This window comes from Sulfurovum lithotrophicum, from assembly GCF_000987835.1.
Lineage (GTDB): Bacteria > Campylobacterota > Campylobacteria > Campylobacterales > Sulfurovaceae > Sulfurovum > Sulfurovum lithotrophicum.
Genome location: NZ_CP011308.1, coordinates 2,075,193 through 2,132,863, shown reverse-complemented (window position 1 = coordinate 2,132,863; position 57,671 = coordinate 2,075,193). Strand labels below are relative to the sequence as shown.

Here is a 57,671-nt window from a genome sequence, read left to right as displayed (position 1 = left end):
GATTCCACAGTCTCGGGACGGCAAGAGCCATTATGAAGATATCTCTGCATTGATGTATCGAAAAGATGGTATATGGAAGGTCGCAGAGCTAGCATACACTGAAGAAGAAAATCCGGAATGTATCGGCGACCCTTCCTATTTTACAAAGCTCAAGGAACGGTTCCCAAAAGTTCCCGCAGAGATATTGCCGGGAAAATGACCGAACATCCGAAAAAAAATGAAAATGCTATACTGACGTAATAAAAGAGCGAAAAAGAGGGAGGGGAATGATGGGTAAAGTTATCTCAATTTTAATGGTGTGGTCAGTCATAGCTTTTTCCGGCACTCTGGATGAAGCCTTTAAAGCCCACAACAGCGGAGACTACACAAGAGCCACTGAGCTCTTCGAAAAAGCATGCGGACAGGATATTGCGCCAGGGTGCTTTAACCTCGGGATCATGTATTACAAAGGCAGGGGTATTCAAAAGGATTATGCCAAGTCCGCCGAATTCCTTGAAAAGACATGTGCGCTGGGAGGTAAAGTTGGATGTTATATCCTCGGGACAATGTACACAAACGGGGAGGGGATCAAAAAAGACTTCACTCAGGCCAAAGTATTTTTTAAAAAGGCCTGCGAACTAGGTCTTCGGGATGGATGTAAAAATTACAAGACCCTTAAGCAGAGATAAATACGGATTTCGGTTTTAAGCAAGAATAGAGTATTGCTCATTTTGATTATACGGCTTTACCATAAATATAGATAGTCCCCGTTAGTCAAATCTCTTTCTTTTTACTTATGATCAATTCTCGGTGCGATTCTCAACATTGCTTTTGATCCTATCCCATTTATATATGATATAATTTTTATATTATTTGTATAGGAGGATATGAAATGGATAACAATCACTCAGAGGGACACGACGGTGATCTCTATGCCTGGAACCAAAGGAAAGCTGCTTCAGAGCTAGCTTCATCAGAGGGCAGCATGGATGAAGACCGAAAAGAGATGATCCGACGTGCACTTGATTTTGACATTATGGATGTTCGGACTTACAGAGGATACAAGGGAGATTTGTTGCTTGAAATTATTACAATGCATCCCGAGGAGATAGAGTCACTGAAAAAAATAGCAGAGAAACTCGGGTTTGAGACAGTGACAAAAAAGGACATTATAGATGAATATAAGCTTTTTTGTATCTCGCCGGCTACTGATATTTATGAATTAAAAACTGATGCTTGAGTTCCTCTAAGTAGTTGGGGTAATGGTCCGGCAGCATATCATAACAGTCCCTCATCCGAAAAACTGTAATATCCCTGTCTGGAAAGTATGACATGGTCGAGTAACTCTATGCCGACCAATCTGGAGACCTCCTTGAGCCTTTGCGTGATCTGTATGTCAGCCCTGCTGGCTTCGAGTGTACCGGAGGGATGGTTATGGGCAATAATGATACCCGCGGCCCTGTCAGAAATAGCATCGGCAAACACTTCTCTGGGATGGACGATACTTTGGTTCAGTGTACCGATGAAGACAGTTCTCGTGTTGATAATATGTGAAGCGCCGTCAAGAGTGATAGTAAGAAAATACTCTTGGGTTTTGGTGCTGAACTGTTTAAGCTCATCATAGACATCCCGTGCAGAACAGATACGTTTGTGGGAATGGATGAGATAGCGTTTGCTCAATTCGATGGCAGCAAGTATCTGAGAAGCTTTGGCTATACCCAGGCCATGAATATCACATAGTTTATCAAGGGAAAGCTTGTCAAAATTGTCATCCATTATGGAGACGATCTCTTTAGCCAACTTTCTAACATCTTTCCCCTGCACACCGGAACCGAGCAGTACGGCTAAAAGCTCATCGTTCTTCAGCACCTGTACACCTCGGGAAGCCAGTTTTTCTCTGGGTTTGTCATTTTTATGTAATTGTCTGAGTGTTTTCATTCTATGAGTATAGAATGGTTTTGAAAAGAGATGTTAAAAAATGTCAAATTGACATTTTATTCAGGGGTTCAATTCCTTCCCACCGCAAGATCCGTGATCCTGTATCCCTTTTTCCAGTATGCTCGTACCGTACTTCTGAAAGTACGGTAATCATGTTTCCTGATATAGAGTTCTTCCGGGGATGTTTTACGCTTGACATAGAGCGCGAACCACCTGTTTGAGCCATGCTCAAGGTTTCCGATCCGGTAGCCTCTCTTCCATTCCCCGTCAATCTGGTTAGTCAATGCTTCCCATGTTTCGCTAAAAGTATAATGTGATGCTAGGTATCCGGAGTGTTGTGCAAAAATGGCGACCCACAATCCTTCTGCCGCTTCCATATCTATGAGGTCAAAGCCCTTCTTCTTCTGCCTCTTGATGATCTTTTCCATCTCCTCAAGTTCACGGGTAACACGTATCTTGCTGTTTTTCAAAGTGCCTCCGTTGTCAAGAACGGCGACCCATTCACCTACGCCGTTCTCCACATTGACGACTTCATATCCTTTTCGGAAAAAACGCAGCACCTCCCTTTTAAATACATCTATCTGTCTGTGATGAATATATATCTGCTTGCCTACACGTGTATCTTTGCTCAAAACAACAGTCCATCGTCGCGGAGAATGGAAAAAGTTGGTAATTCTGTACCCATCTCTCCATGCATTGCGCACAGATTTTTCCAAGTGTCCAAGCTTTGCTTTTGACAGTAGTATCTGCTCACTATACCTTGTTTCTTTATCCAGCACGCCTACATAAAAGAGTTCCGCAGAAGCTAGTAGAGGCAAAAAAAGAGATAGAAGTATAATATGTCGTATAGATTTCATTGCGGTCTCCAACAGTTGGTTAGCTGTATCATACCATACAAACAGGGAAAATATTGATAACACTAAGAAGAAAAAGAAGCGTCTGACTATTTTACCAGTGCCTTCATGGCATCTTCCTGCTCTTTGTTCCGCCTGTTGCTTTCTGCCACGGCAGCTTTTGCATCATCCATCGCGTTTACACGGCTGTCCATATAGGTATCGACAGGATTTTTGAATGTCTCTATTTTTCTCTCTGGGCTCTCATTACCGCAGGCGGTCAAAAGAAAAAGGGCTGTCAGTGTTAGGCTTAGCTGCGTGATGCTTCTCATTTGCCGCCTTTAATTTGATCTGGAAACTTCTTTTACCCGTCCCATACGTTTTTTGGGCATGGTAAAAGTGGCTTTTTTGTGTCCTTCGCAGGACTCTTCTATGATCTTGTCATACAGATAGATATCGTTCTTGAAATAGGCCAGTCCGTCTTCTACGAAAACAGTGAAGTAGAGTATATGTACGGGAATGGCATTTTTCAGCCTGATGGTTTTTGGTTTGTCAGTCGCGATAATTGCTTCGATGTCTGCTTTGGTGTAGGTACCTTTGGCATGTATGAGCAGAATGTCCATCAGGTCAAATGGTTTGTCAACACGCATACATCCCGAACTGTAAATCTTGTAGCGTCTTGTCAAGAGGCTTTTGTTGTCAGTATCGTGAAGATAGACGGAATATTTGTTCGGGAACATGAATTTGACACGCCCCAGCGCATTGGTATCTCCAGGGTACTGAACGAAGCGATAGGGTACCTTTTTGTCACTGTGTTCGTAGGGGTCAAGCATCTCCTGGGTAATATTGATTTCCTTATTGCCTGAAAAGACGTGAATGTTGTTCTCTTCTAGATAGGCAGGGTTCTCACGGAATACATGAATGAGGTCCCGCTTGATAAGGTTGTCCGGGATCGTCCAGGTAGGGTTAATGACCATATACTCTATTTTGTCACTGAAAATTGGGGTAGGCCGGTCAATACGTCCTACAACAACCCCCGTTTTAAATATCATCTCATCATCCCTGTAGTAGCGTAGGTTGAAGTCAGGCACATTGACAGCGACATATTCATTTTCAAAATGTTTGGGGTAGAGCTTGGTCTTGTCCAGGTTTACAATGATCGCCCGGATATTGTTTTTGACAGGCTGATTAAGGTAATACATCGTTGTTTTGTCAACCTGCCCGGTTATTTTCAGCAGGTACCGTTTCTGGTAGGTTTTGACTGCCTCTTCCAGCTTTCGGTCAAATTTCCAGTCAACAGGGGCACTTTTGGGGTAATCTCCGGAGATCTGCAAACGTCTTTTAACCTCCTTGGCACGGGGACTCCAATCGCCGATCTTTAAGGGGGTGTTGCTGTATTTTATTTTTGGAAAAGTGTTCATAACACGGTAGTTTTCAAGCAATTTGACCAGCCGTCTGTACTCCTTTTCCATGGGGAGCAGAGAATCGAGGTAGGACCGTATATTTCCGATGAAAACTGCTTGAGCCAATGATTCTTCGTCCGGGAAAGACTTTGGGGATATCTCCCAGTCTGCACGGATATCGTCACTCTCCCGGAGCGCTTTGAACTTTTGCTGTACCAGAGCCCAGTCTACATCGCCCTGCACGATGAAGCGTACCAGATGTATGAAGGCAGAGCTCAGCACGATATCAAGACGGGCATAGACTGCTGCCTTTTTGGCAGCAGAATATTGGTTGTTGTCCAGCATATAGGTCAGTTTTTTGATCGCTTTCTGGTTAAAAGGTTTGTTCTTGTAATTGTAGAGCGGATCATTCAGGGACTGAATGAGCTGGCTCATCTTCTGCTTGTTAGTGGAGCCTATCCATAAAGGTTTGTTGCCTGTCCTGGCATAAAGGTTCTGTACGATGGCTTTGTTCTCTCCATGGAGCTTGGTCTGAAGGTCGTTCTGTATGTTGGAGGAGATGGTCTCGACAGAGAGTGTTTGGGGGAAAAGGGGTTTATGGAAAAAAAGGAAAAAGAGTAAAAAAAGCGTAAAGCGCAAAGCGTGCTCCTGTTATAAATCTGAATAGCAAGTATTATAGTCAAATAGATTAAATAAAAGATGGAAGATCTGCAGAAAAAAATGGAAGAAAAAAATACCAAGCCCGAAAGCTTGGTAAAAAAGGTGTTTCTTAGAAGTTGTAAGTTACACCAAAGTTGACAGTATCAATGGTAAGATCTTCACCATCATTTGTATCATCATACAGGCTTACATAATCAACAAATACCGCTACATTTTCTGTCACGTCATACGAAGCACCAAGTCCCCACTGGAAACCGTCTGTATCGTAATCTGGTCCTGAACCACCGATTTCCGGATCGGTATCGCCGTATCCGAGCAATGCATAGATGTCAAGCTCATTGGTAACAGGGTACATTGGTTTTACATAGATACCCCATGAGTCTGCGGAAAAGTCTTCACCCGAATTATCCCAGTCGTTCCCACTGGTCCACCAGTATCTACCCTCTACGGCGATATATGGATTAAACTTGTATCCTGCCTGCAACATAAAGGAGTCAAAGTTTTCATCATGACTGTATCCTGCATCTGAGACATCCATGTCACCATATCCATAGGCACCACCAATATAGAAGTTGCCGGTTGACTCAACTACCGGTGCTTCAACTACTGGCTCTACCGGAGCGATATCCCCACCCGCTACTGCGAATGTACCTATTGCAAAAATTGCTGCCAAAGAAAGATTTAACTTTTTCATTTTTATTCCTTTAGAATATTTTTTAGTTACAATAAAATTATATCTCTTTATATTAACGAATGTCAAGTCTTTTAACAAAATAATAACAATTTCATTATTTTTCTATTAATTTTATCATATTTGTTAAGGTATCCATAAGAATACGATACATTCTAAAAGAGAATTAGCGATCAACTATATTCCGATACTCTTTATCGATCAGCTTGAGGTATTTGATTGGTGTGACCTCCTTCATTGCCTGTGCAAGCCACTGTATCTGGAACCATGCTGCACCCGAATCTCTCAGGTCAAAGTAGTTCTTGAGACTGCGTATATTGAAAGTGACCACCATATCGACCTTCCAGTTGTCCGAGACAATGTGCTTGAACTTGTCTCCGACATTTCGTTTTTTCTTGCCCTTTTGCAGCAGCTCAAAAAGCTTCTTTGCATCTCCCTCATAATCCTTAATATAATGCAAGGAGGATTTAGCAACGGCAGAGTCTATGAATGCATCATCTCTTTCGTACTGGAACATCAGCTTGTCGAAGATGGTACGGATCTCTATGGTAAGGTACTCCTCATCGCTGATGACAAAGAGTTTGAGTGCAAGTAGTTTTTCCAAAAAGAAAGCAAAAGGGTCCTCGTTCTCGATCGAAGCGACGAATGCATTGATGATGGAAGACATCGTGTAGCGTGTACTGCGAACAGAGATGGCCTGCAGCCTGTGCCTTGCATGCTCCTGAAGTACCCCTCTTGATGTTCCCTGAATGAGGTAACTCAGTGTAGCATGCTCTATGATGGAGTGATGGTGATGCACCCAGGCAAGGTTCTTCAGCAGGTCGGAGTCGTCTATGCTGTTGACGGCATCTCTGTCAAGATGTTCCATGGCATGTTTGACAGACGCGTTCTCCGAGTTCTCAAAACTGTCATAACAGGTCCTTGCCGCTATTTCCGCAACCCCGAGACCGGACTCCTGCAATAAGGTCACCTTCGGTTTCTCATACGCCAACTGATACATCTTCTCTCCCGATCCATAATTTCTTGAAAAGATTATAGCGAAATATAGTTTGTATCTTTAAAAAAATATTGTGCTCTATTGTTATATATAATGTAAGCAAAGAAAAAAAACAAAAAAAAACACAAATATTTCGCAAAAACCCTTGACAAGGAAGGGATTCGGTGCTATAATACGCGTCCAACAACACATGGAGAGCTAGCGAGTTGCTAGAAAGAGTGTTATTGAGTGATCTTTGACAACCAAATATAAGTAAACAAATCAACGTCTATTTGAGATTTAATTTTTGCACTTTTTAACAAAAAAGTGATATGAATTAACTTAAGTAGAAATAACTTAAGTGATTCTGACAATGGTTCAAACCATTCTATTTTTAATGGAGAGTTTGATCCTGGCTCAGAGTGAACGCTGGCGGCGTGCTTAACACATGCAAGTCGAACGAGAACGGCTCTAGCTTGCTAGAGTGTCAGCTAAGTGGCGGACGGGTGAGTAATGTATAGTTAATTTGCCCCTTGGAGAGGGATAGCCACTGGAAACGGTGATTAATACCTCATACTCCTTCTATGTTAATCATAGTTGGGAAACGTTTTTTCGCCAAGGGATAAGATTATATGGTATCAGGTAGTTGGTGGGGTAAGAGCCTACCAAGCCAATGACGCCTAGCTGGTCTGAGAGGATGATCAGCCACACTGGAACTGAGACACGGTCCAGACTCCTACGGGAGGCAGCAGTGGGGAATATTGCACAATGGAGGAAACTCTGATGCAGCAACGCCGCGTGGAGGATGACGCATTTCGGTGTGTAAACTCCTTTTATATGGGAAGATAATGACGGTACCATATGAATAAGCACCGGCTAACTCCGTGCCAGCAGCCGCGGTAATACGGAGGGTGCAAGCGTTACTCGGAATCACTGGGCGTAAAGCGCGCGCAGGCGGCCTTTTAAGTTGGATGTGAAAGCCTATGGCTCAACCATAGAACTGCATCCAAAACTATTAGGCTAGAGTCTGGGAGGGGAAGATGGAATTAGTTGTGTAGGGGTAAAATCCGTAGAGATAACTAGGAATACCAAAAGCGAAGGCGATCTTCTGGAACAGTACTGACGCTGAGGCGCGAAAGCGTGGGGAGCAAACAGGATTAGATACCCTGGTAGTCCACGCCCTAAACGATGAATGTTAGTCGTCGGAGGCCTAGTGTCTTCGGTGATGCAGCTAACGCATTAAACATTCCGCCTGGGGAGTACGGTCGCAAGATTAAAACTCAAAGGAATAGACGGGGACCCGCACAAGTGGTGGAGCATGTGGTTTAATTCGAAGATACGCGAAGAACCTTACCTAGCCTTGACATTGAGAGAATCCTGTAGAGATACGGGAGTGCCTTCGGGAGCTCGAAAACAGGTGCTGCACGGCTGTCGTCAGCTCGTGTCGTGAGATGTTGGGTTAAGTCCCGCAACGAGCGCAACCCTCGTCACTAGTTACTAACGGTTCGGCCGAGGACTCTAGTGAGACTGCCTTCGCAAGGAGGAGGAAGGTGAGGACGACGTCAAGTCATCATGGCCCTTACGGCTAGGGCAACACACGTGCTACAATGGGCAGGACAATGAGACGCGATACCGCGAGGTGGAGCAAATCTATAAACCTGTTCTCAGTTCGGATTGTAGTCTGCAACTCGACTACATGAAGCTGGAATCACTAGTAATCGTAGATCAGCTATGCTACGGTGAATACGTTCCCGGGTCTTGTACTCACCGCCCGTCACACCATGGGAGTTGATTTCACCCGAAGCGGGGAAGCTAAACTGGCTACCCTCCACGGTGGGATCAGCGACTGGGGTGAAGTCGTAACAAGGTAACCGTAGGAGAACCTGCGGTTGGATCACCTCCTTTCAAGAGTATAGATGATATTTCCTCACAGAGTATCATCACAATCGATAAGACGATGGTTTGTTTGCACTGTTTGTTCAGTAGCTTATGTTTGGTTGATAAAGATCATTTGGTTCTTTAAACAATGCATATGGGCGTATAGCTCAGCTGGTTAGAGTGCACCCCTGATAAGGGTGAGGTCCCAGGTTCAAGTCCTGGTACGCCCACCATATGTTTAATGCAAGTTTTCCTTGGAAAATTTGAATTAGACATTTGTCTAAAAGTTATTTAACTTATTATTGTTAAGAGTCTAACGTAATGTTGCAAAACGAGACGCGATTGATTATTTATTTAAGAGATCAAGTCAAATTTTACAGAACAATTACAATTTAACATAAACATATTGTTTGAAAAGAATTTATTCTTTGATAATGATATCTTTCATGTGCAAGAAACTCAATAAAAAAGAAGATGTAAGAATCTTCAAACTTATTAAACAACCAAAAACGAACCAAAGTGGTAAGACACAAACAGTTCATTTTGCATTTAATAAGGTAGTACCTTAGAATTAAGTCAAATTAATCTAAGGGCAGATGGTGGATGCCTAGACCAGGAGAGGCGATGAAGGACGTACTAGGCTGCGATAAGCCGGGGGGAGCTGCCAAGAAGCTTTGATCCCCGGGTTTCCGAATGGGGCAACCCGGCATGGCGTGAGTCATGTCACTCTTAGGAGAGCGAACGCAGGGAAGTGAAACATCTCAGTACCTGCAGGAAAAGAAATCAACCGAGATTCCCAAAGTAGCGGCGAGCGAAATGGGATTAGCCCTAAACTCTGTGGGGTGTTAGTAGAATAAGCTGGAATGCTTGACCGTAGAGGGTGAAAGTCCCGTAAACGAAAACTAACCATGGACTATTCGAGTAGGTCGGGACACGTGTAACCCTGACTGAAAATGGGAGGACCACCTTCCAAGGCTAAATACTACTCCAGGATCGATAGTGAACCAGTACCGTGAGGGAAAGGTGAAAAGAACCGCGGCAAGCGGAGTGAAATAGAACCTGAAACCATCTGCCTACAATCATTCAGAGCCCTATGTTTTATACAGGGTGATGGACTGCCTTTTGCATAATGAGCCTGCGAGTTATGGTGACTAGCAAGGTTAATCAAACGAGAAGCCGTAGCGAAAGCGAGTCTGAATAGGGCGCCAAGTTAGTTGCTGTAGACCCGAAACTAAGTGATCTATCCATGGGCAGGTTGAAGCTGGTGTAAGAGCTAGTGGAGGACCGAACGGGTGAAGGTTTAAAACTTCTCCGATGACCTGTGGATAGGGGTGAAAGGCCAATCAAACTTAGTGATAGCTGGTTCTCTCCGAAATATATTTAGGTATAGCGTCATGTTCGAAACATGAGGGGGTAGAGCACTGATTGGGCTAGGGCCTATACCAAGGTACCAAACCCAGTCAAACTCCGAATACCTCATGTGAATTCATGGCAGTCAGGCGATGGGTGATAAAATCCACCGTCGAAAGGGAAACAGCCCAGACTACCAGCTAAGGTCCCAAAGTTCTATTTAAGTGGAAAAGGATGTGGAGTTGCTTAGACAACCAGGAGGTTGGCTTAGAAGCAGCCATCCTTTAAAGAAAGCGTAACAGCTCACTGGTCTAGCGATTCTGCGCCGAAAATATAACGGGGCTAAAATAGACACCGAAGCTGTAGATTTGAACAATAGTTCAAGTGGTAGGAGAGCGTTCTAGTCAGCATTGAAGCCATACCGGTAAGGAGTGGTGGAGCGGCTAGAAGTGAGCATGCAGGCATGAGTAGCGATAAAACGGGTGAGAATCCCGTTCGCCGTAAACCCAAGGGTTCCTACACGATGCTCGTCAATGTAGGGTTAGTCGGGTCCTAAGCTGAGTCCGAAAGGGGTAGGCGATGGCAAATCGGTTAATATTCCGATACCAACTATTAGTTTAGTACGAAGGGGGGACGCATAGGGTTAAACGAGGTCACTGATGGAATAGTGGCTCGAAGGGTGTAGATAAGCCGGATAGGAAAATCCGCCGGCTGTTTTCGAGACCTGACAGGCTGGCTGCGCTCTTCGGAGTAAAGCCAGAATCGTTGATACCGTCGTGCCAAGAAAAGCCTCTAAGTGTATTAATAGTTGCCCGTACCGTAAACCGACACAGGTGGGTGAGATGAGTATTCTAAGGCGCGTGGAAGAACCCTGGTTAAGGAACTCTGCAAACTAGCACCGTAACTTCGGAATAAGGTGTGCCTCCTTTGGTATAGGACTTCGCGTCCGAAAGCCAAAGAGGTTGCAACAAAGAGTCCCTCCCGACTGTTTATCAAAAACACAGCACTTTGCTAACTCGCAAGAGGATGTATAAGGTGTGACGCCTGCCCGGTGCTTGAAGGTTAATTGATGGGGTTAGTTCTTCGGAACGAAGCTCTTGATCGAAGCCCAAGTAAACGGCGGCCGTAACTATAACGGTCCTAAGGTAGCGAAATTCCTTGTCGGTTAAATACCGACCTGCATGAATGGCGTAACGAGATGGGAGCTGTCTCAACCAGGGATCCAGTGAAATTGTAGTGGAGGTGAAAATTCCTCCTACCCGCGGCAAGACGGAAAGACCCCGTGCACCTTTACTATAGCTTGACACTGCAATTGGGATATATTTGTGCAGGATAGGTGGGAGGCTTTGATGCTGTGGCGCTAGCTGCAGCGGAGCCATCCTTGAGATACCACCCTTATATATTCTGATTGCTAACTTGCGCCGGTTATCCCGGCGGAGGACAATGTCTGGTGGGTAGTTTGACTGGGGCGGTCGCCTCCTAAAAAGTAACGGAGGCTTACAAAGGTTGGCTCATGTCGGTTGGAAATCGACAGCAGAGTATAATGGTACAAGCCAGCTTAACTGCGAGACGTACATGTCGAGCAGAGACGAAAGTCGGTCATAGTGATCCGGTGGTTCTGTGTGGAAGGGCCATCGCTCAAAGGATAAAAGGTACGCCGGGGATAACAGGCTGATCTCCCCCAAGAGCTCACATCGACGGGGAGGTTTGGCACCTCGATGTCGGCTCATCGCATCCTGGGGCTGAAGCAGGTCCCAAGGGTATGGCTGTTCGCCATTTAAAGCGGTACGCGAGCTGGGTTCAGAACGTCGTGAGACAGTTCGGTCCCTATCTGCCGTGGGCGTTGGATGATTGAGGAGAGTTGCCCCTAGTACGAGAGGACCGGGGTGAACGAACCACTGGTGTACCAGTTGTCCTGCCAAGGGCATCGCTGGGTAGCTATGTTCGGATGTGATAACCGCTGAAAGCATCTAAGCGGGAAGCCAACTCCAAGATGAATCATCCCTGAAGATCCGCAGAAGACTACTGCGTTGATAGGCTGGGTGTGTAAGTGATGAAAGTCATTTAGCTGACCAGTACTAATAGATCGTTTGTATTTACTTTATTCTTCAATAGGTACTACCTTGCTAAGTGCAAACTTACAAGATGTATTTCTTAAAGTTGTAATTACCAAAAACAACATTCGATAGGCTCTTAACAATACTAAGCTTCTCAAGCTTTCCATAAGCAAAGAGAATTAAGTACACAAATCAGTGTATTTACTTCTCTTAGTGGTGGGGCTAGAGGGAGGGTCATACCCAGCTCCATTCCGAACCTGGAAGTCAAGCCTCCCATCGCCGATAATACTGCAGGCTACGTCTGTGGGAATGTAGGTCGCTGCCACTTTGAGTTATCTATGACTTCTACTCTTTTTAATCATTTGTTTTATTATTGTTTGTTACTTCTTACTATAACCATATTTTTATCCCATTAACTACTTTATTCTTTTACCTCATAATGCAACTTCAATCCGTCCGACGTCATCACGAAACCTGAGATGATGATCTTTCCTTCATGGACGAGGTTGTGGTGTTTTTTGCAGAGTGGTATGAGGTTGTATTTATGGTTCTTGTGGAAGTGGTCTATCTGTCCGTCTTGATTTGCCTCTTTCTGTTCAGCTATATGATGGACATCTTCGACATTGGCATCGCACAATGCGCATTTACTGAGATAAAGCGCTTTGTTATATTTGCTGCTTTTTTGTTTTCGCAGTTTTTTGATATCGCTGTCTGAATGGTTCAGGTTTTCTCTGATGCTTTGGGCTGTTTGCAGGAAGCCCTTGTCCATATGCAGAGACTTGGCAAATTCCAGGCCGTAAAGACTGTCCCCCTGCCCAAGCTGCAGTACTCTGTTGTAAATGAGTGTATCCTTGTCTTCGTCATATCTGATGTCAAGATGCAGGAAGATGAGATGATTGAGCTTCTGCAGTTGCGGTATGTTGCCCAGCTGATGCAAATGTGTAGCAAAAATGAAAGTTGATCTCAGAGAGATCAGTTTGAGTATGGCACTTGAGACGATGGCAAGGGCAGATTCTGTCTCTGTCCCCTGGCTTATCTCATCTCCAAGGACCAATGAATGCTCATCTGCTCTATTGAAGATGTTCTTCAGTTCAAGCATTTCAATGGCAAAGGTAGAGAGTCCTTTGTAAAGATTGTCTTTGGAGACGATCCGTGTGAATAGCTTATTGTAAAGACCGAAACGAAGCTCTACTGCCGGAACAAAGAATCCGGCCTGTGCAAGTACGACCGATAGACCGATACTTTTCATCAGAGAGGATTTCCCTGAAGAGTTTATGCCGTAGAGAAGCATACCGTAGACATCTTCACCGTTGCTGGCATTGAGAGTAATATGATTGTGTGCCGTATTGTTGTTTTCTCCCAGGAAAATATCATTGGGTACATAGATGCCTCTCTCGTCATTGGCTTCTATGATGGGATGGCGCAGGCCGATCGCTTCATAGAAATTCCCTTCTTCTATGATCGGACGGGAGAGGTTCATGCTTCGGCTGCATTTGGCATTTGAGATAGCCACATCGATATTGGCAATGAAGGCAATGAGTTTGTCAAGAAGCAAAGAAAAACGATTTTCCAGCATATCGAGGCTTTCAATGTATCGCTGCTTGACGAGTGAGACCAGTTTGACCTGTGCTGTCTCATAGGAACGGGTGATCTCTTCAAAAAGCGGTGCCTGAACCTTTACGGTGTTCTTGAGATACTTGTAGTGAAAATCCTTGAAGAAGTGGTGCTGGTTGTCAATGGTGACAAATGAGTTCTTTAACTCTTTTTCTATCAGTGTAAAGCGGTTTTTTGTCAGATTGAGGTAGTACCCTTCGCTTTCCAGATAGCTCACTGTTGCATATTTTGTATTGCCGCTAAAGAGTTTGTCTTTGTTGAACAGGGCTTCAACATGCTCGGCAACTCTGTCCATCTTGTTGACTTCATTCTGCTGCTCTTTGACAATAGTGTCAATAGCCGGGTAGACACCGTTTTTAAAGATGTTGTCATTGATCTGTTCAATGCGGAAGCGTGCACAGATGTTCAGTTTAAAGGTTTCTTCAAGTACCGTAAGCATCTCCCTACTTTCATCTAGCAGTCTGTTGTCTATTTCGAGTGCATTCTCCTGCGCATCTTCAAGCAGGTTCAGTATGGACTCTAGGGACATGGCAATGTAGGTAAGTTCCACCGGATGGAGTTTGCGTAGTTTGATCCGTCGCGCTATGCGCTCAAGGTCATATATCTGTTTGAGATGGGTCTCAAAACGGTCAATGTTCGGGAGAAGTTTCTCTGTCAGGTCATAACGCTCTTCAAGCAGTTCCCTGTCGCATATGGGATTGAGCAATCTCTCTTTAAGCAGGCGTTTTCCGAAAGCTGTGGAAGTTTTGTCTATGAGGTCGAGCAGTGTGATGTCGGCAGGATCCCTTGAAATGACGGAGAGCTGTTCCATGGCATTGTTTCCGATGTACATGTATCGGCTGTTGCCAAGAAATTGCGGCCGGTTCATCTTCTCGATAATGCTTTCGTCATGCTCGATGATGAAGTCTATGAGAATAGCCAGAGACTCTGTCGTGTAGGGATGACGCTCAAGGTCCAGATATTCGATAGCGGAGAGAAAAGAGTTGATCTCGAAGATTCGGGTAAAGAGTTCATTCTGGAAAGCGATCCTGAATCGTTTTATGTTAATACTGTAGTGTAGGGATGAGAGTTCAAGATAGTGGATGATCCACTCTTTGTCTATCTCTTTGCTTTCCAGGGTGATGATGACTTCGGATGTACTGTAGGTCTGTAACAGATTAAAGGCTTCATCGAGTGCATAGGTCTTGTCATCACGTGTCGAGTGGGTTTCATTACAGATAGTCTTACCAGTACTCACGTCGATAGCGGCATACCCTACTGAGTAGATACCGGCGTTTTCATCGATTATGAGTGAGACGATATTGTTCTCGCTGGGTTCGGAAAGGTACTCGAAGTTAGTACCCGGAGAGATGATGTTTGCTACATAGCGCTTTACGTTGGGCATCTCCCCTTTCTGTTTTACGACGATAATGGTGTATTTCTTGCTAGCGATGAGCCGTGCTAAGTAGCGGTCGAGCGAAACGGTGGGTACTCCAGCAAGCAGGGGATTGGAAATGGAATTCTCCAGAATGGCTTTGCTTTTTCGTGTCAGCTGGATGTTCAGTAGTTCGGCGATCTCTTTTGCCTTGCCTATTTTCAGGTCGTCATTATTTACCTCGTAGGTTTCAAAGAAAGTACCGATTTCCATGAGGACGAGGGCGTCTTTGCCGTATTTTTCTTCAAAATAGCGCTGCAGATCGAAATAAACTTCTGTTAGAAGCTTGTTCTTCTGGGAAAGTATCTCTGCTGCTTTATCCACGGATCGCCCTCTGATTTAATAGTATAGATTTTATCATGAGGCGCGTTAAATAAAGGTGAACTGCTTCATCTTTATAGCGCCGGAACCGGAGTGGTCGGAACGAAGTGTAGCCACGAAGGCAAACGCGTTAAGCAAACATGAACTGCTTCATGTTTGTAGCTTCGGAACCGGAACGGTCGGAACAAAGTGGAGCCGTGAAGGCGAAAGTGTTAAATAAAGGTGAACTGCTTCACCGGGGAGTGTCCTAATAAACCTTTCAGATAATTTGGGTATAATATCGTCCCATTTTATGTCGATAAACGTTTAGTCTGTCGAACATGAAAAATTCTATAGGGAGTAAGCATATGCCAAAAATGAAAAGCGTAAAAGGCGCTGTTAAGCGTTTTAAAGTGAAAAAAAGCGGCAAGATCAAAAGAGGGACTGCATATAGAAGTCACATTCTTACAAAAGTCGATGGTAAACACCATAGACAAATGAGAAGTTCCAAACATGTCGATAAAGTAGATGCCAAAAACATCAAAGAGATGATCAACTAAGATATTCTTAGTTAGTCAGTATTATTTCCCCCGATCAGGGGCAAGTTCAAACAGAGAGAATGTTTGACACCGATTCTTAAGATTCTAAAAAGATAAGGTAAAGGAAAACCATGAGAGTAAAAACTGGTGTTGTAAGACACAGACGTCACAAAAGACTATTAAAACAGGCAAGAGGGTTCTACAGCGGTAGAAGAAAACATTTCAGAAAAGCGAAAGAACAACTCGAGCGTTCACTCGTATATGCTTACAGAGATAGAAGACAGAAGAAAAGAGATTTCAGAAAACTCTGGATCGTTCGTATCAATGCGGCAGCAAGACTCAATGACTTGAACTATTCTAGATTCATGCACGGTCTCAAGCTTGCAAATATCGAGCTTGACAGAAAGATTCTTGCCGATATGGCAATGAATGCACCTGAAAGTTTCGCAAAAATTGCAGATGCTTCCAAGGCGGCACTGGCCAAATAAGTCATCTTGACTATCTTTTGAGGGAGCTTTTGCTCCCCATCTCTTCCTTTTATATACCTAAATCCCTATTTTTATTTGTTTACCAAACTTCCAATTATTTTAATCGAGGCATTGTTTCTCTCATCATTTTTTTTAGATGAGAAACGTTAAGTAAATGATAACTGCTTGTCATTTATAGTTTCGGAACCGAAATGGTCGGAGCAAAGCGTAGCCATGTAGGCAGAAGTTAAAAAAACAATTTTGAGATGATTTTAGTTACAATAGCAAATAAAGAACCTACAAAAGGTATTTCATGCAGCCAACTCAGCGATTTCATACATTCCGGGAAGATTTCAGGGAACCTTTTGCAAGAGACAGGGACAGGGTATTGCACTGCAGCTCATTTCGCAGGCTTGAGTACAAGACACAGGTTTTTTTGAACCATGAAGGCGATTATTTTCGTACACGGTTGACACATTCTTTGGAGGTCAGCCAGATTGCAAGGACACTTTCACGGATGCTTGGGCTGAACGAGACACTTTCCGAAGTGATCGCACTTTCACATGACCTGGGACATACCCCTTTTGGGCATGTAGGCGGAGATGAACTGGACAGACTGTTGAAAGAGGATGGCAGGGTACTTGGTTTTGAGCATAATTTCCAGTCATTCCGGGTGTTGACAAAACTGGAGAAGCGTTACAAGGAATTTGATGGGCTCAATCTGACCTTTGCTACGCTCGAAGGGGTGCTGAAACATTCATACCCTTACAAAAAACCTTTCCTGGAAGGGCTGGATGCACGTTTTGCTCTTGACAAACATCCCTCTCTTGAAGCGATGGTCGTGGACCATGCCGATGAGATCGCCTATACTTCGCATGATATTGATGATGGTGTCAAATATGGACTTATCTCTTTTGAGGAGCTTTTGCAGGATGAACTGTGCCTGAGTGTGGATGCCATGGTACAGGAAGAGGGTGTTGCAAGAGGTGAACCGCTCTACCGTCACCGTTTTGTAGCGGGGCTCATCAAACTGTTGGTGGAAGATTTTATTGTCCATTCAAAAGTAGGTGCAGAAACATACCGGGAGGAGATGCCTATCTGCGCAACGCTCGAAGCGACACAGAAGCTGCCTATAGGCTTTTCCAAAGAAAAGGCAAGCCAGCTGAAGCGACTGAAAAAACTGTTGCTGACCAAACTCTACCGGCATGAGAAGATCGTACGAAAGATGCATGCGGGCAAACAGTGTATCAAAGGCCTCTACAAAGCATTCAGGGAAGACCAGGACCTTTTGCCTCCCCATCAGAAAGCTTTGCTGGATGTCCGTACCAAAGAACGGGTGATCGCAGACCATATCGCCGATATGACGGATAGGTACGCCATGAAAACCTATCATGAGTTGTATGGATTGACACTGCAGTGACGGTTTTTTAACACTAAAAGCATTCATTTTCTATTTACTTATCCAAATCCGTAGTTTGGCTTATATTAGCGCAAGAATACCCTTGTAATTCTTATGAGATTGATAACTACATATTAATTAATTTGAATTTCTATTAATTTTTTGTTAATTTAAGGTAAGACTTAAGGTTAATTGTTTAAACTGTATTTGCATGTTTTTTGGACAAACATAAAAAATCACAGGAGTAAACATGAAAAAAATGGTAACTATGTCGCTTGTAGCGGCTGCAACTACTTTTGCATTCGCCTCAACTGCAGACGATATCGCAAATCTTCAGAAACAGATCGATCAACTCAAAGCTAAAACAGGGAAGATCAACGCTCAGTCAGCAAACGACAACATTAAATGGGGTGTAGACTTCAGAACAGCGTATGACAATATCAACTATGATATGGCTAGTGGGAATTCATATGGTAATGACTCACTGCTCAGCATGAGACTTTGGCTGAACATGGCGTATGCACCGGATACACATAATGTATTTAAAGGTCAGCTTTCTATGAACAAGGCATTCGGTGCAAGTTTTGACAATCCTATGCTTCGTCCATTTGATTCTTTTGACTGGACAAGCAATGAAGCACTTCGTGACAACACGTTGCATGTAAGACAGGCATACTGGTTGTACCTTGGAGACAAAGCATTCGGAGCAGACATTCCTTGGACATTCTCTATCGGTAGAAGACCTTCTACTAATGGTTTTTTGGCAAACTTGAGTCAGGACGATGCGGCACAGTCACCGCTTGCTCACGTGATCAATGTTGAATTTGACGGATTGAGTTCAAAACTTGATCTTTCAAACGTTACGGGTGTGCCGGGTATGTCATTCAAGGTATGTCTTGGATATGGTTCTACGAATGCCGTTCCACTTATCGGTACATCAACACCAAATGCAGATGTTGAAATGAACGGTATGGAAGACATCAAACTGGGCGGATTCATCTTTGAGCCATACAATGACGGTCAGTTCATTGTAAAAACAACTTGGTATAGAGCTTTTGACCTTCCTGATATTAATCTTGACGGATTTGGAAACTGGAATGGTACTATGAGTCAAGTAGGTGATATGGACGGTGCTGCGATCTCTGTTCTGGTAGACGGTATCACGGAAGATGGTTATTTTGCTGATGCAAAAGTATTTGCTTCATTGGCATGGAGCAAAACACGTCCGAATGGAAATACTGTTACTGTTCCTAATGGAATGGGCGGTACAATCAATGCTCCAGGAATGCTGGGGTCTATGGACAATGAAACAGGAACTTCCTGGTGGGTTGGTGCCTACCTTCCAGTAGGTGAGGGTTCTGAGTATGGTACACTTGGACTGGAGTTCAATCACGGTTCAGAACACTGGAGACCATTCACTTATGCAGAAGACACAATGATCGGTTCGAAGCTTGCTGCACGTGGTGATGCATGGGAAGTGAACTATACATACCAGATCAATGAAGCAATGAGCTTCCAGGCAAGATACGTAGCTATTGATTACGATTACAGCGGAAGTAATGGTTTCTTTGGTAGCTCTTCAGGAAATCCATTAACTATGGATCAAGCAGTTATGTACGGTATGGGTGACATGGTTGCTGATAAGGCACAGGACTTCAGAGCGTATCTCAGATACAGATTCTAAAATTATGTAACAAAGGGCTTGCCCTTTGTTGCTCCTCTTCCGTATAGCCTGACTATATCTCATATATTTTTATTACTATAATCTATTTGATTGATATAAAATCATGAAAAAATATTTTCTCTCTCTATTTTTCTCTATAACTATTATTATATAATACAATTAAAAGAAGTTCAGTTATAATAATATGTATTGATTATGGAATCATATTAAATACGATTATTGCAAAGTAATATTCAATTAATATAACTATGCAATAATGAAATTGAAAGGGAAAGAATGAAATTTTTGAAGAGTTTCTTGGCAGTCATAGGTGGCATAGTTATCATTGGCGCAATTGTTGCATATGTAAAGTTTGACTTGGGCGATAAGATGGAAAAAGCTTCAAAGCTTGACCCTAAAGCAATAGGTGCTTATATGAACATGTTCGACAAAGTACTTACAACAGGTAGGGCTACAGATGCTATGGTCAGAAGGGTGAAGATCGACCCGGATGTTTCTACCGAAGATGTTGTAGAAGCTATGAGGAGTATCGCAACCGATGCGAACATGGTCCAGGTCGGTGATTCCCATATGTCTGATAAGTCGATCAAAGATGGTAAAGGCAACAGGTACATCAGAATCTTGCACTACTGCAGTCCGAGTATTGCAAAACAGTTTATTGATTATTCTTTGGCATTCGGTGCTTTTATGCCATGTAGAATCCTTATCGTAGAAGATGACAAGGGTGATAGATGGCTGATTACCATGGCGATGGAGCTTATGCTTTTTGGCGGGCACACGCTGCCTCCTGAAATGATGACGAAGGCAGAACATGTAAGAGATACTATGTATAAAATGATGGATCTCGGTGCGAAAGGTGATTTTTAGATTCTATAAGTATAAAATACTTTATATTATTATAGTTTCTTATGTAAAACATTAAAGTTACTAAATGAAATATTTTTTAACTAAATTGTAGTTTTTAATAAATTGACTTTACAATTAAGAGAAAAAATATTATACTTGGCAACGAAAATTTATTTTCAAATAGTGAAAATAAAAAATTTAAAATAAGGTTGAAAATGAAAAGAGTAGTTTTTTCTATGCTATTGGCTGGTGTTGGTCTTGTGGCTGCTGAAGCGCCCTACAAATCTGGTTTGCTGTTACCGCCTCAGGCCGATAAAATTTATGCAAAAGAGTGTGCGATCTGCCATGGAAAAGATGGTAAGCAGACAAGCTTTACGGGGATAGCAAGAGCATCCTATGCTCCAATTGCCGGAATGGATACAGCTGTACTGGCCAAAATGCTGAAAGAGTACAGAGGCGGTATAAAAGCAAAAGATTACCAGTTCCCTAACAAGTACGGCTATGGTGCGGTAATGAAAAGTGCAACGCAAGACCTTTCCTGGGAAGAGATCGATGCTGTTGCCAAATATGTCAACGGTTTAAAGTAAAGGATAGATATGGATAATAAGTATATTGAAAAAATGTTATCGAAGATGGATAAAGACTTGTCAGCTCACGGTATGAGCAGAAGAGATGCGATGAAAATGGCAGGTCTTTCCGGTGCCGGCCTTTTTATGGGCGGTGCTACAGGTGCGCATGCTGAAGAAGAAAAGAAGATAGAGAAAACTGATGCTAAAGGCAAGATAGTCATCCTCGGTGGAGGACTTTCAGGTATGAGTACCGCGGCAAGACTGACACTTCACCTTGACAATCCTGATATTACAGTGATCGAACCTCAGGAACTCTCAGTATCATACCAGCCGGGCCAGACACTTGTCGGTGGCGGAATTTGGGATGAAGACGATATTGCCTTTAAAAGAGATGATTTTCTGCCGGACGGTGTAAAAGTGATCAAGGAGAAAGGTATACTCTTTAATCCTCAAAAGAATCAGTTGACTACAGACAAAGGAACAGTTGTCTCGTACGACTACCTTATCATTGCAATGGGTCTGCAGCTTGACTTTGAGAGAATCAGAGGACTGGAGGAAGCAGGTCGTGCATACTCTGCCGGTGACAACGAGAGACTTCTTAAAGCGCTTGGTGATGACGGTATCTGTTCGATCTATACGGCCAAAGGTGCAACCAAAACCTGGGAGCAGATGCAAAAGTACATCGCACAGGCCAAATCCGGCAAAAAGACAAACTTTGTTTTCACGCATCCCAATACACCGATCAAATGTGGTGGTGCCCCAAAGAAGATCATGTATTTGACCAATGCAAGGCTGAAAGAGGCAGGCGCAAGAGAGAATGCAGAACTTACATTCTATCCAAACGGTGGAGCGATGTTCGGTGTGCCTGAGTATCATGATGCCATCCTCGGACAGTTTAAAAGGGAAAAATTCAAGTGGCACTACAGACATAATCTTATAGAGGTAGACAAAGAGAAAAAAGAGGCTGTATTTGATGCTAAATGGCAGGAAAAAGGTCCATGGGATCCTGTTCTGAAAGATTTCGAGGTTATTCCAAAGCATGAAAAAAGAAGAGTACCTTATGACTTCCTGCATGTAGTGCCACCGCAGATCGCTCCAAGAGAGATCGCGGAATCAGATCTGGGTTCTGCCAAAGGCTGGGTACCTGTAAACAAAGAGACACTTCAGCATATCAGATATGAGAATGTATTTGCTATCGGCGATATTGCTCAGGTACCGATGGGTAAAACAGGCGGATCTGCAAGAAAGCAATACAAAGTGCTTGTAGATAACCTTATTTCAGTTATGAACGGTAAAAAACCTGAAGCCAAGTATGCAGGCTATACGGTTTGTCCATTGATCACCGATATCGGTACGGTCATGCTTGCAGAGTTTGACTGGACAGTAAAACCGACACCTTCATTCCCGCTTGACCCGACGGTTGAGAGATGGATGTGGTGGTTGATGAAAATTTATTTACTGAAACCGATGACTATGTATGGAATGCTTTCGGGTAGAGCATAACACATGGTAGAAGGATTTTTCGTATGCAGTTGAGTTTTGAACTTGTCACGTACGATGATGAACTGGACAGTTTTGAGTTGGACGAAACCATTTACCAGATAGAGTTGGATGATGAGGCGGCAAAGACCTATGAAGTAGTGAAGTCTTCAGATCTGCTTCTCTACAGCTGGCTGAAAAAATCCGACTTTTTTTTAAAATATATTAAAGAGGAGGTGTATCAAGATAGTGAGAATAAAAAAATTGCCATTAGCGATATCAACGGTGTGAGCTACAGGAGATTTTATTTTTTTAAAGTCACAAGTGGCGACAGCCATTATGAGTATTTTAAAAAACTTTTCAATATTCATGAAGAGTCGGAATGGCAAGACAGAGAAGATGTTGGAGAAGAGATTCTGGAACATTTATCAACAAGAAGGAAAGAGCTTATTCTTGAGCTGGGTTGATACAATCAAAATATAAAGGAGAAAAATTGAATAAAAAAACAGAAGAAAAAATAGCATCTGTCAGCAGACGTGATTTTTTTAAGAAAACGGCTTCTGCCGGTGCTGTTGCTGCAACCGCTGTTGCTGCACCAAGCGCAGTTTTGGCAAGTGAAGCAAGCACAAAAGATGATCCGAATATCGTTCATCATGTAAAGTGGGGTACTACACTTGGAGACGAGTGCAACAAAAACCCTTATGGTGTACCGTCAAAGTATGAGCATAATGTTGTCAGAAGAACATCAGCGCTCATGTCTTCAGCCGGAGATATGCACGCGGCCATTTCAATGACGCCGATCGCAGAACTGAAAGGTATTATTGTTCCAAACGGGCTACACTTTACACGTACACACAATGGTGTTGCACATGTAGATCCAAACAAGTGGAGACTGATGATACACGGTCTTGTAGAGAAGCCTATTGTGCTTACACTTGATCAGCTTAAGCGATATCCAAGCGAAAGCTTTATCTATTTCCTCGAGTGTCCTTCAAACTCCGCCGCCGAGTGGAAGGGGCCTCAGTTCGGTACGGCCCAGTTTGTCAAAGGAATGATGTCCTGTGCACAATGGACCGGTGTACGTCTTAAAACGATCCTCGATGAGATCGGACTCAAGCCTGAAGCGAAGTGGATGCTTGCTGAAGGTTCCGACGGTTCGGAGATGAGTAGAACACTGCCGGTTGAAAAAGTACTTGATGATGTCATCATCGCTTACGCACAAAACGGTGAGGCACTTCGTGATGAGCAGGGTTATCCTGTGCGTCTGTTCGCACCGGGCTGGGAAGCCAACCTGTGTGTCAAGTGGTTGAAGAGACTTGAGTTTGGTGATGAGCCATGGCATGCAAAAGAGGAGACTTCAAAGTATACGGCGTTGACAGCAAGCGGAAAAGCGATACAGCATTTCTATGCACTTGAGACGAACTCGATCATTACTTCTCCTGCTCCTGAAAAAGACTGGACAGACCTTAAAAAAGGTGATCTTGTCGAGATCGAAGGTTTGGCATGGAGCGGTTATGGAACCATTAAGGGTGTAGATATCAGTTTTGACGGTGGAAAGAACTGGGTTGAAGCACAGTTAAAAGGCTTGGTCCTTCCAAAATGTTGGACCAGATTCTCATATATGTACAAGTATGAAGGCAAGCCATTGTTACTGCAAAGCCGTTCTTACGATGACTCAGGCGATGTTCAGCCGACAGTCAACCAGGAAAAAGGTGTAGTGGGTGTCGAATGTGTTTACCACAGGAACGCAATCATCACATGGGCAGTAAATGAAAAAGGGGAGGTAAGCAATGTTCAAGTTAGATCGTAAATTAGTGACCCTCGGTATGACATTGATGATGAGCTCAACATTTGCTGTTGCAGCTGCCACTCAATGTATGCCGGGTGTCTATGAATCAAAACCGGGCGCGATCGACGGTGGTGTGATCTATCCGAGAAAAAACGGTGTTTACACAGCATATAGATACAACACACAGAGTACCAAAGGTATATGGTATGGCCGAACACCTACAGCGAACGAGATCAAAGCATGGGATGTCGACGCACGACCAGACGGTAAAGGTTTGCCTGAAGGTGAAGGCTCCGTTGAGCTTGGAGATGAACTTTTCGAAGCACAGTGTGCCGTGTGTCACGGTGAGTTTGGTGGCGGAGGAAAGGGTTACCCTCAATTAACCGGAGGTAATCAGGACAAAGATGAAAACGGTATTGTCAAAACGCTTAAAAACCAGAGAATCAAGCCGGGTATGGATGCACCAAAAAGAACAGTGGGTACCTACTGGCCATATGCCACTACATTGTTCACATATATCAGAGATGCAATGCCGTATGCACATCCAAAATCTTTGACTGATGATGAAGTATATGCGATCACTGCCTATATTCTTGCGCAAAATGAGATAAAGATAGACGGGGAAGAGTTGGATGATGATTATGTTCTTAACAGAGAGAAACTGATGAAAGTCGTTCTCCCTAACAAAGATGGTTTCTACCCTGATATCGATGGACCAAAAGGCCCTGCAAATGTCAAAGCATTCTTTGCTGACCGTGCCAAAAATATCGGAATGGGTAAAAGATGTATGAAAGACTGTAAAGATCCAAGTTCAGGACCTGGTGAAAAAGGACTTCCTCCGAAGGTAATGAAGATCAAGTATGAGATGAAAGACGTTGTACCTCCGTACGCTTATGCCAAAGATCTTCCGCCGGAGCCAAAAGGCCAGGGTGCTTCTAAAGGTCAGAAACTGTATGAGGCTTCCTGTAAGCTTTGCCACGGTACTGATACCATGGGTGCACCTAAGGTAGGTGACGCCGATGCCTGGAAGAAAGTCATGGAAAAAGGTATGGATAAAGTACTTGCAAATGCGATCAAAGGTACAGGTGCCATGCCTCCAAAAGGTGGAAATATGGACCTTAGTGATGCAGACATCAAAGAGATCGTTGAGTATATGGCGGGTGCAAGTAAATAAGTGAAATTCACTTTTACTTCACAATAAAACAATAAAATATTGCAAGCGGAGGTGACTCCTCCTGCAATCCAAATTCAAATTAAAGGAAACACAATGGAAAGAAGAAAATTTTTAGGCTTGGGACTTGCAGCAGCAGCAGTAATGTTAACACCAATGGCAAAACTACATGCTATAAACTTTAGAGAGACTAAACCAAAAGCCTGGGAAGCAGCGAAATCTACAGATGCAATCAAAGCATTGTTTGGGGATGCTCCACTGGAAAAAACAGACAAGATCAAATTTGTAGCGCCAAAACTGGCAGAAAACGGTGGATCGATTCCTATTACACTTAAAAGTGACCTGGACATTGAAACGATCGCACTTTTCCAAGATGCAAACCCCAGATCTCTATCAGTAGTATTCTCTGTGCCGGAAGGTCAAAAAGTAGATTACTCATTCAGAATTAAAATGAGACAAACTGCACTGGTTACAATCGTAGCAAAAACAAGAGATGGAAAACTCTATACAACTGGAAAAGAGATCGATGTATCTATCGGTGGATGTGGTGGTTGATTCAACCTCTATCGCAGTAGACTGAGAAATGAATTGAGTAAAAAAAGATATACATAAAAATTTAAAAAAAGGATACAAAATGGGTAAAATGAAAATCAAAGCAAAAGAGAAAAATGGCGTTGTTCAAGTAAAAGCAATGTTTAAAAGTCTTATGGCTGACAAAGAAGAGGCTGAGAAAAAGAAAATTGACGTTCAGTATATTAAGCGTATTGTAGGAAAGGCAAATGGTAAAGTTGTCTTTGAAGCTGACACAAGTGGATTTATGTCGGAGAATCCATTGATAAAATTCTCGTTTACGGGAGCGAAAAAAGGTGATGAACTGGTATTTGAAGTTACAGATAATAATGGTAAAACAAAGATAGGTAAGAAGAAAATAAAATAAGGGACACTTATGAAAAGTCTATTAGCTATATTAATAATAGTGGCATTTGCTGCGGCAATACCCTTTATTGGTAATAAAAGTATAAAAGTCGAACACCCGAGCCATCTGGATGCTGATGGTAACTTCATTGTTCATGAGTGGGTCAAACCACATACGGGTGGCGGTCCCGACTGGAACTACAACTTAAAGCCGGTACAGGTAAGTGAACGTGTATGGTGTTTCTTCGGTGCGCTCGAAATGCCGACAAAAGATAATGCCGGATACATGTCAAACAGTTGTTATATCAAAGGTGATGACCAGTGGATCGCTTGGGATTCAGGCCCGTCATATATCTTTGCAAAACAAGCGTATGCTGAGATGAAAAAAATCGCTGATATGCCTGTGAAAACAGTTATTATCAGCCATGAGCATGATGACCACTGGTTGGGTAACAACTTCTATAAAGAAGTATTCGGTGCTACGATCTATGGTACGCCATTGATCAATGAGGACTATTACGGTCCGAGACATGTTGATGGGAAAGATTATCCCGGTATGCAAACCAGAATGATCAAGGCACTTTACCAGAATGCAATCAGAGGTACCGTGCTTGCAAAAGTGGATAAAACATTTGAAGAGACTAGCAAGTTCACTATTTCCGGTGTGAATATGGAATATGTAAGAGTCGGTTATGCCCACTCTGAAGATGACTGGTTCCTCTATTTGCCGGATGACAAAGTAGTATTGGCTGCTGATGTTGTTATGAACGGTAGGGTAACTTCGAATAGAGACGGTATTGTTGTCGGACAGATCAATGCGATTAATGCGATCAGAGCCAGAGAATGGGAACACTTGGTTCCGGGACATGGGTTTATCACTGACAAATCGGCGGCAGATGAGTCCGTACAATACTTCGCATTGCTCAAAGACAGAGTCCTTGCAAAAATGGAAGAGGGTGTCGTTGCCGATCTTATTACCAAAGAGGTGACTTTACCGGAATTCAAAGACAAAGACCTGTACTGGATACTTAGTCCAGGAAACGTATTTAGATCTTATGAAGAGCTGGAAATGTTCGATGAAGATGATCTGATCGACTACAGTGCTGAAAAGAGTGATGGCGGTGGTGACGATCAAGAGAAAGACGAGGAAGCGTAAAAGAAGTGCAGTTTAAACGACTTGTTTTTATGCTCCTGACTGTTATCGGCATAGCGTTTGCCAATGACATCGATCTTGATCAGATTGTACATGATGCAAAAAAAACCAATAAACATATATTGGTTTTTTTGCACATCACAGGATGTAACTACTGCCTCAAGATGCAAGAGTTCACTTTTGATGATGAAAAGGTAGAAGCAGAGATAAAAAAAGATTTTATTTTTGTAGATATCAATGTTCGTGATGAAGGCATTGTATCTTTTGACGGTTTAAAAGTCAGCAAGCTTAAGTTTGCAAAAGAGATAGGATACCCCATGTATCCAAGTTGTCTATTCTTTGATCAGAATGGAGAACTTGTATATGATGAAGTAGGCTACAGGGATGAAGCTAAATTCCTTGATACTTTACATTTGGTGAGCACCAAAGCCTATAATGATGTAGAGTAATGAAAGTAAATAAAATGACTAAAGTCGGTAATATTCATTCATTATTTTATTCCTCTGTCGATGGTCGCAGCGCTGCTGATGAGATGCTCCTGGATACCAAAGGCATCGTGAAAGACAAACACTACAACCAAAACATACAGAGGTCCGTCCTGCTTACTTCGATGTACAGCTATGTACTTGCGAAAAAGCACGATATTGAGCTGCCTCATGGTGTATTGGGTGAAAATATTCTCATGGATTATAATCCGTACCATCTTCCGGGCGGATCAAGACTTCAGATCGGCGATGCTGTTTTGGAGATCAGCCAGCACTGTACACTATGTAAAGGCCTTTCGCAGGTAGATGCAAAATTGCCGAAACTCCTTAAAAATGACAGAGGCATTTTTGCCAAGGTGACAGAACCCGGAAAGATCAGAACGGGCGACGATATCTATCTTTTAGATTGACCCTATGCCACAATGCAACAGTATGCTTCATGCTGAGAAAGACACACATTTCCCTATAAAATATAAGATTGATATGCAAGGAATATAAATGAAAAAAATATTATTTGGTGTTGCTGTTCTGGGCGCTACATTACTGTGGGCGCATGGTGCGGACTACAATCTTGCGGAAGCTGCCAGAAAGAGAGGTAACTACAAGAAAGCTGTGAAATATGCCCTCAGGCAGCTGAAATCGGATATCGAAACGTATGGGGTAGATGGTAAAGAGAATATTATCAGTTATTCCAAGATAGGATACTACTATGAAAAGATGGGAAAGTACGATGAAGCCCTGCAGTACAATCTCAAAGCACTGGAACTGCAAAAGAAACTCCTGGATGAAGATGACAGAACCGAAGCAACAACCTACAATAATATAGGCGGTATCTACAGTAAGCAGGGGAAATACAAAGAGGCGATCGATAATTATCTGATCTCTCTTAAAATACAAAAGAAACTTTTTGGAGAAAATTATCGTGCGTCAGCCATTACCTACAGCAACATAGCCGGGGTCTACCGAAAGCAGGGGAAGTACAGTAAGGCACTGGAGTATTATAAAAAGGCGCTGGTGATACGAAAAGAGACTTTGGGTGAGGAGCATTATGCTACGGCTTTGACCTATAGCAATATAGGATTGGTTTACTTTAAGCTTGGGGAATATAATAAAGCATTGAAGGAATTGAATAAAACCTTAGAAATACGGGAAAAGATATTTGGGGAAGGACATTCAATAGTGCGAAAAACACAAAGCAATATTGATTATGTCAAAAAAGAAATGATGAAAAAAAGTAAAAAAGATCATCAATAGTTTTTGAATTAAATTGCATAATGTAACACATTTGGTTTACATTAGCTTATAACACCACATAAAGAATAAAAAAAGTGATTTATTATGGCTTTTCTGATAAGATAATTGATACAAAATCAACATTAAAGGAAACAACATGAAGTTAAAAGGTTTGGTAGTAGCACTATTGCTAACATTTGGAGTAGCGGTAAATGCTGCGCAGGATATCCGTATTTATACGGCAGACAATCAAGGCGGTAAAGTAAACGCAAAAACGATCGAGAAAGCATTCAAGGATGCAGGTTTCTACATTACCGGTAACAATGATATGAATAAAGCGTTTGAGGCTAAGTTCAAGGATCACGCGCATGATGCATACAATCTTATGACGCTCCATAAAAAAGATGCAGTGACCAAACTGCTGAAGAAGTATCCAAATATAGCCCTGTTTACCCCACTGAGTATGTCTATCTTTACCAAAAAGGGTGAAAAAAACATTTCCGTATCATCTATGTCTGCAGCAGGTATTGCCAAGATCACCGGTATTCCTGCGGATAATGCAGATCTTGTTGCCTATATGAAAGACGTTGCGGATGTTCTCGCAAAGGCTATGCCAAACGGTAAATTTGAAGATACTCACTATAAGATAGCAAAGCCGGAAGGTGACCTTGTCAAAAGATTTACAATGGAAATGGATGTAAAGCCTGACGAGATAGAGGATGAACTGGATGGACTTCAGGAAGAGCTGGAAGCTGGACTTGAGACAGCAGGCTTTGTTCTGGCGGGTTACAATAAACTTGGCGATGATCTGGCAAAAGCGGGAGATGACACGTATGACTTTTTTGATGTATACTCCATCTGTAAAGTAGCAGTGATCTATGAAGTCTCCAAGACTCACCCTGAAGCAGGTGCCTTTGCCCCATGTTCTTTCTCTATGTATAAGAAAAAAGGTGATAAAACCGTACACTTCGCTTACCCGTCTGTCTATAACTGGATCAGTTCTATCGATGTAACTGATAAAGCATCAAAAGATGTACTGCTTAAAGCACAAAAAGCAATGAATGCAGCTGTAAATGAAGCAACAGAAGAATAATAAAAACATATCTTCTTAACCTATAACTCCTCATCCAAGGATAGAGGAGCTTATGGCCCTCCACGTAAATCATCTCTTCATTTCAATAAAGTTACAATTTAAACATATGTGCAAATACCAAAATTTTGTACTGGGTATGGTTTAGCTTTATATCTGTAATGTTTCATATGAAGATGTTATTGTATGGGAAGTAATAATGTTGTCAATTCAAATTGAAATTTGAATTGACACAATCTAAAATTTTTGATTTGCAGTAATTGGCTATTTGGCACCAAACATATCAAAATATAAAGCATCAGCCCATGACAGAATAGAGTCAGCATCGACCTTACCGGTTTTTTTCCAGTTTTCGTTACTTATTGTCTCCGTAAAACTAAACTTCTGCCAGTCTATAAATTTTATATTTTTTGGATTTTTGTCTTTTTTGTCAAAAGAATATTTGGTATAGATATAGATAGCATTAAAAGGTTTTAGGGAAATAGCAGAAAAGCACAGGGTTATAGGTGATTCCCACCTAGGTGACTGTTCTTTGTTGATACGTCGCGCAACAACTTTTCCGACATATTTTCCTTCAATATTTGAGGTATTCCCAGATTTGGAAAAGCCCATTGGCCTTGCATCCCCGGCAATAAATATGTTTTGTTCACCTATGACTTCATAGGTGATGGGATTGATGTGCCCCTCCATCATATCTTTGGCATCTTTTGCAAATCCCATGGTTTCTATGATCTTTGCACCTCTGACACGAGGGTAGAAAGCAGCATCTGCAAATGTGAATTCATCCATCTCGGTTGTAACCACTTTTTTGTCCAAGTCAATATTTTTAATCGTGCTGTTTGGAACATATTCTATGTAGTCGGCGTAGAGTTCGTCAAAGGCAGAGGAGAAGCCTTTCTTTTTAATGGTGATCGCATTGTTCTCATCCAAAATAATGACTTTTGCTTTGAGCTTTTTCTGTTTAAAGTAGTCTGCGATCAGACAGGCTCTCTCATAGGGAGCAGGAAGGCATCTGTAGTTCCCGCCGGGAACGGTAAGGATAAAGTTTCCCTCTTTAAAATTGTGTATTTTATTTTTGATCGTCATATGTTCGGAGCCCGGGATGAAGCCTGCGGGATACTCCTGTCTTAATCTTGCAACCAGTGCCGTATCCGTCGTCCATCTGGAGTAATCATAGTCTATGCCCGGAGAAAGGACAAGATAATCAAATGCGATATCTCCCTGCGTCGTTTGCAGAATACGATTTTTTTTATCTACATTGATGGCTGTTGCATTGAAAAAAGTGTAGTTGTAGTTTCGGGCCGCCTGAAGGTAGTCATGCGTAATGTACTCAAGGTTGACTTTGTCGACCAGCCATAAATTACTTATGGGACAAGAAATAAACTCATGCCTGCTTTCAACCAAAACTACATCAGCCTGGGGAGAGAACTCTTTTACGGTTTTTGCAATAGAGAGTCCTGACCATCCACCGCCCAAGACAACTACTCTGGGCTTATTGGTGTCAGGAATAGCCGCTTTGTTGCTTTTTGGCAGTGTTTTTTCTTTTGGAGTGCCGGCAGTTTCACTTCCGCAGAGGGAAGAGGCGATAGTGAGACCGGAGAGTGCTAAAAATTTTCTTTTTGAAGAATCCATAGATAATACCTCATTATGTTAAATATATATAAGTAATTATAGTATCTTTTTAGTGCTTATTGAGTGCTTATCCGAAAGCGCTCACTTCAAAGTAGTGTATAACTTCCCGGGTAAGTGTAGCCTCTTTTCTTCTTTTAAAATGGTCGTCCAGGTCAAAACCATCTTTACCGTAACCCTCTTTGTATTCCTTGATGAAAGCATTGTAAAGGTCTTCTTTTATGGCAGTAATCTCATAAGTGACTTTGTCGAAAATGCCTTTTTCGCTTTTGCTCTGTTCACGTTCTTTTTCATGCAGATTGATACCGCCGTACCTGTTTTCAGGCTCCTGGGTAATATTCATTTCAAGGTGTGCTCGTATGGAGGCAAACACATGTTCGAGCTGAAGAAGCGGCATACCCTCCGGCAGAGCTTCAACAATAGTTGCTTCTTCTGCCGTGTATCCCCAGTTTCCTGTTAGTGGAAGGTCCACGTCAAAGGTTGATCTTATCAGTTCCCGGATACCGGCAGTCTTCTGCACTTTTTTAAAGGTTGTCATTTATTTCTCCTTTTTTAATTCAACTTCATCGAGTACGTCATACCAGCCTGCCAGTTCTCTACTGCCTTGCACTACGGCAACAATCTTGCCGTCAGCAGTCAAAAAGTAGTGCATGGGCACGCCGTATTTTTCAAATTTGTCAGGAATTTCATGCCGGTCTCTTGACATATAGAGCAATACATACTCTTTTTTCATAGTCTCTATGAGCTCTTTGTTTGAAAGAGTTTGTTTTTTAAATCTGTCGCAATGTCTGCATTTGTCTGCACCTACAAAAAGGTAGACCATCTTATGCTCTTTTTTTGCTTTTGCCAGAGCATTTTGGTAGTTGTGCTCCCAGTTAAGTTCTATAGCATCAAGGGCAGAGATGAGCAGAAACAGTGAAAGTAATACTTTGCCTATGAATGAAAATCTATGCATAGTTGCCCTTTATGTGTCGATAGCGTATTATAACCCAGCATCCTGAATACTTTTTTGTCACCACAGGGGAGTACCCGGAAGGAGTTACTTTTTATTAGCGTTGCTTTGCTATAATACGCTTCAAATAGTATATGACGTAAAAGGCAGATAATTTGTTAAAAAAACTATTGCATGAACCACTGTTGCACTTTTTGGTGTTGGGCGGTTTACTCTTTCTTGGTTACTCTTTTGTTCAAAACGGTGAAGATGAAGAGAACAGTATCGTTATTTCCAAAGGGAGAATAGACCAACTCACTTCAGATTGGGAAAAAAAGTTTTTTCGTACACCTACAAAAAAAGAAAAACAGAAAATGATAGAGAATGAGATCTATACCACTGTGTTATATAAGGAAGCTTTGAAAATAGGCTTGGATAAAAATGACGACGAGATCAAAAGACGCCTTGCGCAAAAAATGGAGTTTGTCGCTTACGACACGTATGAACTTCCGGAGCCCAGTGACGAAGTGTTGAAAAAATATATGCAGGAACATCCGGAGAAATACAGAGGAGAAGAGAAGATACATTTTACACAAAGTATGATGGGAGATGATGCAACGCAGTTTGAGAAAGAGTATACGCTCACAAAATTTGAAGCAAGCAATATCTTCGGACGTGCGTTCTCAGATATGCTTTTTACACTGAAAGCAGACGGGAAAGTACATAAAATAGAATCTACATACGGTGTGCATGACGTACGTGTCATAGACAGGCCTACCTCAAAGCCGAAAACCTTTGATGCGGTGAAGGAAAAGCTTAAAGGCGATTACCTGAATGCACAAAGAGAGCAGAAAAACAAAGCAATTTATGAAAAACTGAAGTCACAGTACACTATCAGTATAGAAGAGAAGTAAAGTGTTTTATAAAATAGTTTTTCTTTTTACCTTTCTTTTTTCTCTTGCACAGGCAGACCTCATACGGCCTGTCTACCTCGAGGTTATCCAAAAAACCCCGGACAGTTATGCACTGTTTTTAAAGGTACCGGCAAAAGGCGATGCAAAGACCCCCATGAAAGTGAATGCCATAGAGGGATGTGAAGAGAAGGGGGAACACGTCAGAGAGTCTAAAAAAGGTGTTTATTCGGATAGATATACTTTGGTATGCGCACAGGGCCTCAAAGGAAAAACGATCGAGGTGCAGGGACTTGAAAATACAAAAAGAGATCTGCTTTTGCGTTTGGAGTTTCTGGACAGCACTTCCCAATCCGCACTGCTTGACCCCTTGCATAATTCTTATACAGTCAAAGAGCGCACGCCTTCTGCGCAAGTTATGAAAACCTATACATGGCTTGGGATTACCCATATCCTGATGGGCTTTGATCACCTTTGTTTTGTTTTTTTACTTTTAGTCATTGTTAAAAACATGCGGCGGCTCTTATGGACTATTACCGCCTTTACTCTGGCGCACAGTATCACTATGGCAGCATCAACACTGGGTGTTGTGCATTTGCCGCAGCAACCGGTTGAGGCGATGATAGCCTTGAGTATACTCTTTCTGGCTATGGAGATCGTGCATGAAGAACAGGGCAAGCCAGGTATCACTTCGCGATACCCCTGGCTTATTGCTTTTACGTTCGGGTTACTGCACGGCTTTGGATTTGCGGGAGCACTTGCCGAGATAGGATTGCCCCAGGAAGCGATTACACTGGCACTTATTTTCTTCAATATCGGGGTAGAGTTGGGCCAGTTGATATTTGTGACTATTGTGGTATTTGTAGCTCTGTTGCTCCGGCATTTAATAGATGCAAAGCTCATGGAGAAAGTAGAAATGTTCATTGTTTATGGAATAGGTGGACTTTCCGCTTTTTGGGTATTTGATAGAATTTTAGCTTTTTGATAATAATAACGAAAAAAGCGGTTGCTATTACTTGCGATGGGGGGAGTGATATAGAATTGTAACCAAAAAATATTAATATTTTATATTTTGCTACTTTTGTTTGGGGATAGAAGGATATTGCCTCTGGATTAAGTTTAGGATGTGTATAATGAACATGAAAAAAGATTTTTAATTAATTTGGAGGTTTAGAATGAAGAGAATTGTTATTGCTGCGCTGCTTGCCGGCAGCAGTTTGATGGCGGCAGATACGGTAAAGACAAGTGACTCAGGTACTTTTGCGACAAAAAATATAGATGGTGCAGCAATCTACAAAAGACAGTGCGCAATATGCCATGGAGAGAAGGGTGAAAAAAGTCCTGCAAAAGGGATTGCACCGCTGGCCGGAAGAGATGCGACGATCCTGGCACTGAGAATAAGGGCATATCGGGATCAGGATAACGATATCGGAACATATACTATGCACAAAAGTAATGAGGTGATGAAGTTCGAAACTATCAAGCTTTCTGATATGCAAATTGGTGCTCTTGCAAAGTATATCAGCAGTTTAAAATAAGGTTTTTCTCCTCTCTTTCTCTCTGATAAATTATGGCAGGGAGAAAGCTTTATCGTGACACTTTTCCTGTAAAATATTTTGTTATGCTACCTCTTTGTCATTTGTTTGTGAAGAATATGCTTCTATAGGCCTGCTTCCTGAATGGCTTCCGTTTGGGCATGTGCTATCAGGGGATCGATGACAAGCTTGAGATTACCGTTGTTCATAATGTCGTCCAGGGCATAGAGTGTCAGCCCGATACGGTGGTCGGTGAGTCTGTTCTGTGGGTAGTTGTAGGTTCTGATCTTCTCGGAACGGTCGCCTGATCCAACTTGTAGTTTTCTCTGTCCCGCTGTTTCGTCAAGCTGCTTTTGCAGTTCAGATTCATAGACACGGGCTTTGAGAACTTTCATTGCTTTGTCCCTGTTCTTGTGCTGTGACTTCTCATCCTGTATCGCTACGACGATACCAGTGGGAATATGCGTTAGACGTACGGCGGAGTCAGTAGTGTTGACAGACTGTCCCCCGCAGCCGCTTGAACGGTAGACATCCATTTTCACTTCGTTGGGCTTGATATCCACTTCGACATCATCTACTTCCGGGATCACGGCTACCGTAATGGCGGAAGTATGGACGCGTCCCTGTGTTTCTGTGTCGGGTACTCTCTGTACACGGTGTGTCCCCGCCTCATACTTGAGCTGTGAGTAGACTCCCTGTCCCTTGATCTCAGCAATAAGTTCCTTGTACCCGCCTGCCGTACCATCATTGGTACTGACGATCTCCACTTTCCAGCCCATCTGCTCGGCATAGCGCGAGTACATTCTGAAAACATCCGCAACGAAAAGTGCACTCTCGTCACCGCCGGCACCGGCACGAAGTTCCAGGAAGATGTTCTTATCATCGTTCTTGTCTTTGGGGATCATGAGTATTTTGATCTCCTCTTCGAGTTGTGGCAGCATCGGTTCGAGTTCGGAAAGTTCTTCCTTTGCAAGATCTCCCAGCTCTTCGTCTCCCAGCAGTTCTTTGTTCTCTGCAATGGCATCGGCTGTCTCTATGTAGAGGTTCGCTTTTTCTACAAGGGGGGCAAGTCCTGACTGCTCTTTGCTGAGTTCTGTCATACGGTTGATATCGCTGGCGATATCCGGAGAGCTCAAAAGTTCGCTGATCTCATTATATCTGTCTATGAATGGTTGAAGTTTTTCTTTGAACATTGTCGTTCTTTATATTGGATTGTAAGGATTGGTGAGATAGGCCGAGCCGGAAGGCTGACCCGTTAGGCTGAAACTGACTATGCAGCTTCGATTTTGTTAACCATTTTATGAAGGCGGCTAACTTTTCTTGCAGCAGTGGCTTTCTTGATGAAACCTTTGCTGACAAGTGAGTGTATCTGCTTGTTTGCTACTTTGAGTGCTTCCTGTGCAGCTGTCATATCAGCTGCTTCTACCGCCTCATGTACTGCTTTGGTAATGTTCTTGATTCTTGTTCTGTAGTATCTGTTTCTTTCTGTTCTTTTTGCTGTCTGCAAAATTCTCTTTTTTGCCGATTTGTGGTGTGCCATCAAATGTTCCTTTTAAAATGTAATACCCTTGCTGCCGGTGACCAAAAAGAGGTAACCATAGAAGACTTTTGGGTGAAATTAGTGCGCGAATGATATCCAAAAAAATATTAAAGTTTTATTAAAATAGGTTGCATATGAACTGTTTAGATGATGCAGGTTGAGTTAGATTAATCTATTTTAAGTAAAATTAGCACTAATTATAGAATGCATAGAAGGATTGGGATTATGACACTTTTTGGAACGGATGGCGTAAGAGGAGAAGCAGGCAAGAAAGTTTCTGCAGTCAATACAATGCGTTTGGCTATGGCTACGGGGATCTACTTTAAACAATTCGCCAAAACCAACAAGATACTGGTAGGCAAAGATACACGGCGAAGCGGTTATATGATAGAGAATGCATTGGTGTCAGGCTTGACTGCTGTAGGATTCGATGTGATCCAGATAGGGCCCATGCCTACCCCGGCTATTGCTTTTCTGACGGAAAATATGCGCTGTGATGCGGGGATTATGATCTCAGCGAGCCACAACCCCTATTATGACAATGGTATCAAGTTTTTTGACAGCGAAGGGAACAAGCTCAATCGTGGCGAGGAGGAAATGATAGAAGAAATTTTTACAGATGATGAGGCTTTGGGGGAGGCCCAGGTGACAGGCAAGCTTATCGGAAAATCCAAAAGGATCGACGATGTCATTGGGCGGTATATCGTACATATAAAGAACTCTTTTCCCAAACATTTGAGCCTTGCTGGAAAGCGTGTAGTGATAGACTGTGCGAACGGTGCGGGTTATATTGTCGGGCCTACGGTACTGCAGGAGCTTGGTGCTGAAGTGGTTGTTGTAGGTGATGAACCTGATGGCTTTAACATCAATGAAGGGTGTGGAGCGATGCATCCTGAAAACCTTGCCAAAGTGGTACTCGATAAACGTGCGGATATAGGACTGGCACTGGATGGAGATGCAGACAGACTGGTCGTAGTTGATGAAAAAGGCGAGACGGTAGATGGAGACAAGCTTATGGCTGTACTGGCCGTACATCTCAAAAATACAGGTGAACTCAGGGGTGACGGAATGGTCGCTACGGTCATGAGTAATCAGGGACTGGAGGAATATCTTCTTGAGCATGGTATTACCGTGTACCGTTCTGCTGTGGGTGACAAAAATGTCGTTGAAATGATGCAGGAGAAAGGTGTGAATTTCGGTGGAGAGCAGAGCGGGCATATCATCTTCTCCGATTATGCGAAGACGGGTGACGGTATCTCGTCTGCTCTGCAGGCACTGGCCTATCTTGTCAGTACGGGCAAAAAGGCCAGTGAGGCGTTCAATCCTTATGAATCTTATCCTCAAATGCTGGTTAACCTTCCGATCGAAGAGAAAAAGCCCCTTGAGAGTATTGAAGGACTTGAGCAATTGATGGAGCATGTGGAAGCAGAGGGAATGCGTCATCTTTTCCGATATTCCGGTACGGAGAACAAGATCCGTCTTCTGCTTGAAGGGAAGAATGAAAAAGCACTTGAGACGATGATGGATGAATGTATGGATTTCTTTAAAAGAACACTTGTCTGATGCGATCTTTCGCTATTTTTCTGCTTGTGGCCATTGGGATATTCATTATAGATCAGAACATCAAAACCCTTTTTCTTGAAGGGTATTATCGGGGAGGAAGCTGTATAGACCTCTCTCTGCATTTTAACAAGGGCGTGGCTTTCTCGATGTTCGCGTTCATAGGGCCGTACCTGAAATGGGTGCAGGCACTTTTGATAGGCGGGATACTCTACTATGTGCTCTCAAAGGGATATCTTAACCGCTATGCTTTCCCGGCAGGCCTGTTGATAGGCGGTGCACTGGGAAATCTGTATGACCGTTTTGTGCATGATGGAGTGGTGGACTATGTGGCATGGCATTGCGGCTTCAACTTTGCCGTGTTCAATTTTGCGGATGTGGCGATCGATCTTGCGGTGGTATGGATTTTTATCATGGTTTACTTCTTTCCTCCAAAGCATAAGACAGTATGAAGATACTCTTTGTTGTTCTGATTTTGGGACAAATGCTGGCAGCCGGTGTGTTTGGTGCCAATATTGTTCCACAGAAGATAGATAAGGAGAAACTGTGGATCCGCATACTTGACCAGAAAGAACTCTCTTTCCTGGAAATAGATGATGTGAAATTCTCCGAGATATCCGATCTGGCATACGATAAAAAGGTCAAATCCCTTTTTATGGTCAGCGATGAGGGGAAACTCTTTGAGTTCAAAGCTGTTTTTGCAGATAAAATCAAAAGGCTTAAACCGCAGAGGGCAGGGAGATTGCTCAAAAAGAACGGGAAAAAATTCAAGAAATGGCGTCGTGACAGTGAAGGGATGACACTGGATGGAAAAGGCCGGCTGCTGATCTCTTTTGAGGAGAAACCGAAGATAGGTTGGTTCCATAAAAATTCGGACAAATACGGCCGCCTGATCAAAAAATACAAACTGCCAAAAAAGCTGCGCAGCATGAAACGATTTCGCAGCAAAAACAAAGGGATGGAGGCACTGGCCTGGCACCCGAGGTACGGCATCCTGACCGCGCTGGAATATCCGCCCAAAGGGGTAGATAAAAAACGCCAGAGCATCTACGCTTTGAGCGGAAAAGAGTGGCATTTCAAAGCCGAACCCGAAATGAACAGCGCCATCTCGGCAATAGAGGTGATGGACGATGGGAACATCCTTGTACTCGAGCGTTCTTTTACGGGGTACATGAATCCTTTCGTGGTGACACTGAAAAAGGTTTACATAGACCGATGCAAGAAAGGAATGTGCCCCGCGAAGGTCCTTGCAAAGATGAACAGCCACAAAGGCTGGGATGTGGACAATTTTGAAGGTTTGGCAAAAGTGGGGAAGCACCGCTATGTAATGATCAGCGATGACAATGACAATTTTTTTCAGAAAACGCTTCTGATCTATTTTAAGGTGAAAGAGAAATGAAGTATATAGTGTACATGATCATAACGGTTCTGTTATCAGTGATGGTCTTCTTTGGTAGCAAGGCATACAGTGAAGCAAAAGCCTATGAGACAACGACACTTTCCCTTATTGATGAGATGAGTGCTGAAAAGCTGGCAAAGTTCCAGCTTAAAGAGCTGGCGGAAACTGTTTCTCTTGGATTTTATAAAAACAGGAAGAAGGGACTTCTGGAGACGCTGAAGAAAACACAGCAAATGCATAAAGAGCAGAGTCAGAAATATGCAATGTATGCATTGTTACCATTTTTGGGTGTGCTGGCAAGCTATTTTTTCATCTCTTTACGTGCTTTTACTTTTTTCGGTGCCGTCGGGGCATTGATAATGCTTGCTTTCGGATTGATCGTGCCCGTTATGATGGTGACCATACATAAAGAAGTGGAGTATCTTGGGGATGTAGTGCTCTCGTTCGAATCCAAAGGGGTAATAGGCTCCATTTCCAAACTTTTCGAGAATGGTGATACGGTAGTTGCACTGGTCATACTGCTTTTTTCCGTACTCATTCCCCTGCTCAAGACCTTTTCCATGATGGTTGTATCGGTTTTTATGGATACCCCGTTTGTGCATGGCATTGTCAAGTTCTTCAAAATGATAGGGAAATGGTCGATGGTCGATGTTTTTGTCGTGGCGACCTTTTTGGTCTACCTGACCGTGAACAAAGGGGATGTCAGTCGAGCTGAGGTTGAGGTGGGGCTCTATTTCTTTTTAGCTTACGTGATAGTCTCAATGCTGGTCAGCCTGAGTGCAGACAAGATGCTGCACAGGCAAAACAGCGTTAGATGACCATATTTACATCGGCATGGTCCTGGAAACATTTGAAGAGCTTGTCTCTTTCTTCCTGACTCTCTACCTGGCATGATGCGTTGTATGTGGTGAACTTTCCCGTTCTTGAACGGTTTCCCAGAGAGCAGAGGTGTTCCTTCTCTCCCATGACCTCTTTGATGCAGGCTTTGAGCTTCTCTTCATCCCTTCCGATGATCTTAAATCCCCAGTTCGTCGGATACTCTATCTGTGGTTTTTCCTGTGTGTTGTTATCTAAAATCATGTTGACTCCTTTAGTGGCTTTGGGCTAATATACTCTGTTTTTGTAAAACGGAATGCGACTTAAGTATCATTATGCTCTATTGAAGTCTCCTGATTTACCGCCACTTTTGTGTTCGAGCTGCACATTCCTGATGACCATGCCTTTGTCAATAGCTTTGAGCATATCGTAAATGGTGAGCAGACCCACGCTTACACCGGTCAATGCCTCCATCTCCACACCGGTCTGCCCGTTCAGCTTGGCTGTGACCGTCAGTTTGAAGCCCGGTAGATCAGGGAGTTCTTCAATATCTGTTTTAACCGAAGTGAGCATCAGTGGGTGGCACATAGGGATCAGTGTACTGGTCTGCTTGGTTCCCTGAATGGCGGCAATGACGGCGGTCTGGAGTACCGGCCCTTTTTTTGCCGTGTTGGCAACGACTGCATCGAAGGCTTCCTTTCCCACTTCGATGATGCCGCTGGCCGTAGCAATGCGGGTCGTGTTGTTTTTGTCGGAGACATCGACCATTTTGGGTTTGTTCTGTTCGTCGAGATGCGTGAGGTTCAAAAGTTTTTCCTTCAAGTTTTTGTATATTTTAGCATAGCAGCACTTCTATGTAAAGCAGAAGAGAGTCACCTTATTGACGAAAATAAGGTTGATCTGACGAAAAAAATAATAAAATGACGTAAATATAGTGAAAAAGCTTGACTTTTATCATCAAATAAAGATAGAATACATCAAATGATAAAGGAGCAGTATGACGTATGCATATTTAAGACAGATGCCTGACAATGCAAATTTGTCAGATCAACAGCGTAACATTCTCTCGTTTTCATTGACTCAGGGTATGGAAATAGACAAAGAGGTGATAGAGTATTCTACCAAAAACCATCCTATAGAAGAGCGGAAACAGTTTGAGGAGTTCCTTCACTCTGTAGAAGATGGGGATACATTGGTAGTAGATACCCTTTCGGTACTGAGTGACAAAGCTGAAGAGATGATCAAGGTATTCAATTGTATGTTGAGCCGTGACATCGACCTCTATGTGGCCAGTCTGCAGCTGCATGTCACCAAAGAGACACCCATCGTCAAAATATTTCCTTTACTGAACGATCTACGTGAAGCACAACAAGCCAGGTCGAACCAGATAGGACGCCCCAAAGGGAGCCGTTCTTCTTCAAAATTCGATGTCTATCAGGCACAGATCATCTCTCTGCTGAGAGAGGGAATGAATGTGAGTGCGATCGCCAGAGAGTTGGGGGTAAGCCGCAGTTCTTTGAAAGATTATATTGAGTCAAGAGGAATCAGAGAGTTGGTAGAGGGGTCATGGATGGAAATCAACACCCTTAAGCAGGTTCCGGGTGTAGACAATACCATATTAATCTGCCCGTTCGATCAAGAAAACCAAAAACAAACATCACAACAGAAAGAAAGGATATCATAATGGAAGCAGTAGCACAAAACAGCGAAGAAGTGGTAAAAAAGCCGAAGAAAAACCAGGCAAAAGAATATTTGAAAGGGTGGGTACCGTACCGTATCAAACGGTATTGGGTCTATGCAGTCGTAACCATTGTTGCTTTAGTCATGCCGTGGATCACGATCAACGGGAACCACTTGTTCCTCTTGAGCTTTGACCATAAGAAACTGCACCTTGCAGGGGTAGCATTCGATATGCAGGAGCTCTACTTGATGCCGTTCCTTCTGATGCTTTTATTCCTGGGGATTTTTGCTGTCACAGCGGTTGGTGGTAGAGCCTGGTGTGGGTGGGCCTGTCCTCAGACAGTCTTCCGTGTTATTTACAGGGACTTCATTGAAACGAAACTGCTTGGCCTTAGAAAACGTATAAAGAACAAGCAGAAAGATCCCGATATGAGCAAGCCGGAAAATCAGGTAAAGAAAGTGGTAGCCATACTGATATGGTCCGTTCTGGCACTCATCGCCGCCGCGGATTTTCTCTGGTATTTCGTACCGCCTGAAGATTTTTTCCAGTATATCCAGCATCCGGCAGACCATACGATATTGATGGGTATGCTGATTGGTATAGCACTCTTTATCATTGCCGATGTGGTGTTCATTAAAGAAGATTTTTGTATTTATATCTGCCCCTACAGCCGTGTGCAGTCCGTACTTTATGACGATGATACGATCATGGCGATATACGACCCGCATCGTGGAGGGGATATCTATGAAGGACATGGTAATGACCGACATAAGAAATATACCAAAACAAAAGATCTTGTGGCAGATGAACCGTACGCAGAGTGTACAACCTGTGAGAGTTGTGTGACAGTTTGTCCTACACATATCGATATCCGTAAAGGTCTGCAGCTTGAGTGTATCAACTGTCTTGAGTGTGTGGACGCCTGTACGACCGTTATGGGCGCACTTGGAAAACCTTCACTTGTCAGATGGTCCAGTGAGAATGAAGTGATTTACCAGAAAGGGAAAACGAATTACTTCAGACCGAAGGTTATTGCATACTTTACCGTACTGGTACTGGTTCTGGTCGCGCTTTTCACGATGGGAAGCAAAAAAGAGCATATGCTGCTTAACGTGAACAAAACGACAAGACTGTATAAAATACTGGATCATGGCGGGGTTGAGAACGATTATATCTTCCTGTTTGCCAATACGGATAGCAAGAAGCATACCTATTACTTTGAGATCGAGGGAGATCTTAAAAATAAAATTGAGATCGTCAGACCAAAAGAGCCGTTCAGTATTGCTGCGGGTCAGAAGCGTAAAAAAGTGGTTGTGCTCAGAACCAATGAGAAACTGGCGAATGATACACGAAAAGACGTACCGATCCCTGTAACGATCAAAGCGTTTGCGACGGATGACAAAGAGAAGATCGTGGTAGAGAGACATACAGTATTTGTCTATCCTCGTGCGGACCTCATAAAAAAATAAGGAGATGTAAATGAAGAAAGTACTGGTATTAGGCGGCGGATTTGCCGGTGTTGAGGCTGCTATCTATTTGAGAAAGCAGGAGCTTGAAGTGACTTTGGTAAGTGACAGGGACTTTTTTTATATCTATCCGACATCGATCTGGATACCTACAGGTGAAGCCACAATGGAGGATGTTTCTGTACCTCTGGATGAACTTGCCTTTGCCCACGGTTTTCAGCTCATCGTCGATCCGGTAACAGCCCTGGATGCAAAAGCCAAAAAAGTCACGCTTCAGAGCGGACGGGTATTGGATGAATATGAGTATATTGTCGTAGCCATGGGGCAGGAGAAGATCAAACTCGAAGGAATGGAAGCACATTCTCTTTCTATATGTGGAAAACCTGAGGAAGCGACTGCCCTCCATGAAAAATTGGATGCACTGGTACAGAAAGGGCATGGAAAGATTGCCATGGGATTTGGTGGCAATCCAAAAGATACTTCCGCTGTGCGGGGAGGGCCTGCTTTCGAGGTACTTTTCAATGTCGATACCTATTTGAAGGGCAAGGGGATCCGTGACAATTTTGAGTTGACATTCTTCGCGCCGATGGAGAAACCGGGTCAGAAGATGGGTGATAAGGCTTTGGTGATGATGGATAAGATGTTCAAGATGACCCATATTAATAAAAAAATAGGGGTGAAGATCACGGCTTTTGAGGAAGACGGTATTCTTTTTGAAGATGGTACAAAACTGGAATCGGATCTTACTATGTTCATTTCTGCCGGGGTGGGGCACAGTATCATCGCGGAATCCGGCTTGCCTTTGAGTGATGCAGGATTTGTCGTGACCAACGAATACAATGAGATTGAAGGCTTTGAAGGTATCTATGCCATTGGAGATACCGCTTCCCTGATGGGACCGGAATGGAGAGCCAAGCAGGGGCATGTTGCAGAAGTGATGGCCCGAAACGTCGCCTATAACATTTTCCAGCATATGCAGCGCATAGACTCCAAACATAGTTACATGGAACATCTCAATATTCTGTGTGTGATGGATACCGGGAATGGTGCCGCCTTTGTTTATCGTGACAACAAAGGGGGCAAAATGATCCCTATGCCGATCGTAGGGCACTGGATGAAGAAAGGGTGGGGCTGGTACTGCCGAAACTCCAAACTCGGAAAGATCCCAAGATTGCCGGGAATGTAATTTGAAAAGCAAATTACATTTCTGCTAAATAATCAATAACAAGGAAAAGAATTAATATGAAACAAATAACAGTTTTGGAAAAATATCCGGTATTTACTTTGGAAGTGAATAAAGGTGAGACAAGTTACACAAGTATAGATGAAATCTTTGCTTTTTTGAGATCACAGATCGAAGCACATCCTATCGCGACCTATATTGGGGAGTTTGATCATTATGCACATACTTCTTCGCTGGAAGAAGGCAAGATCAATGAAGAGATCAAGGCTGCCAAAAATATCATCTGCTGTTTTGGCAAAGTATTGCCTAAGCCTGAAGTTTTGGCAGTGAGACCAAGATCTATTGGTGTTGCAGAAATGACAGACAGCTTTGTTATAAGCTTTTTGGAAGCACCGAATCCTGATGCCAATGGAGCTATGGAAAAGTGGGTTAAGGATATTGTGAACACAAAACATTAAAGTGTTACCATAAGATACATATACCCTTTTATATATCGTTAAACAGGGTGGTTCCTCTTTTTTAAATAGATTGAAAAAGGACAAAAAATCATTTAATTTTTTAATTAAGACTAAATTTATCCTAATTAAGTCATAATACATTTATCAAACTTAATTAAAGGATATTAAATGGCAACAGTAACATTTAAAAACGACATCGTATGTAACCTCGCAGGTAATGAGATCAATGTAGGTGACACGGCACCGGTAGTAACAGTAGTAAACTGTAACCCAATGCTTCAGGACGAGCAGGTAGGCGGAGAAGGTAAAGTGCAACTTGTAGTAGCGGTTCCTTCACTTGATACAGGTGTATGTGATGCAGAAACAAGAAGATTCAACGCTGAAGCAGCTGGCCTTGACGGTGTAGAAGTGATCACAGTATCTATGGATCTTCCATTTGCAGCGGCAAGATGGTGTGGCGCAGCTGGAATCGAAAACATCAAAGTCTGTTCAGACTTTAGAAACAAAGATTTCGGTAACGCTTACGGTGTACTTTTGGCAGACGGTCCTTTGGCCGGTGTTCTTGCAAGGGTGATCTTCGTGATCGGTAAAGACGGGAAAGTGACTTACAAGCAGACTGTTCCTGAAATTACAGAAGAACCTAACTACGAAGAAGCGCTTGAAGCTGCTAAAGCTGCTGCTAACGCGTAATCCCTCATTCAAAGTCCTTTCCGGGCTTTGAATTCTCACGTCTTTTTATATTTACCCTTTCTACCTCTTTATATTTTTTCAAATTTTCGTTACAATCCTTTCATGAATACTAAAACAAACTTTTTACTCTTAATGGTCTTGGCACTTTTTTTATCGGGATGTCAACTCAATGGACCCAAAGACAGATATAATCTGGCTGAATGTAAAAAAGAGTTGTTGACAGCGGAAGACTACTCTGAAGCAGATGCCATTGACAGGATCGTTGTGGTTAAAAAAGAGCGCAAAATGTACCTTTACAAAGACGGTAAGGTCAAAGGCGTATTCCCCGTATCTCTGGGAAAGAATCCTGTAGGCGATAAGCAGCAAAAGGGAGATTACCGTACGCCTGAGGGTGAGTTTTTCATTCACAGAAAACTCTGTTCTCCCAAATACTACCGCTCTTTATGCATCTCCTACCCTCGGCCGGAAGACAAAGCACGGGCCAGGGCAAGAGGCGTGAACCCAGGAGGTAATATTACGATCCATGCACAGCCTAAATGGAATGCAGACGGCAAGGGTGACCAATATACACTGAACAGAAACTGGACACAGGGGTGCGTTGCAGTAACGAACAGCTCCATGAAAAAACTCTGGTACGCGGTGCGAGAGGGCGTTCCGGTCATGATCAAGTAGCGGAATCGAAAAGGAAAGAGCATATTGGCATTTACACAGAAGCAGATAGACAAATTCAACCGGCAGAAATATATTACCGAACTTGAAAAGATCAGTAAAAACCTGTTTCGTATGTTCCGTGACGAGAAAGTGGATGCAGAGGAGTTTCAGGCCAAATTCACTCTGTTAAAAAAGAAATTCGATGCAAAAAGTGAAATACAGCTTGATTCGGAGTATCATCGGCAGTTGAAGGATTATATAGGGAGACTTTTTGGACAAACATGTGATAATGAAGCTTTTGACGATAAGATATTCAGTGACATACGAGAGGCGGAAATGAGCAATCTCAACCGTCTGCAAAAACTGAAAAACGGTAGTTCTTATAAAAAAGAGAAACATAGATCAAAACATAAAAATGAAGATTGGGGATAGAATGATAAAACAGATAACAGTACTTTCAATTATGGGAATAGTAGTTTTTATAAGCGGATGTGGTGAGCCTCAGGCTTATGGGAAAGTAGACAATACGCCTTATGCCATAAGTGAGTGTAGACAGGAACTTGCACATGGTACGGATGTGGAAGCTGATAAACTTGCAGACAAGATTGTTGTCTATAAAAAGAAACGAGAACTTTCTATGTACCGTAAGGGGAAATTGCTCTATGCTTGTAAGATATCCCTGGGAAAGAATGGGGACAAAGGGAACAAGATCCAGGCAGGTGATTACCGTACACCGGAAGGCAGTTATTATATTGTTCGCAAAAAATGTGACCCGAGACTCTATAAATCTCTGATGATATCCTACCCGAATGAAGAGGACAAGGCAAGAGCGAGAGCACACGGAGCCAAACCAGGAGGTTATATCACTATTCATGGACAGCCTAAATGGAATGCAGACGGGCATGCTGACCGCTACACATTGGCACACGATTGGACAGAGGGATGTATGGCCGTACCGAACAAAGCCATCGATACACTTTGGCGATCGGTAAAAAACGGTGTCAAAATAGATATTCATCCATAATTTCAACTAATCTTGGGACTTTTAGCTAAATTTGATAAATCTTATAATATGATATTGAATAATATTGGATATTAAAGGAGAAAAATATGAAGAACGTATTGATTGCAGTGGGTATGATTATGTCATTTGGACTGCTGTTTGCAGGGGGAAATGTTTCACCGGTAGCACCGATTTCGGAATCGGGAGCGAACTGTTATCCTGATGATGTTTATATCGAACCGGATGTACAGCTGATGTGGCAGGACCAAAAGTATATGGATAAAGAGGATGGTGCATACAAGAGAAATCGTTCTTATGGTAAGGCCGGAAGCTGGAAGCATGCCGCGAACTACTGTAGAAAACTTGACTATGCGGGATATACGGACTGGAGATTACCTACTGCTGATGAATTACAGCATGTACATAGAATAGAGGGACAGGTATTTAAGTATTACAGAGGACGGGATTTCTGGACTTCAACTCCGGCATCGGTTGGAAAATACTATGTCATTTACCCGGCAGATGCATATCGTTACGAGCATAAAACAAAAAGATCAAACTATATAAGATGCGTACGTTGTACAGCATCAGATGTAGAGAAGTAATCATTTAGAGGAGTTTGATCTCCTCTTGAAGCGTAATGCCAAATTGCGCATTAACTCTCTCTTTTGCCAGATCCAAAAGATATATAGCATCTTCATAGGTAGCATTTCCTGTGTTGACCAGAAAATTCGCATGGATTTCACTCCACTGCATCCCTCCTTTTCTTAAACCTTTTAACCCGACCGCTTCGATCAACCTTCCGGCATAGTCATTGGGCGGATTTTTAAAAGCGGAGCCGGCACTGGGTTCATGGGGCTGGTTGTTTCTAAGTGCAAGAAGTTCGTCAAGAAGATGCTGACTGAAACCTTTGTGAAGTGGAAATTTTGCAGCAGTTGCCGTGCCACCAAGCCGGGCATAACGGTATCCATGAGGAATATCCTCTTTTAATATCCATTTCCCGTCTATCTCTATGCTATGGAGGATATTGAAAATTTCGTAAGATTTGACCCCTGCATTCATTGCAAGCATCCCGCCCAGCGTTCCTGGCAGCTTGGCGCAGAATTCAAAATTGCCAATATCATTTCTTTTGCAATAAGAGACAATACGCCCTGTAGGCATGGCAGCACCGATAACAAGCATATCCTTATCCTCTTCAATAAAAGCAAAGTCTTTACTTAGCATCATTAGTGGCGGTGGATTTGGTGAAACAAGAAGATTGTTGGCCCCGCCTACAAGGAAGCGGCCAGGGGGGATCGTATCTCCTTTTTCGATCATCAGCACTTCGGTGGGCTGTCCTATCTTTATACTGGAATATTTGGAGAAATCAATGGTCTTATAAAACAAGAAGTACTCCTTGTTTTTGGCGGTGCCTGATATTCATTATTGTGTCCGTAGTTCACAGTACTCTTTGGGGATGAGGTAATCTTCTGTTTTTATGGGACACTCCCAGAGTCCGTGTTTGAAACCGATATCGTAGAGTGTATCGAGTGCTTTGAGTTGTAATTCAGAGAGTTCTACGGATTCATCTGAGGCATACATATCAAGATATTTTTTGAGCATCTTGTCTGAGATCCTGACCAGATTGTCTTTTTCCAGTTTGGCACAGAGTTCCTCTTTTTTGTCATTGGCGACCTTAACCCCTTCTACGAGAATGTTCTCTATGTCAATGGCAACGTTCAGAGGGAGGCTTCTTCGGATGGCCATTCCACCCAGCGGAAGAGGCAGTCCCTCCCCGGCAAGTTCCACCCAGATATCCCAGATCTCCTTTTCTACTTCTAGGCTTTCGTCAAAATCAAGGATCGATTCGTGTATGAGTACGCCGGCATCAACTTCACCGTCCACTACCGCCTTTTCAATTTCAAGAAAATCCATATAGACAGGCCGTGCTTCAGGGTAAAAGATACGGAAAAGCATGGCATTGGTCGTATATTTTCCCGAGAGTGCCACTTTGAAGTTACGTTTGAGTTTCTTCTCTTTTCGTCTGATCAGTTTTGGACCGTACCCTTCTCCAAAACTCACAGCGGTACGCAGAAGTGCATACTCTTCTTTGATGAGAGGGTACATCCCAAAAGAGATGGCAGAGACATCATAGGTACCTTTGAGTGCTTCGACATTCAGTGTTTCGATATCCAGGCCGATATTCTCGAAAAAATACTCTTTTGTGTCGACCCATCCGAATTTGATGGCATAGTACATAAAAATATCATCCGCATCGGGGGAATGGGCTAACTGAATGGTTCTGGACATAAAGGCTCGCTTTTATTTAAGGTAAATGTATTTTATCATAAGCACCCCCAAAAAGAAATGACATTAAAAATATGACAATATGACATATTTTTACCCCTTAGCCCAAATTTCCATTAAACTGTGAATATGACTAAAGAATATCTAAATATTTTAGATAAAATTCAACAGATAAAGGAAAAGGATATGACAATGGCAATGGATGCGAATAAGCAAAAAGCACTGGATATGGCGATCAAGCAGATAGACAAGACTTTTGGAAAGGGAACCTTGATGCGACTCGGAGACAAAGAGTTCGAGCCGATCGCGGCAATCTCCACAGGCTCGCTGGGACTAGATATGGCATTGGGGATCGGAGGCATTCCCCAGGGACGTATCGTCGAAGTCTACGGGCCTGAGTCTTCGGGAAAGACGACACTGGCCCTACAGACGATCGCTTCGGCACAGAAAGAGGGTATGGTCTGTGCTTTCATCGATGCGGAACATGCACTGGATGTGGTCTACGCAAAGAATCTGGGTGTCGATACGGACAATCTTCTGGTCTCCCAGCCCGATTTCGGAGAGCAGGCACTGGATGTGCTTGAAACACTGACGCGTTCGGGTGCCGTCGATCTGATCATCGTGGATTCCGTGGCGGCACTAACTCCCAAATCCGAGATAGAAGGGGATATGGGAGATACGCATGTAGGGCTGCAGGCCCGTCTAATGTCACAGGCGCTTCGTAAACTTACGGCCATTTTGCATAAAACGAATACTACCGTGATCTTTATCAACCAGATCCGTATGAAGATAGGTACAATGGGTTACGGTTCACCCGAAACGACCACAGGCGGAAATGCACTGAAATTCTACTGTTCGGTACGTATTGATGTCCGACGTATTGCGACATTGAAACAGGGAGAATCGCAGATCGGGAACCGGGTGAAAGCCAAAGTGGTGAAGAACAAAGTAGCGCCGCCCTTCAGGCAGGCGGAATTCGATATCATGTTCGGTGAGGGGATCTCCTATATCGGTGAGTTGATCGATTATGGTATCAAGATGGATATCGTCGATAAGTCAGGTGCCTGGTTCAGTTACGGTGCTGAGAAGCTCGGTCAGGGGAAAGAGAATGCCAAGCTGACACTCAAAGAGAATCCTGAGCTCAGAGTCGAGATAGAAGCAAAGGTGAAAGAGGCTCTTGGTTTTGGTGAAAAGCTTGCAATGGATCAGGATGAGATATCCTCTGCTGACCGGTAGATACAGTGTATTCATACAGGGAGTGCTTTGGGCGCTCCCTTGACTCCTTCAAAAATATTTTTATTCTCCAGATGACTTTTTTATGCAGCATCTTTTTTTCTCTTCTTTTTAAAGATAAGTTTTTACTATAGTAGTGCGTTCAGTTGTCTTTACCTTGCAACAATACTGCTTTTTGTGGTACAATAAATGAAGGGCAGGTTTCTGTCAAGTTTTTAAAAAAGGAAAAAGATATGAGAGACATAAAAAATTTAATGGCAGGTTTGACTGTCGGTGCCGCATTGATGGTGTCACAGGCAGTTGCGGTAGAAGGTGTGATAGAAGCACCTGCACAAACAGCTGACACATTCGGTACATTGGATTATGCCAATGCTATCCCGATGGATAAAAGAGTGGATTTCAATAGTATGGAGAGGAAAAGCACTTCAGAGGTTCCTTCTGTCGAGATAGGAGAACCGGGGGTTGTATCTGGGAATAGGGGTACGGGTGAAATGCTGCATGAAAGTCTCGGAAAACCAGTGAAGGCCGTAAAGGGGCAGACTGATGTACAGCCGGCAGAATTCGGTACAAGTAATCGTCCGTTTGCCACGAGCAGGGTCGATATGTACGACCAGAGACTTTCCCGTAAATATCCGAACAGAGTAACAGGGAAACTCTTTTTCAAAATAGGCAGTGCGACGTATGTATGTTCTGCTTCTTCCATTAAACCGGGAGTGGTGGTGACTGCTGCACATTGTATATATGACAATGAAAATGATGTATATTATTCCGGTTGGGAATTCATACCGGCATATTACAAGGACAGCACTGTCGGTGAGAAGGCGCCATTCGGAAGGTATGGCTACAAGACTGCATATGTGATGGACGGTTATATTAATCCGCCGGAAGGCGACAATGTTGTCAACAACTACGATGTCGGTGTGATCGTCATGAAAAAAAGGACCAATCCCAATACCGGGACAGATATGTTCCCGGGTGAACGAACCGGATGGTATGGCTACGGCTACAATGGATGGGGATATACAGACGGGTTGAACGATGGTTCCTTGACATTAATACATCAGTTGGGATATCCTGTATCCCATGATAACGGCTGGCAAATGCAGGCGAATGATTCACAGGGTGAAAAAACAACACAGTTTGGGGCAATGGCTATTATGATCGGATCGAGAGAAACCGGAGGAAGCAGCGGTGGACCATGGTTAGTTAATTATGGAGAGATTGCTTCTTTGAGCGGTACGACAGCCGGTACATATCCAACTAATGATGTTGTTGTGGCCGTAACCAGTTGGGGGTGGACAAGTTCTGATCCAAAAGAGCAGGGTGCAACACCGTTTACTGATGGCAATATCGTACCGCTTCTTGATACTGTATGTACTAATTATCCAACTAATTGCGGATTGTAAGAAAACATCCGAATCTTTCCCTGACCGAAGTGGGAGGGGGTATTATGTGAAATTCTATGATGTTGGCCAGATAAAAGCCAATACTTTTTCTTTTCCCCAAGCCCACTTGGGGAAACATACAAATGTACTCTAATCCAAACATTCATAGCATAGGTGTAACCGAATCATTCACTTATGGTATAATTCCAATAATTTATTTTATTCGTAGATAGAAAAACATATCAAAAGGTGCATACGGATTAATTACGATTTGGCTTGTAAGCTATAAAGATCAAATATTTCGTTGCTTGCATTAGAGAAATTCACTTAAATACTGTAATGCTCTGGTTTTATTAATAAGAAAAAAGATTAAAATGGTAGAAACAATAATACACATAGGTTTTGGAAAATGTGGGAGTACAGCTCTTCAATATTCATTATCAAACACTCCGATTTTGAAAGCAAATAGGAAAAAATATAAAAATATAAAATATATTACTATTGATAAAAACGGTCAGCTTTATTCAGGAAATAATTTACGGGAACGATTGCTTTTTACTGCTTCTCGTTCTCTTTCTACGGCAAGCCTGACTTATTTTAAGGGATTCTCTGATGAAATACTTAATGCGCTTCGTGTAAAACTATCTAAATTATCCAATAACAATAATTCTTTACTTGTTTTGTCATGTGAATCATGGGTAAAAAGAGCAGATATTTTTAGAGAAAATGCTATATTGGAAAAACTGAATATGCGGGCACAAGTCATCTGTTATGCACGGAATCCTGTTGAATGGATAAATTCTGCCTGGTGGCAATGGGGTGCCTGGTCAAATCAAAACTTAGATAGTTATATTGATAGAATGGTAGATAAGCGTGTTTCAAAATGGTCTAATGAATTAGAAGAATGGAGAAATATAGTAGGTCCTGAAAACTTAAAAGTGAAAATTTTACCTAATGATATTGTAGAGGATTTCTATAATATGATAGGTGTTGAACTGACTTCAGATCAAGATAATAGAGCTAATAGTAGTTTACCAAAAGAGATTCTTCGATTTTATCAACAACATAGAGAGCTTCGCAAATCAGAACATGAAAATCAATTGGACTTTATTTTATCACGCTATTTGAAACTTGATAGTACTTTTTCAAAAGCACCATGGGTCTTAAGTGAAGAACAGGTAGATAGGATCTTAAAAAAGACTAAAGAGAGCAATATAAAATTAATGGAATTTATAGATCCTGATTCTAGAAAAATGAATATGGGAGATGAAAGGTGGTGGAGTAAAACTGCTTTTGAAAAGAAAACAATATCACCGGCATGCTGTAAAGAGAAGTGTTTAGCTTATGAAGAGTTGGATAAATTGTTACTGGCTGCAATAAAAGGCATCGAGAAACTTTATATTGAAAACATGCAATTAAAAAAAATAATAAAAAAAGGGAACAGAAAAGTACCATTCCCCAATAAAAAACAAGTATGTCTGCCATCACAGGAAAAATAAGAATAACAAAAGACAAGGGGGTGAGAAGGTATAGTCTGCAGTGCTATGATCCTGTTGTTCTGACAAATACCAATATTTCATGATTTTTGTCAAGGAAGATCAAATACTTTCCTTCAATCCTGTAGTGATTAACCTTTTGTATAGCTTCATGAAATTTTGTTTCCAATCCCATGTTTGAGCAGGCCATCATTGTTGAAACCCCGGAATGAAAAGGAGTGTCAGTATCAAAGACAAGTTTGTCTCCATCCAACAGGTATGTTCCGCTCATACTGTTGCATCCGCTCCATCCTGAGTAGTGTCCACTCTTTAAAGAGAGTGTTATTCTGTCTGTAGCGACTACCCTATTGTCTCCAAAACTGACCAGTTTCCACTTATGACCTTCTATTGCCGAGGGAAAGTCTCCTGATCCTCCTGAAAGCTCTACGCATCCTGTCAGGATAATGATATTCAGCAAACTAAAAAATATATTTTTTAGCATAATATGATCCTTTTCTTTATTATAGTATAAAGAGAGTATAAAAGAAAGGGGCAGTGACTGCTTTCAGGTGAACTCAAGATGTAAAAAGTTCTTTTTGTTTAGAGCCAAAAAAAATATCAATGATTCTGCATACGTTCAGACAATTTTAAAAACAGATACATCTGCGTATACTTTTCCGTCTCTGGAATGGTACGTGAAGGGTGAGGGTACCAGCTCATCAACAGACAATAGTCCGGGTCCCCTCCCTCTTTCTTATAGCGGGTTGCCATCTGCATTACTTTGGTGAAAAACAACCGGTCTGACGTCTTTCCTGCTTTGGCATCATGAAATATTTTTCCATATTTGAGATGGAGATCGTTATGAACATATTTTTCCACATCGATTACCTGCTTCCATGTGACACCTTTATGATGTTTTTCTATGAAGTCATTTGGCAGGTCCAGTATGATGTGGTGTAGTGTCAAATGTGCTTTTTGCATGCTTTCAACAAGATATTTATACGCTTTTCGATAAGGATAACCTTTTGCAGGTAGTGCATCGATCAGACCGAATTTTATATGTGGATATTTTTGATGGACTGTTTTTATATAGGATACAATATCTTTGATCCTTTGCTTCATGGGATATGCATATACTTTATCTTTGTGCGATGTGAATTTGACGGATTTGCTCAAGGCACTCTGAAAATTGATGGAGTCAATATGTATACCCATGCTTTCAAGTTTTTCAATGAGTTTTATCTCTTTGGTACGGATTTTCTCTCGTTTCCTACTTGTTTGTGTAAGTGTTGCCCCCCGTACATTCAGTGCCAGCTTTATCTTGGAGTCTTTCAGTACTTTTAACATTTTGTTTTTAAGGAAATAGTCTGTCAAACCGTTTTTTCTGATATAAAGTGCATTTGCACGAACCAGGTAGACATCCATTTTTTTTCTTGATGCTTTCCATGTTTGTGGATCGATAAATTTTTCTTTGGCATCCGGGGGGAAATAACCCGCTTGTCCCAGGTTATTGTCCTCATACCACATTTCACATTTTCCTGCGAAGAGAAAAGTTGTAAAGATCAAGAGAAGCAGTAATTTTATTTTTATTTTGAATCCTTTATTAGAGATATTTAAAAAAATATATGATTAATCTATATTTTGGTTTGTAGTGATCCTCTTTTTGAACACTTCCAATAAAGAGTTATAGAGGTCAATATCATCTTTGTTTAAAGTTTGGAAACGTTCAATAGTAGCCTGGGAGACATGATGCTGATCGTCAAGGGAGTTTCTGCGTACATTGGCTACAATGACCTTTATATCATATCCAAACTGTTTATTAAAAAGCTCTATGGATTCCTGGTAATATTCGGTGAATCCGATAAAATCCAGGTCTTTAAGATTCTCTGCACTTCCAAAAACTTTGTGCAAAGTATTGATGAACTGAGGCCTTTCTATGAACTCCTCGAAGCTTATCTCGAAATCGCCCCGTCCTTTGCGGTGGTTATACTCTGAGTAGGCTCTTTGAAGTGGATCCCGAATAAATGTAACACGTTTAAAGGCGGGTAGAAAATTCTGATATCTCATATGGGTTATATGCCCGCCATACAGCATAATATCTCTTTTTTCAATCACTTTTTCAAAATGGGTTGTTTTAATTTCACCTTTACACCACTGTTTTATAACAGGTTTGGTCAGGTCATTCAAGATCCCATAGTCATAAAAAATTTTTTCTTTTGGAATAATTTTTTCCAAGGCATAGCGAAAACTACTCCCGGCAGTTTTTGGAACATGGAAAAATAAAATTTTTTTTTGCAATTTGTTTACCCTTTCCCTGGTATGAGTATTTGTGATTAGAAATGAAAACTTTTATGTAAAAAATTATTATAACAAAATTTTTTCATGCGCCACCTTTTGTTATTTTATCTTGGCTGAAGGAGATGGTACCTCGGGTATTTTGTTTTTTCAGTATTTGAATATCAAAACTGCCAAGCTGAGGAATATTGATTCTGTACCCATCGGTATTTCTAAGTTGATGTTCCACATGTGAAAATGTTTTTTCAATCACCGTAGCTATTTGGTCTTCATTGATCTCTTTTAGCACATTTTTGTGTTTTTGTTTAAGCTTTTTTGCCAATGATAAAGGTGTACTGCCCATCTTTTTTGGTTTATTCGCTTTTTGCAATATATTGATCAAGGTGATGATTTCCTCTTGTGAGTCATCATATGTATCTTCTTTTGGGGATAATTCACCCGTGAGTATTCTTAGTTTTTGAAGAGTCTTTTTATCGATTTTTAAAAGATCCACCTCGCTTTTGACATCGGCTTCGCTTTTTGTGGTTTTTTCTTTCAAAGATATACCCAGGCGCTCTTCCATCCACTGAATGTCACGACTGTTTTTCTCAAGAATGGGGGTGATAAGTGTGGGAGAAAATCTAAACTTATGTTCTTTGAGCTTTTTGATCTTCTTTATTATTTTCATATTTTTTTGCATAACGGCAGGGCTTTGGATATGCCTTGTCTTCTGTTTTCCATATGTGTATAATATTGCGACTTCTTCACGAGATAAGGATTCATTTATTCTGATTGTCTGATCCTCTTGAAAATCTATTCCAATTTTTCTGCAGAAATCCAGAACAACATTTCCTTTATAGAAATGTTTTGGGTCAAATTTCCAGAACTGGACATTTTGATGCCCAAAAACATCATCAAACTTTTCAAATCTTTTTCTGTAGTTTGGGTAGATATATTTTTCCAGGTCAAAAGAAACCAGCCCCCCTTTGACACGCTGCTGAAAAAAACTTTCCATATAAGACTTTGGAGAACGTATATACCCTACGATCTGAATTTCTTTAAAATAATCTAGTAAAAAATCTCTCAAATATTTTAAATCCTCTTTGCTGAACATGGAAATAGCTTCAGCAGAAATAATCATAATTGAATGACTGTTTTTAATACTTTTAATTAATTTATTTTTTAAATTGACAGTTTCTGGATTCTTTCTGGAGGAATTTCTGAAGAGCATTGACATGGAAATACTATGATTGGGAATGCCCATATCCAAATAGCTGAAAGTGTCATCCTTCAAATTATGAAAGAGACTCTGCTGTATGGAGGATGAACCTGTCTTATGCATACCGATATGAATAATACACTTTCTTTTCATTTTATAGTCCTTTGACAGATCTTTCCATGCCACTATTGAAGTTTTGTTTTGTAGTGTCTTTTGCAAAGTATTATTGTAGCCAATTATCTTAATGATTCCAATATCAACGACTTGCAATCGTAAATATTTTCGTAAGTTTTAACATATTAACTTATGGTTATAATAATTTTTTTATAGTTAAAATGAACGGAAAGATGAATTGATGATCGTATTTTTTGATGAAAGAGCTTACCTGGATGCGAATCCGGATGTTAAAAAGGCCATAGAGAATAGAGACTTTC

General features: G+C 42.2%; 61 protein-coding genes, 1 tRNA gene and 3 rRNA genes (2 of these 65 cut by a window edge). 45 read left to right on the top strand and 20 right to left on the bottom strand.

Annotated features, from left to right (window positions below):
• The 3 genes from YH65_RS10540 to YH65_RS10530 all read left to right on the top strand — a co-directional run.
• Nucleotides 1–199, top strand: the final stretch of a protein-coding gene (locus tag YH65_RS10540; RefSeq protein WP_223156729.1) for a hypothetical protein. 269 nt of this gene lie to the left of the window's left edge; only the last 199 of its 468 coding nucleotides appear in the window; its start codon lies off the left edge, out of view; its stop codon occupies nt 197–199.
• Nucleotides 200–266: 67 nt separating this feature from the next.
• Nucleotides 267–668, top strand: coding sequence for a tetratricopeptide repeat protein (locus YH65_RS10535; protein WP_052746184.1), 402 nt, complete (start codon nt 267–269; stop codon nt 666–668).
• A gap of 203 nt (nt 669–871) precedes the next feature.
• A complete protein-coding gene (locus tag YH65_RS10530) occupies nt 872–1,219 on the top strand; it encodes a hypothetical protein (RefSeq protein WP_046551834.1) in 348 nt (115 codons plus the stop codon).
• Nucleotides 1,220–1,257: 38 nt separating this feature from the next.
• On the opposite strand, the gene radC is transcribed toward YH65_RS10530, so the two are convergent.
• The 6 genes from radC to YH65_RS10500 all read right to left on the bottom strand — a co-directional run bounded on the left by radC (nt 1,258) and on the right by YH65_RS10500 (nt 6,504).
• Entirely contained in the window at nt 1,258–1,917 is a 660-nt protein-coding gene (gene radC, locus YH65_RS10525) for a RadC family protein (RefSeq protein ID WP_046551833.1), read from the bottom strand.
• A 68-nt stretch (nt 1,918–1,985) separates the two neighbouring features.
• Nucleotides 1,986–2,774, bottom strand: coding sequence for a DUF7477 domain-containing protein (locus tag YH65_RS10520; protein WP_046551832.1), 789 nt, complete (start codon nt 2,772–2,774; stop codon nt 1,986–1,988).
• An 86-nt stretch (nt 2,775–2,860) separates the two neighbouring features.
• The gene (locus tag YH65_RS10515) at nt 2,861–3,082 is read right to left on the bottom strand and encodes a hypothetical protein (RefSeq protein WP_046551831.1); all 222 of its coding nucleotides are present in this window, start codon (nt 3,080–3,082) and stop codon (nt 2,861–2,863) included.
• Between the two features lie 9 nt (nt 3,083–3,091).
• Nucleotides 3,092–4,792 carry a L,D-transpeptidase family protein gene (locus YH65_RS10510; RefSeq protein ID WP_046551830.1) on the bottom strand — a complete coding sequence of 567 codons (1,701 nt, stop codon included), beginning with the start codon at nt 4,790–4,792 and terminating at the stop codon, nt 3,092–3,094.
• A 130-nt stretch (nt 4,793–4,922) separates the two neighbouring features.
• Nucleotides 4,923–5,507 (bottom strand): porin family protein, encoded by a 585-nt coding sequence (locus YH65_RS11350; RefSeq protein WP_052746183.1) that lies wholly within the window; start codon nt 5,505–5,507, stop codon nt 4,923–4,925.
• A gap of 163 nt (nt 5,508–5,670) precedes the next feature.
• Complete coding sequence (locus YH65_RS10500; protein ID WP_046551829.1) at nt 5,671–6,504, bottom strand: FAD-dependent thymidylate synthase; 834 nt, start codon at nt 6,502–6,504, stop codon at nt 5,671–5,673.
• A 370-nt stretch (nt 6,505–6,874) separates the two neighbouring features.
• Here YH65_RS10500 and YH65_RS10495 point away from each other — a divergent pair.
• The 4 genes from YH65_RS10495 to rrf all read left to right on the top strand — a co-directional run bounded on the left by YH65_RS10495 (nt 6,875) and on the right by rrf (nt 12,093).
• Nucleotides 6,875–8,385: ribosomal RNA gene (locus YH65_RS10495) — 16S ribosomal RNA — on the top strand.
• 129 nt (nt 8,386–8,514) lie between these two features.
• Nucleotides 8,515–8,591 (top strand) — tRNA-Ile (locus tag YH65_RS10490).
• A gap of 341 nt (nt 8,592–8,932) precedes the next feature.
• A 23S ribosomal RNA gene (locus tag YH65_RS10485) occupies nt 8,933–11,811 on the top strand.
• Between the two features lie 166 nt (nt 11,812–11,977).
• Nucleotides 11,978–12,093: ribosomal RNA gene (rrf, locus tag YH65_RS10480) — 5S ribosomal RNA — on the top strand.
• The 16S, 23S and 5S rRNA genes sit together here with 1 tRNA gene alongside, the layout of an rRNA operon.
• A 93-nt stretch (nt 12,094–12,186) precedes the next feature.
• Here rrf and YH65_RS10475 read toward each other — a convergent pair.
• The gene (locus YH65_RS10475) at nt 12,187–15,117 is read right to left on the bottom strand and encodes a MutS-related protein (protein ID WP_046551828.1); all 2,931 of its coding nucleotides are present in this window, start codon (nt 15,115–15,117) and stop codon (nt 12,187–12,189) included.
• Between the two features lie 55 nt (nt 15,118–15,172).
• Between YH65_RS10475 and YH65_RS11510 the strand changes: the two genes are divergently transcribed.
• The 18 genes from YH65_RS11510 to YH65_RS10390 all read left to right on the top strand — a co-directional run bounded on the left by YH65_RS11510 (nt 15,173) and on the right by YH65_RS10390 (nt 29,915).
• Nucleotides 15,173–15,334 (top strand): hypothetical protein, encoded by a 162-nt coding sequence (locus tag YH65_RS11510; RefSeq protein WP_154806498.1) that lies wholly within the window; start codon nt 15,173–15,175, stop codon nt 15,332–15,334.
• Nucleotides 15,335–15,461: 127 nt separating this feature from the next.
• A complete protein-coding gene (gene rpmI / locus YH65_RS10470) occupies nt 15,462–15,653 on the top strand; it encodes a 50S ribosomal protein L35 (RefSeq protein ID WP_046551827.1) in 192 nt (63 codons plus the stop codon).
• A gap of 110 nt (nt 15,654–15,763) precedes the next feature.
• Nucleotides 15,764–16,120, top strand: coding sequence for a 50S ribosomal protein L20 (rplT, locus tag YH65_RS10465; protein WP_046551826.1), 357 nt, complete (start codon nt 15,764–15,766; stop codon nt 16,118–16,120).
• A 292-nt stretch (nt 16,121–16,412) separates the two neighbouring features.
• On the top strand, nt 16,413–17,519 hold the full coding sequence (locus YH65_RS10460; protein WP_046551825.1) for a deoxyguanosinetriphosphate triphosphohydrolase: 1,107 nt from the start codon (nt 16,413–16,415) through the stop codon (nt 17,517–17,519).
• 229 nt (nt 17,520–17,748) lie between these two features.
• Nucleotides 17,749–19,182, top strand: a complete 1,434-nt coding sequence (locus YH65_RS10455) for a DUF3373 family protein (RefSeq protein WP_046551824.1) — start codon at nt 17,749–17,751, stop codon at nt 19,180–19,182.
• A 276-nt stretch (nt 19,183–19,458) separates the two neighbouring features.
• Nucleotides 19,459–20,049, top strand: a complete 591-nt coding sequence (locus tag YH65_RS10450) for a DUF302 domain-containing protein (protein WP_046551823.1) — start codon at nt 19,459–19,461, stop codon at nt 20,047–20,049.
• 194 nt (nt 20,050–20,243) lie between these two features.
• Nucleotides 20,244–20,615, top strand: coding sequence for a c-type cytochrome (locus YH65_RS10445; RefSeq protein ID WP_046551822.1), 372 nt, complete (start codon nt 20,244–20,246; stop codon nt 20,613–20,615).
• Between the two features lie 9 nt (nt 20,616–20,624).
• Entirely contained in the window at nt 20,625–22,100 is a 1,476-nt protein-coding gene (locus YH65_RS10440) for an NAD(P)/FAD-dependent oxidoreductase (protein ID WP_046551821.1), read from the top strand.
• A 23-nt stretch (nt 22,101–22,123) separates the two neighbouring features.
• Nucleotides 22,124–22,543, top strand: coding sequence for a hypothetical protein (locus YH65_RS10435; RefSeq protein ID WP_046551820.1), 420 nt, complete (start codon nt 22,124–22,126; stop codon nt 22,541–22,543).
• A 26-nt stretch (nt 22,544–22,569) separates the two neighbouring features.
• Nucleotides 22,570–23,886 (top strand): sulfite dehydrogenase, encoded by a 1,317-nt coding sequence (gene soxC / locus YH65_RS10430; protein ID WP_046551819.1) that lies wholly within the window; start codon nt 22,570–22,572, stop codon nt 23,884–23,886.
• The gene (locus YH65_RS10425; protein ID WP_046551818.1) at nt 23,867–25,039 is read left to right on the top strand and encodes a c-type cytochrome; all 1,173 of its coding nucleotides are present in this window, start codon (nt 23,867–23,869) and stop codon (nt 25,037–25,039) included. Before soxC ends, YH65_RS10425 begins: the two co-directional genes overlap by 20 nt.
• 93 nt (nt 25,040–25,132) lie before the next feature.
• The gene (soxY, locus tag YH65_RS10420; protein ID WP_041672614.1) at nt 25,133–25,591 is read left to right on the top strand and encodes a thiosulfate oxidation carrier protein SoxY; all 459 of its coding nucleotides are present in this window, start codon (nt 25,133–25,135) and stop codon (nt 25,589–25,591) included.
• 79 nt (nt 25,592–25,670) lie between these two features.
• Nucleotides 25,671–25,973, top strand: a complete 303-nt coding sequence (gene soxZ / locus YH65_RS10415) for a thiosulfate oxidation carrier complex protein SoxZ (RefSeq protein WP_046551817.1) — start codon at nt 25,671–25,673, stop codon at nt 25,971–25,973.
• Nucleotides 25,974–25,982: 9 nt separating this feature from the next.
• Nucleotides 25,983–27,107, top strand: a complete 1,125-nt coding sequence (locus YH65_RS10410; protein WP_046551816.1) for an MBL fold metallo-hydrolase — start codon at nt 25,983–25,985, stop codon at nt 27,105–27,107.
• Between the two features lie 5 nt (nt 27,108–27,112).
• Nucleotides 27,113–27,553 (top strand): thioredoxin family protein, encoded by a 441-nt coding sequence (locus YH65_RS10405; protein WP_154806497.1) that lies wholly within the window; start codon nt 27,113–27,115, stop codon nt 27,551–27,553.
• Nucleotides 27,554–27,567: 14 nt separating this feature from the next.
• Complete coding sequence (locus YH65_RS10400; protein WP_046551814.1) at nt 27,568–27,999, top strand: MOSC domain-containing protein; 432 nt, start codon at nt 27,568–27,570, stop codon at nt 27,997–27,999.
• Nucleotides 28,000–28,087: 88 nt separating this feature from the next.
• Nucleotides 28,088–28,843: a tetratricopeptide repeat protein gene (locus YH65_RS10395; RefSeq protein ID WP_046551813.1), complete on the top strand. Its 756-nt coding sequence runs from the start codon at nt 28,088–28,090 to the stop codon at nt 28,841–28,843.
• Nucleotides 28,844–28,979: 136 nt separating this feature from the next.
• Entirely contained in the window at nt 28,980–29,915 is a 936-nt protein-coding gene (locus YH65_RS10390; protein WP_046551812.1) for a DUF302 domain-containing protein, read from the top strand.
• Nucleotides 29,916–30,176: 261 nt separating this feature from the next.
• On the opposite strand, the gene YH65_RS10385 is transcribed toward YH65_RS10390, so the two are convergent.
• The 3 genes from YH65_RS10385 to YH65_RS10375 all read right to left on the bottom strand — a co-directional run bounded on the left by YH65_RS10385 (nt 30,177) and on the right by YH65_RS10375 (nt 32,496).
• Nucleotides 30,177–31,544, bottom strand: a complete 1,368-nt coding sequence (locus YH65_RS10385) for an FAD-dependent oxidoreductase (RefSeq protein WP_046551811.1) — start codon at nt 31,542–31,544, stop codon at nt 30,177–30,179.
• A gap of 67 nt (nt 31,545–31,611) precedes the next feature.
• Nucleotides 31,612–32,079, bottom strand: a complete 468-nt coding sequence (locus tag YH65_RS10380; RefSeq protein ID WP_046551810.1) for a hypothetical protein — start codon at nt 32,077–32,079, stop codon at nt 31,612–31,614.
• Entirely contained in the window at nt 32,080–32,496 is a 417-nt protein-coding gene (locus tag YH65_RS10375; protein WP_046551809.1) for a thioredoxin family protein, read from the bottom strand. It abuts the gene before it with no gap.
• Nucleotides 32,497–32,648: 152 nt separating this feature from the next.
• Between YH65_RS10375 and YH65_RS10370 the strand changes: the two genes are divergently transcribed.
• The 3 genes from YH65_RS10370 to YH65_RS10360 all read left to right on the top strand — a co-directional run bounded on the left by YH65_RS10370 (nt 32,649) and on the right by YH65_RS10360 (nt 34,921).
• The gene (locus YH65_RS10370; protein WP_046551808.1) at nt 32,649–33,386 is read left to right on the top strand and encodes a peptidylprolyl isomerase; all 738 of its coding nucleotides are present in this window, start codon (nt 32,649–32,651) and stop codon (nt 33,384–33,386) included.
• A 1-nt stretch (nt 33,387) separates the two neighbouring features.
• Nucleotides 33,388–34,368 carry a HupE/UreJ family protein gene (locus YH65_RS10365; RefSeq protein ID WP_046551807.1) on the top strand — a complete coding sequence of 327 codons (981 nt, stop codon included), beginning with the start codon at nt 33,388–33,390 and terminating at the stop codon, nt 34,366–34,368.
• A 190-nt stretch (nt 34,369–34,558) separates the two neighbouring features.
• On the top strand, nt 34,559–34,921 hold the full coding sequence (locus tag YH65_RS10360; RefSeq protein WP_046551806.1) for a c-type cytochrome: 363 nt from the start codon (nt 34,559–34,561) through the stop codon (nt 34,919–34,921).
• A gap of 122 nt (nt 34,922–35,043) precedes the next feature.
• Here the strand turns inward: YH65_RS10360 and prfA are convergent, their stop codons facing one another.
• Together prfA and rpsT are read right to left on the bottom strand one after the other, a co-directional pair.
• The gene (gene prfA / locus YH65_RS10355; RefSeq protein WP_046551805.1) at nt 35,044–36,111 is read right to left on the bottom strand and encodes a peptide chain release factor 1; all 1,068 of its coding nucleotides are present in this window, start codon (nt 36,109–36,111) and stop codon (nt 35,044–35,046) included.
• Nucleotides 36,112–36,188: 77 nt separating this feature from the next.
• Entirely contained in the window at nt 36,189–36,458 is a 270-nt protein-coding gene (rpsT, locus tag YH65_RS10350) for a 30S ribosomal protein S20 (RefSeq protein ID WP_046551804.1), read from the bottom strand.
• Nucleotides 36,459–36,683: 225 nt separating this feature from the next.
• On the opposite strand from rpsT, the gene glmM reads away from it, so the two are divergent.
• The 4 genes from glmM to YH65_RS10330 are packed head-to-tail and all read left to right on the top strand — an operon-like array spanning nt 36,684 to nt 40,235.
• Nucleotides 36,684–38,021 carry a phosphoglucosamine mutase gene (glmM, locus tag YH65_RS10345; protein WP_046551803.1) on the top strand — a complete coding sequence of 446 codons (1,338 nt, stop codon included), beginning with the start codon at nt 36,684–36,686 and terminating at the stop codon, nt 38,019–38,021.
• On the top strand, nt 38,021–38,470 hold the full coding sequence (gene lspA, locus YH65_RS10340; RefSeq protein WP_046551802.1) for a signal peptidase II: 450 nt from the start codon (nt 38,021–38,023) through the stop codon (nt 38,468–38,470). Before glmM ends, lspA begins: the two co-directional genes overlap by 1 nt.
• Entirely contained in the window at nt 38,467–39,417 is a 951-nt protein-coding gene (locus YH65_RS10335) for an esterase-like activity of phytase family protein (protein WP_046551801.1), read from the top strand. Before lspA ends, YH65_RS10335 begins: the two co-directional genes overlap by 4 nt.
• Nucleotides 39,414–40,235, top strand: coding sequence for a paraquat-inducible protein A (locus YH65_RS10330; protein WP_046551800.1), 822 nt, complete (start codon nt 39,414–39,416; stop codon nt 40,233–40,235). Before YH65_RS10335 ends, YH65_RS10330 begins: the two co-directional genes overlap by 4 nt.
• Here YH65_RS10330 and YH65_RS10325 read toward each other — a convergent pair.
• Nucleotides 40,228–40,497, bottom strand: coding sequence for an HP0495 family protein (locus tag YH65_RS10325; protein WP_046551799.1), 270 nt, complete (start codon nt 40,495–40,497; stop codon nt 40,228–40,230). The two genes, YH65_RS10330 and YH65_RS10325, sit on opposite strands and share 8 nt — an antisense overlap.
• 69 nt (nt 40,498–40,566) lie before the next feature.
• On the bottom strand, nt 40,567–41,040 hold the full coding sequence (moaC, locus tag YH65_RS10320) for a cyclic pyranopterin monophosphate synthase MoaC (RefSeq protein ID WP_046551798.1): 474 nt from the start codon (nt 41,038–41,040) through the stop codon (nt 40,567–40,569).
• 190 nt (nt 41,041–41,230) lie between these two features.
• Between moaC and YH65_RS10315 the strand changes: the two genes are divergently transcribed.
• The 9 genes from YH65_RS10315 (at nt 41,231) to YH65_RS10275 (ending at nt 47,970) form a co-directional block, all read left to right on the top strand.
• On the top strand, nt 41,231–41,917 hold the full coding sequence (locus YH65_RS10315; protein ID WP_046551797.1) for a recombinase family protein: 687 nt from the start codon (nt 41,231–41,233) through the stop codon (nt 41,915–41,917).
• On the top strand, nt 41,917–43,383 hold the full coding sequence (gene ccoG / locus YH65_RS10310) for a cytochrome c oxidase accessory protein CcoG (RefSeq protein WP_179944235.1): 1,467 nt from the start codon (nt 41,917–41,919) through the stop codon (nt 43,381–43,383). The genes YH65_RS10315 and ccoG overlap by 1 nt, the downstream gene beginning before the upstream one ends.
• A 10-nt stretch (nt 43,384–43,393) precedes the next feature.
• A complete protein-coding gene (locus tag YH65_RS10305) occupies nt 43,394–44,566 on the top strand; it encodes an NAD(P)/FAD-dependent oxidoreductase (protein WP_046551796.1) in 1,173 nt (390 codons plus the stop codon).
• A 56-nt stretch (nt 44,567–44,622) separates the two neighbouring features.
• On the top strand, nt 44,623–45,021 hold the full coding sequence (locus tag YH65_RS10300; RefSeq protein WP_046551795.1) for a DUF6858 family protein: 399 nt from the start codon (nt 44,623–44,625) through the stop codon (nt 45,019–45,021).
• A 168-nt stretch (nt 45,022–45,189) separates the two neighbouring features.
• The gene (gene tpx / locus YH65_RS10295; protein ID WP_046551794.1) at nt 45,190–45,711 is read left to right on the top strand and encodes a thiol peroxidase; all 522 of its coding nucleotides are present in this window, start codon (nt 45,190–45,192) and stop codon (nt 45,709–45,711) included.
• Between the two features lie 102 nt (nt 45,712–45,813).
• Nucleotides 45,814–46,383, top strand: a complete 570-nt coding sequence (locus tag YH65_RS10290) for a L,D-transpeptidase family protein (protein WP_046551793.1) — start codon at nt 45,814–45,816, stop codon at nt 46,381–46,383.
• 24 nt (nt 46,384–46,407) lie between these two features.
• Entirely contained in the window at nt 46,408–46,794 is a 387-nt protein-coding gene (locus tag YH65_RS10285) for a hypothetical protein (protein WP_046551792.1), read from the top strand.
• Between the two features lie 31 nt (nt 46,795–46,825).
• On the top strand, nt 46,826–47,386 hold the full coding sequence (locus YH65_RS10280; RefSeq protein WP_245609198.1) for a L,D-transpeptidase family protein: 561 nt from the start codon (nt 46,826–46,828) through the stop codon (nt 47,384–47,386).
• Nucleotides 47,387–47,472: 86 nt separating this feature from the next.
• Complete coding sequence (locus YH65_RS10275; RefSeq protein WP_046551790.1) at nt 47,473–47,970, top strand: Lcl C-terminal domain-containing protein; 498 nt, start codon at nt 47,473–47,475, stop codon at nt 47,968–47,970.
• Between the two features lie 4 nt (nt 47,971–47,974).
• Here YH65_RS10275 and YH65_RS10270 read toward each other — a convergent pair whose 3' ends face one another.
• Both YH65_RS10270 and YH65_RS10265 read right to left on the bottom strand, forming a co-directional pair.
• On the bottom strand, nt 47,975–48,751 hold the full coding sequence (locus YH65_RS10270) for a UDP-N-acetylmuramate dehydrogenase (protein WP_046551789.1): 777 nt from the start codon (nt 48,749–48,751) through the stop codon (nt 47,975–47,977).
• A 36-nt stretch (nt 48,752–48,787) separates the two neighbouring features.
• Nucleotides 48,788–49,654, bottom strand: a complete 867-nt coding sequence (locus YH65_RS10265) for a menaquinone biosynthesis family protein (protein ID WP_046551788.1) — start codon at nt 49,652–49,654, stop codon at nt 48,788–48,790.
• Between the two features lie 189 nt (nt 49,655–49,843).
• On the opposite strand from YH65_RS10265, the gene recA reads away from it, so the two are divergent.
• The 3 genes from recA to YH65_RS10250 all read left to right on the top strand — a co-directional run bounded on the left by recA (nt 49,844) and on the right by YH65_RS10250 (nt 53,768).
• Nucleotides 49,844–50,887, top strand: coding sequence for a recombinase RecA (gene recA, locus YH65_RS10260; protein ID WP_046551787.1), 1,044 nt, complete (start codon nt 49,844–49,846; stop codon nt 50,885–50,887).
• A gap of 230 nt (nt 50,888–51,117) precedes the next feature.
• Nucleotides 51,118–52,290 carry a trypsin-like serine peptidase gene (locus tag YH65_RS10255; RefSeq protein ID WP_052746182.1) on the top strand — a complete coding sequence of 391 codons (1,173 nt, stop codon included), beginning with the start codon at nt 51,118–51,120 and terminating at the stop codon, nt 52,288–52,290.
• A 353-nt stretch (nt 52,291–52,643) separates the two neighbouring features.
• Nucleotides 52,644–53,768 carry a sulfotransferase family protein gene (locus YH65_RS10250; RefSeq protein ID WP_046551786.1) on the top strand — a complete coding sequence of 375 codons (1,125 nt, stop codon included), beginning with the start codon at nt 52,644–52,646 and terminating at the stop codon, nt 53,766–53,768.
• 43 nt (nt 53,769–53,811) lie between these two features.
• Here the strand turns inward: YH65_RS10250 and YH65_RS10245 are convergent, their stop codons facing one another.
• The 4 genes from YH65_RS10245 to YH65_RS10230 all read right to left on the bottom strand — a co-directional run bounded on the left by YH65_RS10245 (nt 53,812) and on the right by YH65_RS10230 (nt 57,390).
• On the bottom strand, nt 53,812–54,246 hold the full coding sequence (locus YH65_RS10245) for an META domain-containing protein (protein WP_046551785.1): 435 nt from the start codon (nt 54,244–54,246) through the stop codon (nt 53,812–53,814).
• A gap of 116 nt (nt 54,247–54,362) precedes the next feature.
• Nucleotides 54,363–55,310 carry a hypothetical protein gene (locus YH65_RS10240; RefSeq protein WP_169745675.1) on the bottom strand — a complete coding sequence of 316 codons (948 nt, stop codon included), beginning with the start codon at nt 55,308–55,310 and terminating at the stop codon, nt 54,363–54,365.
• 63 nt (nt 55,311–55,373) lie between these two features.
• Nucleotides 55,374–56,042, bottom strand: coding sequence for a sulfotransferase family 2 domain-containing protein (locus YH65_RS10235; protein ID WP_046551783.1), 669 nt, complete (start codon nt 56,040–56,042; stop codon nt 55,374–55,376).
• Nucleotides 56,043–56,124: 82 nt separating this feature from the next.
• Nucleotides 56,125–57,390, bottom strand: a complete 1,266-nt coding sequence (locus YH65_RS10230; protein ID WP_046551782.1) for a hypothetical protein — start codon at nt 57,388–57,390, stop codon at nt 56,125–56,127.
• Between the two features lie 202 nt (nt 57,391–57,592).
• Here YH65_RS10230 and YH65_RS10225 point away from each other — a divergent pair, with 202 nt between their 5' ends.
• Nucleotides 57,593–57,671: the beginning of a PIG-L family deacetylase gene (locus YH65_RS10225; RefSeq protein ID WP_046551781.1), read on the top strand. It continues 1,868 nt past the right edge of the window; only the first 79 of its 1,947 coding nucleotides appear in the window; the start codon lies at nt 57,593–57,595; its stop codon lies off the right edge, out of view.

Coding starts and splice junctions, on each gene's coding strand:
- prfA (WP_046551805.1), bottom strand. CDS start 36,111: ATGTTCAAAGAAAAACTTCAACCATTCATAGACAGATATAATGAGATC.
- rpmI (WP_046551827.1), top strand. CDS start 15,462: ATGCCAAAAATGAAAAGCGTAAAAGGCGCTGTTAAGCGTTTTAAAGTG.
- YH65_RS10450 (WP_046551823.1), top strand. CDS start 19,459: ATGAAATTTTTGAAGAGTTTCTTGGCAGTCATAGGTGGCATAGTTATC.
- YH65_RS10255 (WP_052746182.1), top strand. CDS start 51,118: ATGAGAGACATAAAAAATTTAATGGCAGGTTTGACTGTCGGTGCCGCA.
- soxY (WP_041672614.1), top strand. CDS start 25,133: ATGGAAAGAAGAAAATTTTTAGGCTTGGGACTTGCAGCAGCAGCAGTA.
- glmM (WP_046551803.1), top strand. CDS start 36,684: ATGACACTTTTTGGAACGGATGGCGTAAGAGGAGAAGCAGGCAAGAAA.
- YH65_RS10385 (WP_046551811.1), bottom strand. CDS start 31,544: ATGGATTCTTCAAAAAGAAAATTTTTAGCACTCTCCGGTCTCACTATC.
- lspA (WP_046551802.1), top strand. CDS start 38,021: ATGCGATCTTTCGCTATTTTTCTGCTTGTGGCCATTGGGATATTCATT.
- YH65_RS10435 (WP_046551820.1), top strand. CDS start 22,124: ATGCAGTTGAGTTTTGAACTTGTCACGTACGATGATGAACTGGACAGT.
- YH65_RS10330 (WP_046551800.1), top strand. CDS start 39,414: ATGAAGTATATAGTGTACATGATCATAACGGTTCTGTTATCAGTGATG.
- YH65_RS10515 (WP_046551831.1), bottom strand. CDS start 3,082: ATGAGAAGCATCACGCAGCTAAGCCTAACACTGACAGCCCTTTTTCTT.
- recA (WP_046551787.1), top strand. CDS start 49,844: ATGGCAATGGATGCGAATAAGCAAAAAGCACTGGATATGGCGATCAAG.
- YH65_RS10325 (WP_046551799.1), bottom strand. CDS start 40,497: ATGATTTTAGATAACAACACACAGGAAAAACCACAGATAGAGTATCCG.
- YH65_RS10375 (WP_046551809.1), bottom strand. CDS start 32,496: ATGCATAGATTTTCATTCATAGGCAAAGTATTACTTTCACTGTTTCTG.
- YH65_RS10265 (WP_046551788.1), bottom strand. CDS start 49,654: ATGTCCAGAACCATTCAGTTAGCCCATTCCCCCGATGCGGATGATATT.
- YH65_RS10410 (WP_046551816.1), top strand. CDS start 25,983: ATGAAAAGTCTATTAGCTATATTAATAATAGTGGCATTTGCTGCGGCA.
- YH65_RS10500 (WP_046551829.1), bottom strand. CDS start 6,504: ATGTATCAGTTGGCGTATGAGAAACCGAAGGTGACCTTATTGCAGGAG.
- tpx (WP_046551794.1), top strand. CDS start 45,190: ATGGCAACAGTAACATTTAAAAACGACATCGTATGTAACCTCGCAGGT.
- YH65_RS10455 (WP_046551824.1), top strand. CDS start 17,749: ATGAAAAAAATGGTAACTATGTCGCTTGTAGCGGCTGCAACTACTTTT.
- YH65_RS10400 (WP_046551814.1), top strand. CDS start 27,568: ATGACTAAAGTCGGTAATATTCATTCATTATTTTATTCCTCTGTCGAT.
- YH65_RS10290 (WP_046551793.1), top strand. CDS start 45,814: ATGAATACTAAAACAAACTTTTTACTCTTAATGGTCTTGGCACTTTTT.
- radC (WP_046551833.1), bottom strand. CDS start 1,917: ATGAAAACACTCAGACAATTACATAAAAATGACAAACCCAGAGAAAAA.
- YH65_RS11350 (WP_052746183.1), bottom strand. CDS start 5,507: ATGAAAAAGTTAAATCTTTCTTTGGCAGCAATTTTTGCAATAGGTACA.
- YH65_RS10305 (WP_046551796.1), top strand. CDS start 43,394: ATGAAGAAAGTACTGGTATTAGGCGGCGGATTTGCCGGTGTTGAGGCT.
- YH65_RS10520 (WP_046551832.1), bottom strand. CDS start 2,774: ATGAAATCTATACGACATATTATACTTCTATCTCTTTTTTTGCCTCTA.
- YH65_RS10390 (WP_046551812.1), top strand. CDS start 28,980: ATGAAGTTAAAAGGTTTGGTAGTAGCACTATTGCTAACATTTGGAGTA.
- YH65_RS10460 (WP_046551825.1), top strand. CDS start 16,413: ATGCAGCCAACTCAGCGATTTCATACATTCCGGGAAGATTTCAGGGAA.
- YH65_RS10360 (WP_046551806.1), top strand. CDS start 34,559: ATGAAGAGAATTGTTATTGCTGCGCTGCTTGCCGGCAGCAGTTTGATG.
- YH65_RS10230 (WP_046551782.1), bottom strand. CDS start 57,390: ATGAAAAGAAAGTGTATTATTCATATCGGTATGCATAAGACAGGTTCA.
- YH65_RS10315 (WP_046551797.1), top strand. CDS start 41,231: ATGACGTATGCATATTTAAGACAGATGCCTGACAATGCAAATTTGTCA.
- YH65_RS10425 (WP_046551818.1), top strand. CDS start 23,867: ATGTTCAAGTTAGATCGTAAATTAGTGACCCTCGGTATGACATTGATG.
- ccoG (WP_179944235.1), top strand. CDS start 41,917: ATGGAAGCAGTAGCACAAAACAGCGAAGAAGTGGTAAAAAAGCCGAAG.
- YH65_RS10280 (WP_245609198.1), top strand. CDS start 46,826: ATGGGAATAGTAGTTTTTATAAGCGGATGTGGTGAGCCTCAGGCTTAT.
- soxZ (WP_046551817.1), top strand. CDS start 25,671: ATGGGTAAAATGAAAATCAAAGCAAAAGAGAAAAATGGCGTTGTTCAA.
- YH65_RS10335 (WP_046551801.1), top strand. CDS start 38,467: ATGAAGATACTCTTTGTTGTTCTGATTTTGGGACAAATGCTGGCAGCC.
- YH65_RS10300 (WP_046551795.1), top strand. CDS start 44,623: ATGAAACAAATAACAGTTTTGGAAAAATATCCGGTATTTACTTTGGAA.
- YH65_RS10380 (WP_046551810.1), bottom strand. CDS start 32,079: ATGACAACCTTTAAAAAAGTGCAGAAGACTGCCGGTATCCGGGAACTG.
- YH65_RS10535 (WP_052746184.1), top strand. CDS start 267: ATGATGGGTAAAGTTATCTCAATTTTAATGGTGTGGTCAGTCATAGCT.
- rplT (WP_046551826.1), top strand. CDS start 15,764: ATGAGAGTAAAAACTGGTGTTGTAAGACACAGACGTCACAAAAGACTA.
- YH65_RS10395 (WP_046551813.1), top strand. CDS start 28,088: ATGAAAAAAATATTATTTGGTGTTGCTGTTCTGGGCGCTACATTACTG.
- YH65_RS10440 (WP_046551821.1), top strand. CDS start 20,625: ATGGATAATAAGTATATTGAAAAAATGTTATCGAAGATGGATAAAGAC.
- YH65_RS10445 (WP_046551822.1), top strand. CDS start 20,244: ATGAAAAGAGTAGTTTTTTCTATGCTATTGGCTGGTGTTGGTCTTGTG.
- YH65_RS10245 (WP_046551785.1), bottom strand. CDS start 54,246: ATGCTAAAAAATATATTTTTTAGTTTGCTGAATATCATTATCCTGACA.
- YH65_RS10250 (WP_046551786.1), top strand. CDS start 52,644: ATGGTAGAAACAATAATACACATAGGTTTTGGAAAATGTGGGAGTACA.
- YH65_RS10530 (WP_046551834.1), top strand. CDS start 872: ATGGATAACAATCACTCAGAGGGACACGACGGTGATCTCTATGCCTGG.
- YH65_RS10275 (WP_046551790.1), top strand. CDS start 47,473: ATGAAGAACGTATTGATTGCAGTGGGTATGATTATGTCATTTGGACTG.
- rpsT (WP_046551804.1), bottom strand. CDS start 36,458: ATGGCACACCACAAATCGGCAAAAAAGAGAATTTTGCAGACAGCAAAA.